The 46336-nt window shown below is 56.1% G+C and carries 41 protein-coding genes, 1 tRNA gene and 3 pseudogenes (1 of these 45 only partly in view); 18 read left to right on the forward strand and 27 right to left on the reverse strand.

The genetic code is table 11. The features are described from left to right. Window positions 1–52: the end of an SDR family NAD(P)-dependent oxidoreductase gene (locus tag GRAN_RS16690; RefSeq protein WP_206662779.1), read on the forward strand. The gene continues 959 nt to the left of window position 1, outside the view; only the last 52 of its 1011 coding nucleotides appear in the window; its start codon lies off the left edge, out of view; its stop codon occupies window positions 50–52. 600 nt (window positions 53–652) lie between these two features. Here the strand turns inward: GRAN_RS16690 and GRAN_RS16695 are convergent. From GRAN_RS16695 to GRAN_RS16715, 5 genes are all read right to left on the reverse strand, one after another. Beyond that, entirely contained in the window at window positions 653–2368 is a 1716-nt protein-coding gene (locus GRAN_RS16695; protein ID WP_128914096.1) for a ParB/RepB/Spo0J family partition protein, read from the reverse strand. Window positions 2369–2454: 86 nt separating this feature from the next. Beyond that, window positions 2455–2871 (reverse strand): DUF6908 domain-containing protein, encoded by a 417-nt coding sequence (locus tag GRAN_RS16700; protein ID WP_128914097.1) that lies wholly within the window; start codon window positions 2869–2871, stop codon window positions 2455–2457. Next, window positions 2868–3824 (reverse strand): ArdC family protein, encoded by a 957-nt coding sequence (locus GRAN_RS16705; RefSeq protein ID WP_128914098.1) that lies wholly within the window; start codon window positions 3822–3824, stop codon window positions 2868–2870. The genes GRAN_RS16700 and GRAN_RS16705 overlap by 4 nt, the downstream gene beginning before the upstream one ends. Window positions 3825–4324: 500 nt before the next feature. Beyond that, entirely contained in the window at window positions 4325–5437 is a 1113-nt protein-coding gene (locus GRAN_RS16710; protein ID WP_128914099.1) for an IS110 family RNA-guided transposase, read from the reverse strand. Window positions 5438–5681: 244 nt separating this feature from the next. Next, window positions 5682–5900: a hypothetical protein gene (locus GRAN_RS16715; protein ID WP_128914100.1), complete on the reverse strand. Its 219-nt coding sequence runs from the start codon at window positions 5898–5900 to the stop codon at window positions 5682–5684. Window positions 5901–6121: 221 nt separating this feature from the next. On the opposite strand from GRAN_RS16715, the gene GRAN_RS16720 reads away from it, so the two are divergent. Then, window positions 6122–6412, forward strand: a complete 291-nt coding sequence (locus tag GRAN_RS16720) for a helix-turn-helix domain-containing protein (RefSeq protein WP_206662780.1) — start codon at window positions 6122–6124, stop codon at window positions 6410–6412. Here GRAN_RS16720 and GRAN_RS16725 read toward each other — a convergent pair. Continuing rightward, complete coding sequence (locus GRAN_RS16725; RefSeq protein ID WP_161571010.1) at window positions 6409–7350, reverse strand: SOS response-associated peptidase family protein; 942 nt, start codon at window positions 7348–7350, stop codon at window positions 6409–6411. The genes GRAN_RS16720 and GRAN_RS16725 overlap by 4 nt on opposite strands. A 180-nt stretch (window positions 7351–7530) precedes the next feature. Here GRAN_RS16725 and GRAN_RS16730 point away from each other — a divergent pair, with 180 nt between their 5' ends. From GRAN_RS16730 to GRAN_RS27065, 4 genes and pseudogenes are all read left to right on the forward strand, one after another. Continuing rightward, window positions 7531–8541 (forward strand): P-loop NTPase family protein, encoded by a 1011-nt coding sequence (locus GRAN_RS16730; RefSeq protein ID WP_241654853.1) that lies wholly within the window; start codon window positions 7531–7533, stop codon window positions 8539–8541. After that, window positions 8538–10052 (forward strand): DNA polymerase Y family protein, encoded by a 1515-nt coding sequence (locus GRAN_RS16735; RefSeq protein ID WP_128914103.1) that lies wholly within the window; start codon window positions 8538–8540, stop codon window positions 10050–10052. The genes GRAN_RS16730 and GRAN_RS16735 overlap by 4 nt, the downstream gene beginning before the upstream one ends. Then, a pseudogene (gene dnaE / locus GRAN_RS16740) lies at window positions 10045–12198 on the forward strand (DNA polymerase III subunit alpha); the annotation flags it as partial. The gene GRAN_RS16735 and the pseudogene dnaE, both read left to right, overlap by 8 nt. Further along, window positions 12196–12588 (forward strand): ABC-three component system protein, encoded by a 393-nt coding sequence (locus tag GRAN_RS27065; RefSeq protein WP_421800849.1) that lies wholly within the window; start codon window positions 12196–12198, stop codon window positions 12586–12588. The pseudogene dnaE and the gene GRAN_RS27065, both read left to right, overlap by 3 nt. Window positions 12589–12654: 66 nt before the next feature. Here the strand turns inward: GRAN_RS27065 and GRAN_RS16745 are convergent, their stop codons facing one another. From GRAN_RS16745 to GRAN_RS26360, 3 genes are all read right to left on the reverse strand, one after another. Next, window positions 12655–13185: an RES domain-containing protein gene (locus tag GRAN_RS16745; protein WP_161571011.1), complete on the reverse strand. Its 531-nt coding sequence runs from the start codon at window positions 13183–13185 to the stop codon at window positions 12655–12657. A gap of 11 nt (window positions 13186–13196) precedes the next feature. Beyond that, entirely contained in the window at window positions 13197–13571 is a 375-nt protein-coding gene (locus GRAN_RS25555) for a DUF2384 domain-containing protein (RefSeq protein WP_161571012.1), read from the reverse strand. Window positions 13572–13906: 335 nt separating this feature from the next. Then, entirely contained in the window at window positions 13907–14110 is a 204-nt protein-coding gene (locus tag GRAN_RS26360; RefSeq protein WP_277751231.1) for a tyrosine-type recombinase/integrase, read from the reverse strand. Here GRAN_RS26360 and GRAN_RS27070 point away from each other — a divergent pair. Next, window positions 14013–14378 (forward strand): tyrosine-type recombinase/integrase, encoded by a 366-nt coding sequence (locus tag GRAN_RS27070; protein ID WP_421800851.1) that lies wholly within the window; start codon window positions 14013–14015, stop codon window positions 14376–14378. The genes GRAN_RS26360 and GRAN_RS27070 overlap by 98 nt on opposite strands. A gap of 45 nt (window positions 14379–14423) precedes the next feature. Here the strand turns inward: GRAN_RS27070 and GRAN_RS16760 are convergent, their stop codons facing one another. Together GRAN_RS16760 and GRAN_RS27075 are read right to left on the reverse strand one after the other, a co-directional pair. Next, window positions 14424–15218 carry an HNH endonuclease gene (locus GRAN_RS16760; RefSeq protein WP_128914106.1) on the reverse strand — a complete coding sequence of 265 codons (795 nt, stop codon included), beginning with the start codon at window positions 15216–15218 and terminating at the stop codon, window positions 14424–14426. Between the two features lie 2 nt (window positions 15219–15220). Continuing rightward, on the reverse strand, window positions 15221–15634 hold the full coding sequence (locus tag GRAN_RS27075; protein ID WP_421800852.1) for an AAA family ATPase: 414 nt from the start codon (window positions 15632–15634) through the stop codon (window positions 15221–15223). Here GRAN_RS27075 and GRAN_RS26365 point away from each other — a divergent pair. After that, a complete protein-coding gene (locus GRAN_RS26365) occupies window positions 15590–15886 on the forward strand; it encodes a hypothetical protein (RefSeq protein WP_241654762.1) in 297 nt (98 codons plus the stop codon). The genes GRAN_RS27075 and GRAN_RS26365 overlap by 45 nt on opposite strands. A gap of 386 nt (window positions 15887–16272) precedes the next feature. Here the strand turns inward: GRAN_RS26365 and GRAN_RS16770 are convergent, their stop codons facing one another. Then, window positions 16273–16689: a hypothetical protein gene (locus GRAN_RS16770; protein ID WP_128914108.1), complete on the reverse strand. Its 417-nt coding sequence runs from the start codon at window positions 16687–16689 to the stop codon at window positions 16273–16275. A gap of 918 nt (window positions 16690–17607) precedes the next feature. Between GRAN_RS16770 and GRAN_RS16775 the strand changes: the two genes are divergently transcribed. Together GRAN_RS16775 and GRAN_RS16780 are read left to right on the forward strand one after the other, a co-directional pair. After that, the gene (locus tag GRAN_RS16775; protein ID WP_128914109.1) at window positions 17608–18378 is read left to right on the forward strand and encodes a helix-turn-helix domain-containing protein; all 771 of its coding nucleotides are present in this window, start codon (window positions 17608–17610) and stop codon (window positions 18376–18378) included. Continuing rightward, window positions 18368–18907, forward strand: coding sequence for a DUF6036 family nucleotidyltransferase (locus GRAN_RS16780; protein WP_241654763.1), 540 nt, complete (start codon window positions 18368–18370; stop codon window positions 18905–18907). The genes GRAN_RS16775 and GRAN_RS16780 overlap by 11 nt, the downstream gene beginning before the upstream one ends. A 276-nt stretch (window positions 18908–19183) precedes the next feature. On the opposite strand, the gene GRAN_RS16785 is transcribed toward GRAN_RS16780, so the two are convergent. From GRAN_RS16785 to GRAN_RS16800, 4 genes are all read right to left on the reverse strand, one after another. Next, window positions 19184–20647 carry an ankyrin repeat domain-containing protein gene (locus tag GRAN_RS16785; protein ID WP_128914111.1) on the reverse strand — a complete coding sequence of 488 codons (1464 nt, stop codon included), beginning with the start codon at window positions 20645–20647 and terminating at the stop codon, window positions 19184–19186. Window positions 20648–21095: 448 nt separating this feature from the next. Next, the gene (locus GRAN_RS16790) at window positions 21096–22574 is read right to left on the reverse strand and encodes a S53 family peptidase (RefSeq protein ID WP_206662781.1); all 1479 of its coding nucleotides are present in this window, start codon (window positions 22572–22574) and stop codon (window positions 21096–21098) included. A 302-nt stretch (window positions 22575–22876) separates the two neighbouring features. After that, the gene (locus GRAN_RS16795) at window positions 22877–24517 is read right to left on the reverse strand and encodes a hypothetical protein (RefSeq protein ID WP_128914113.1); all 1641 of its coding nucleotides are present in this window, start codon (window positions 24515–24517) and stop codon (window positions 22877–22879) included. A 12-nt stretch (window positions 24518–24529) separates the two neighbouring features. Next, window positions 24530–25339 carry a hypothetical protein gene (locus tag GRAN_RS16800; protein ID WP_150133267.1) on the reverse strand — a complete coding sequence of 270 codons (810 nt, stop codon included), beginning with the start codon at window positions 25337–25339 and terminating at the stop codon, window positions 24530–24532. A gap of 234 nt (window positions 25340–25573) precedes the next feature. Between GRAN_RS16800 and GRAN_RS16805 the strand changes: the two genes are divergently transcribed. Then, window positions 25574–26167: a sigma-70 family RNA polymerase sigma factor gene (locus GRAN_RS16805; RefSeq protein ID WP_128914115.1), complete on the forward strand. Its 594-nt coding sequence runs from the start codon at window positions 25574–25576 to the stop codon at window positions 26165–26167. A 7-nt stretch (window positions 26168–26174) separates the two neighbouring features. Here the strand turns inward: GRAN_RS16805 and GRAN_RS16810 are convergent, their stop codons facing one another. The 4 genes from GRAN_RS16810 to GRAN_RS16825 all read right to left on the reverse strand — a co-directional run bounded on the left by GRAN_RS16810 (window position 26175) and on the right by GRAN_RS16825 (window position 31280). Then, entirely contained in the window at window positions 26175–26786 is a 612-nt protein-coding gene (locus GRAN_RS16810) for a TfuA-like protein (protein ID WP_128914116.1), read from the reverse strand. Further along, window positions 26779–28107, reverse strand: coding sequence for a YcaO-like family protein (locus GRAN_RS16815; protein WP_128914117.1), 1329 nt, complete (start codon window positions 28105–28107; stop codon window positions 26779–26781). Before GRAN_RS16815 ends, GRAN_RS16810 begins: the two co-directional genes overlap by 8 nt. A gap of 162 nt (window positions 28108–28269) precedes the next feature. Continuing rightward, complete coding sequence (locus tag GRAN_RS16820; protein ID WP_128914118.1) at window positions 28270–28566, reverse strand: hypothetical protein; 297 nt, start codon at window positions 28564–28566, stop codon at window positions 28270–28272. 5 nt (window positions 28567–28571) lie between these two features. Next, window positions 28572–31280, reverse strand: coding sequence for a serine/threonine-protein kinase (locus GRAN_RS16825; RefSeq protein WP_128914119.1), 2709 nt, complete (start codon window positions 31278–31280; stop codon window positions 28572–28574). A 90-nt stretch (window positions 31281–31370) separates the two neighbouring features. Between GRAN_RS16825 and GRAN_RS16830 the strand changes: the two genes are divergently transcribed. The 7 genes from GRAN_RS16830 (at window position 31371) to GRAN_RS16860 (ending at window position 40462) form a co-directional block, all read left to right on the forward strand. Further along, window positions 31371–32129: a hypothetical protein gene (locus tag GRAN_RS16830; RefSeq protein WP_128914120.1), complete on the forward strand. Its 759-nt coding sequence runs from the start codon at window positions 31371–31373 to the stop codon at window positions 32127–32129. A 761-nt stretch (window positions 32130–32890) separates the two neighbouring features. Then, window positions 32891–33475 (forward strand): hypothetical protein, encoded by a 585-nt coding sequence (locus tag GRAN_RS16835; protein WP_128914121.1) that lies wholly within the window; start codon window positions 32891–32893, stop codon window positions 33473–33475. Continuing rightward, window positions 33472–34641: a hypothetical protein gene (locus tag GRAN_RS16840; protein ID WP_128914122.1), complete on the forward strand. Its 1170-nt coding sequence runs from the start codon at window positions 33472–33474 to the stop codon at window positions 34639–34641. The genes GRAN_RS16835 and GRAN_RS16840 overlap by 4 nt, the downstream gene beginning before the upstream one ends. A gap of 81 nt (window positions 34642–34722) precedes the next feature. Then, window positions 34723–36078, forward strand: coding sequence for a hypothetical protein (locus GRAN_RS16845; protein WP_128914123.1), 1356 nt, complete (start codon window positions 34723–34725; stop codon window positions 36076–36078). A 211-nt stretch (window positions 36079–36289) separates the two neighbouring features. Beyond that, a complete protein-coding gene (locus GRAN_RS16850; protein ID WP_128914124.1) occupies window positions 36290–37417 on the forward strand; it encodes an IS110 family RNA-guided transposase in 1128 nt (375 codons plus the stop codon). An 826-nt stretch (window positions 37418–38243) separates the two neighbouring features. After that, window positions 38244–39494 (forward strand): tyrosine-type recombinase/integrase, encoded by a 1251-nt coding sequence (locus GRAN_RS16855; RefSeq protein ID WP_161571014.1) that lies wholly within the window; start codon window positions 38244–38246, stop codon window positions 39492–39494. Continuing rightward, window positions 39491–40462, forward strand: a complete 972-nt coding sequence (locus GRAN_RS16860; RefSeq protein WP_128914126.1) for a tyrosine-type recombinase/integrase — start codon at window positions 39491–39493, stop codon at window positions 40460–40462. Before GRAN_RS16855 ends, GRAN_RS16860 begins: the two co-directional genes overlap by 4 nt. A 407-nt stretch (window positions 40463–40869) precedes the next feature. Here the strand turns inward: GRAN_RS16860 and GRAN_RS16865 are convergent, their stop codons facing one another. From GRAN_RS16865 to GRAN_RS26370, 7 genes and pseudogenes are all read right to left on the reverse strand, one after another. After that, window positions 40870–41508, reverse strand: coding sequence for a metallophosphatase domain-containing protein (locus tag GRAN_RS16865; RefSeq protein WP_128914127.1), 639 nt, complete (start codon window positions 41506–41508; stop codon window positions 40870–40872). Window positions 41509–41642: 134 nt separating this feature from the next. Next, window positions 41643–41729 (reverse strand) — tRNA-Leu (locus tag GRAN_RS16870). 192 nt (window positions 41730–41921) lie between these two features. Next, window positions 41922–42167 carry a DUF6908 domain-containing protein gene (locus tag GRAN_RS26845; protein WP_338323448.1) on the reverse strand — a complete coding sequence of 82 codons (246 nt, stop codon included), beginning with the start codon at window positions 42165–42167 and terminating at the stop codon, window positions 41922–41924. Between the two features lie 164 nt (window positions 42168–42331). Further along, window positions 42332–42502, reverse strand: a pseudogene (locus tag GRAN_RS16880) (DUF1738 domain-containing protein); the annotation flags it as partial. A gap of 113 nt (window positions 42503–42615) precedes the next feature. Next, window positions 42616–43626 carry a tyrosine-type recombinase/integrase gene (locus tag GRAN_RS16885; protein WP_128914128.1) on the reverse strand — a complete coding sequence of 337 codons (1011 nt, stop codon included), beginning with the start codon at window positions 43624–43626 and terminating at the stop codon, window positions 42616–42618. Continuing rightward, window positions 43619–45796, reverse strand: a complete 2178-nt coding sequence (locus GRAN_RS16890) for a tyrosine-type recombinase/integrase (RefSeq protein ID WP_128914129.1) — start codon at window positions 45794–45796, stop codon at window positions 43619–43621. Before GRAN_RS16890 ends, GRAN_RS16885 begins: the two co-directional genes overlap by 8 nt. 117 nt (window positions 45797–45913) lie before the next feature. Continuing rightward, window positions 45914–46057 (reverse strand): annotated as a pseudogene (locus tag GRAN_RS26370) (DUF1738 domain-containing protein); the annotation flags it as partial. Window positions 46058–46336: the final 279 nt, after the last annotated feature.

A 46336-nucleotide genomic window follows, 5' to 3' on the forward strand; every position in this document is an offset into this window, starting at 1 on the left:
AGAGCTTTGGCGGGATAGTGCCACTCTTACCGGGATCGAGCCGCTTCCATAAGCGCAACCGATCACGATAAGCGGTCGAGGCGGGTACTGCGTATTGGGCCACGTGGCGTAACTGATTCATCTAGGTTGCCGGCAAGACAGGCCATGATGACAGAGTATGGAAAGGGTGGAAAGCCATGAGCCGGCTTTCCACCCTTTCCACACTTTGTGGAACTCCCTTTGGGATTCCCACATTCCCACGGCCTGGACGACTGGAGATAAATATCTTCTCGTGCCCCTCAAGCATCGCCACCGCAAGGGGCTTATAACGGATGTCTCAGGTACACAGCGTAACGCATGTCCCGGCACACTCACCCCTTAGCGAGGCTTGGCACCGCAAAAGTGCGCGCCAGCGCACCGGGATTGTGAGGGAGGGCGTTGGGGGAGGGAAAGTCCCGCTGAGGAGGGTGGCGGAAGACGCTGGAGCGGCTGGAGCCAGGGAGCAGGAACTCCTCCCAAACCAACGCCTGAAGACACTCGTCAGGAGGGAGTCTGTATTGCACCAAATCCCCCAACGCGCTTCCAGCTTCGGCGAGTCTGGAAATGTGCTTTGACCTGTAGGCGCCCGCGAGAAAGCCCCGGACGAATCCGGGGCTTTGATGCGAAGGTGGCGTTACGCTGCCTTCTTTCGGGTTGTGTCCTTCTTTTCTGGCGTTGAGACTGCGACAGGCTTCTTGGCTGCTTTGATGGGCGTAGGTGCTTTGGTCTTCTTGCCCTTGCCGCCCTTCTTCGGCGGAACCGGAACGAAGGCGGCTTCGGCATCGGCGAGGATATCGAACTCTCCTTGACGCGGAATAGCTGCGTGGGACGTGAGGACTAAGTGAAGGGCAAACCTCGTCAGCTTGTCATCGGGAGTGCTGGCAAGCAAGACACCCAGTATTTCCTCTGCGCTCTGCTGGTTGTTCTCGTCATCGGCGACTTGTTGTTCGGCGATGTCCTCGAACATATAGGGGTCAAGGTGAATGAGGGCGGAAAGAAACGTCCTCAGTTGAATCGCAGTGAACATCGCCGGAGCATTAGCGACGATGCGGTCTACCGTGGCGAGTCGCGCTTTGTGCAACTCGGCAATGCGGTTACGTTCGGCTTCATGCGCTTCGTGTTCGCGCCGTGCTTGTTGTTTGCGCTCCTCCTCGCGCCTCTGTTGTTCTTCTTCGTATTCCCGTCTGCGTTGCGCGTACTCGCGTTCGCGCTCGGCGGCTTCTTCCTCGGTTTCTTCTATTGGGGCAGGTTCCATGACCGGGACGGGGTTTACTGCCTGTTCTTCCGCCAACCGTGCGGCGGTTTCGGGGTCATGCATCGGGCATTCGCGGTCGGTGCAAACAGTAAGCGTAGCGCCTACGTTTTTGCCGTAGACGATGATGGCGGGTTTTGCGGCATCGCAGGGCATGACGGGCTCGGCATCGGGGTTGTCGATGACAGTTTCGATCTGGCGAACGTGACCGAGTTGGACGGCTCCCGGTCGCTGCTCCTTGGGGTTGCGCCATCCATTCTCGATGAGCACAATGCCGGGATGAGCGGCAATCTCGCGGTCAAGGTGCGCAGCCACTTTCCCGTGATAGCACGGCGCGTCAAGGCACTGGTCGCCCTGCACGTCGCAAAACAGAGAGGTGTTGTATCCGCTCCGCCTTGGGCAAGTGACGCAAGCTCCGGCGGTTGGGTTCAGGCTTGGGTCTTCGCGGTCGAATGGAGCGTCGGCAAGGTTTAGGTAAAGGTTGGTCTGTATCCACGCGCTCAGGTGCTTGGCTGGAAGCAGGTGCGCTTCCTTGTCCTGCCAGTCCTTGCGCCAGCAGTTGTCGAACGCATCGGCCTGATGCTCCTGCGGTAGACGCGCAATCAACGCTGCATGGCTGGCGGTGATGCGTTCTTGCTGGAATGCCTCTGCTACTGCGGGGATAAGCTGCAACAGACTGAGCCTCGCATAGATGTGGCTGGCACTCTTGCCGGACTTCTCGACCAACGCGGCAACGTCGTAGCCCGGAAGGTCAAGCAAGCTCTGAAAGCCTTGTGCCTCTTCGTAGGGGTGTACGTCTTCACGCTGCGAATTCTCGACAAGCTGCCACTCAAGCGCCTGGGCATCCGTGAGTTCCTTGATGCGGGCGGGGAGTGAGAACTGTTCTGCGAGTTGTCCCGCACGGAAGCGCCGCGCACCTGCAACGATCTCGAAGGCGTTGTTTTTGGGACGCACGACGATGGGCTGGATAAGTCCGCCTGACCGGATGGACTCGGCTAGTTCCTCCAGCTTCTTCTGGTCGAACGTCTTGCGTGGGTTGGTCTTGGATTCGAAAAGCTGGTCGATGGCGATGTATTGGAATTCGCTGCTGTTCTGCATGATGCGCTCCTTGGGCTGTGGTTGGTGGTTGGGGTTGTGAAGCGGACACGCTGCCCTGTCACCGCTTCGTAGGCGGGAAAGTTGGGTTAGGCGCGTTGCTTTCGCTGCCGCTCGAAGGCATCTGCGAAGCCCTGCTGTCGCAGGTTCTTGTCCCACAGCTTGGCGAAGCGCTCATGCTCTGCGTGTAGCTGGGTGTGGTAGCAGTAATGGGCGTCGCGAATGAAGCGGCTCCACTGCTCGATGCCCGCGTAATCGTTGCGCCAATAGAAGGGGTTGAGGTGTGCGCCCCCGGCAAAGCCAATCTCGAAGCACATTTCGGGGTCGCGCATGGCATCGCCGTTCTGTTGTCCGTAGTGGCAGACGGAGAGGGCGGCAAGCCCGCACGGGCCGGACTCGTCAGTGGCCTCGATGACCAACGCCATATAAGGCGGGTTTTCGATGTGAAGATGTAGGCCGTGGTGCCAACCTCCGGCCCTTTGCAGAATGTCGAGAACGGTTTTCATGCCGCCACCTCCGCGAGTTCTTCGTCGTTGGCGCGGTCGGTGGTATCGGTCTTTTCCTCGAAGGTTTCTCCGAGGATGCAATCGGCGGCTCGTTGTGCGTTCGCAGCGGCATGGACGATGAGGCGGTTATCCTCTTCCAGCTTGGAAATCCAGTTCTGGATGTAGGCAGTGGTGTTGCGGTCGGTGTGTTCGTTGGCAATGCCAGCGATAGCGCAGAGGAAGGCCGCGCCCATCTCGGCGACTAACTCTTCTTTGCTGTAAAGCTCATCCCCGAAATGGTCGCCAAAGGTGCGGTTTAAGCGGCTTTCGTGGCCTGTGCTGTGGACTAACTCATGAAACAGCGTGCTGCAGTAGTGGGCTGCATCCACAAAGCGGGAACGTGCGGGCATGTGTACGGAGTCGGTGCGCGGTCGATAGTAGGCGCGGTATTCGGTGGGGCTGGTCAGATGGAGTGCGGGGCGGCTCTCCCATCCGGTCACGATGGCTGCGCAGGTTTCGTCCTCGTCGATCTCTGGCGCGTTGGAGGGCTGCACGATCTCCGGCAGGGTGAGGCCGTCGCACTGCTCGATGTTGAAGACAGTGTAATGGCAGAGAACGAAGGGGGTGCGCTCGTCTTCGTCTGTCTTTGTGTCGTCCTTCGCGGCGTGGGGAAGCTGCTTGAAAAAGACGATGGGCGTTCCGCGTTCGCCTTTGCGGACGTTGCCCTTTAGCTCCTGCGCCTGTTTGAAGGTGAGCCAGAACGGAGAGCTGAAGTCGCTCGACCAAAGCAAGAGGATGTTGATACCCCGGTAAGGTTTGCCCGTATAGAAGTTGCGCGGGAAGGGGCCGCCATTAAAGCGCGGTGTGTTCCACGGCTTCTCCCACGGAATCACCCCGGCTTTGAGGCTGGAAATTATGCGGTCGGTAACGGTCTGATAAATACTCGGCCTGTTGCTGGTGTTTGCTTTCCTCATGGTTATTACTCCCCTCGCGGTTGCTGTTGCTTTTGCTTGTCCGCTCGCAAAGCGGCGGCATGGGACATGCCGGACGCCCAAGTGGCGAACGCGGGGGTAGCAAACGGAAAGGCCTTCGAGCGGAGCTTTTTGGGGGGACCGCGCGCAGCGTGGGGGAGCCAAAACCCGGAGGGCGAATGGCCTTGCAGAGCGCGGGGGGCAGCGCCCCTTCCATGTCTCTAGTTCACTGTCAAGGACACGAATTCACGGACCGCGCTTTTATCCCTTAATAGCGCAGTTGTTTTTGTTCTTAAGTTCTTATCGGGTCGGGAACCGGGCGGCGTTCAGCGACAGTCGCTCAAACTTCCATACGCGGGTTGGCTACCGCACGAACGTGTGTCGTCGCAGGCTTGCCTCGGACTTAGCGCGGGCGTCGGGATGTACTCCGGCCCAAGGGGCTCACGAGGATCACCATGACCGGCCGCCCGGTTCCCCACCCGAAAAGGTGGAAACTAACCGGCTCAGGTCGTCATCGGAGTCCTCATCTCCTGACCGATAGCCCAGATGAATCCGGCAAGCTCACGGGCGAGCGCAGTGACGACGACGGTAGGCTTCTTCCCTCGCGCAGTCATGGTTCGATAGCGAGCGCAGAGCCTAGTCTGTGCCTTCCATGCGATATCGCGGATGTTCTTCGGCAGGTGGACGAGGATCTCAGCCTTCTCCTTGGCGACGCGGGCCGGATAGCGATAGCTCCATGCGGCTTCGATCAGCATCCGCCGTGCTTCCCGGTTGCCGGTCTTGGTGATGCCGCCGCGACGGACGCTGCCGCCGCTGGAGTGTTCCGATGGAACGAGGCCAAGGTAGCCCATCAGCATACGGGGCGACTCGAAGCGGCTCAGATCGCCAGTTGTGCAGATGAACGTGGCTGCCGATAGCAGGTCGATCCCACGCAAGCCGCGCAGAGCTTCGACGAGCGGTCCGAGCGACCAACTCGCCGTCATCGCACCGATCCGTTCGATCAATGCATCTCGTCTCTCCTGTGCCGTCCAAACCGTCTCAACATAATCCTGGAAGACGATCCGATGAACCTCCTGCTGAAACGTCTGACCCGCCAGCCAGGATCGATGGCGCTGAGTCCAGTGCTTCCCGGTCGGATAGGAGCGGCCATGCCGCAAGAGGAAGGCGAGCAACTGCTGGCGAGCCCGCATCAGGTGCATGGATGCATCCACACGCGCACGAACCAGATCGCGAAGAGCTTCGTGCGTCGCATCCGGCACCCATACCTTCGTCAGATCGCCGGATCGGTGCAGGATAGCCAACTTCTGCGAGTCCCGCCGGTCGGTCTTGATCCGCTCACCTGGCTTGCGAGGAATGAGCGAGGTCGCCGCCACTGTGCAACTATGGCCCAGCGCTGTGAGCTGGCGGTAGATGTTGTACCCGCAACCGCCGGCCTCATAGCAGAAATCGAGCTCGCCGTGCTTCGCAAGCCGCTTGGCCATCTTCGCGATGTCGTCCGGCTGGTTCGGGATGACGCCGATGAACCGCACGGGGCCGTTCCGCCCATCTTCGGCGACGCTGACCGAGATGGTCTCCTTGTGGACGTCCATCCCAACAAATGATCTGACTGTCTGCATGTCTCAAGTCCTCCTCTCTACAGGAGAACCGAAGCCGGGCTTCGACTCGAGCAGAGACATACAGACTTTGGGAGGCCTGGTTTCCTTATTCGCGTGCGTTCGCACGCAAGATCTATTGGGAGGGCGTTGCGGGAAGGAACGTCCCGCTGAGGAGGGTGGCTCAGGACGCAGGGCGGCCAGAGCTAAGGGAGGAAACTTCCTCCCTTCATGGGTGTCTAGAAAGAGTTTTTGGAATGGAGAAGAATTAGCTAGGGATTGCGGGCGTGGTGTAGTCCTTCAAAACCTGTGGCTGTCCACCCTCATCGCGCGTCCACTTGGCTTCGAGTGTCATTTTGACGCCGAGACAGGCATTGAAGCTGGAACCGTCCTCGAAATCAATGATGATCTCTGGACCGTACCTGCCATCTTCAAAGAGTGTGACGGACCGGACGACTTTTCCGGCAAGGTCGCTGCATTCAATCATGGGGATGTCCTCCCGGTGTGATGGAAATTACGTTAGTGCATGACTGCCCAATTTGGAAGGACTTTCGGTGAGGAATTTCGCTCTTATTCGGCTATCCCAGAGTCGTTTGCCGTTCTCTGTCACTGCCGCTGTTCGGGTGATCGCAGGCTGCGCAATGCCCCGTTCTGCCTCCGAAACTATTATACGCAGCGCGTAATATACTTGCGGTGCCACAGTGAGGTGTGGCTACATCAAAGACAACCAATCCGAAGAGCGATCCTTCTATTGTCTTTGGTGAACTGCTGCGCAAGCGACGCACAGAGCAAAAAATGAGCCAAGACGCTTTGGCGGCGAAGGCCGGATACGAGAGAGCCTTCATCAGTCTTATAGAACGCGGCAAGACCAACCCATCGCTACGTTCCATATTCGATATCTGCACTGCTTTGGATATCCGGCCCTCGGTCTTTCTCCGTCGGGTGGAGAAAGCAGCCAACTTTGAATTGCCTTCGTTACATAGCGCGCATAGAAGCTAGGCCGCGATCTGATGCACGTAGTAAGGCACTTCTTTATCGCTGAGTATGTGTTCGAGACGCTGCTTGGCGAGGCCAACCGGATTCAGCCATTCGGATAGATAGGCTTCTTGAATCGTGATGACGGTGCGCTGATGACCTGTTGCTGATACTTCCGGTGTCGGCTCATCGGTGATCGCCGCGAACGAATCGAGCACGACGCCGTGCCGGTCGGTCCAATGATCCCAAAGACAGGCCACAAGCATGTCGTTAGAAGGCTGTGGATCGAACTCCAGTACGAGGTTCTTTTCCTTCTCCTCCGGCGCAAGCTCGCGGTGTTCGTAGAGGTGGAGCGGCACATTTTCATAGAAGCCGCTAATGACCATGACAGCGTGATGCTTGCCATAGATCTCACGCCAGTAGCCGTCCAAGCTGTCGCGACGTGCGTTATAGGTCCCCGGAAACCTCTTGTCATGAACTTCGGGTGTTCCGGCAAGACGGCAGGTGTAACGCATGGGGCGAATCACGGCGCGCCCGTTCTCTGCGAGGATCACGGGCGCATATGTCATGGGAAAGATGCGCGCGTCTTCGTTGTTCGGCTCAGTCCGGCGAAGGTCGGCGAGGCGGTCAAGGAGCGTCTGCACTTTCTTGGTGCCGATACGCAGGTCTTCTCTCGCCTTCTTTGTTTCGCGCTTGGTGAGCGATTCCTCAGCGGCGACCAGGCGGCGCCGCTGGACGAAGATCTCGTTTTCCCATTCCGCCTTTTTGTCCTTCAGGTATCGCGCAATGTACTCGGCCGTGCGGCGTTCGGTGTCGGTCTCGGGATTCTGAAAGTTGCGCTGGAGGTCGCGCGCGGCTTTGATGTCTTCTCCCTCGGCGCGGCGGCGAAAGATGTCCTCGAACGCAGCCCAATCTACTTCCGCACGATAGCGGCGGGAGAGGTGTTTGAGGTTCTGTTTCACACGCGCCGAGTAGCACATTCATCCAATTATAGAACTCCAGCAAAATAAACTTCCTGCTTGAAATCTATGACTTACAAAGACTTGCACACGAAATGGGGCGCTCTGCCCTTGACTCAAGGTGGGGACTAAAGGCGAATATAAAGCGAAGGTGTCTCGATGGTCTCCGCCGCCACAATTCGAATGCAGGTGGAATCCGCGCTCGCGCGGAAGATTCCGTCCGCTCTGACACCGCAAGCAAAGATGGTGCGGCCCGTGGCCGCAACAGGGATCGAAGCTCTCGACGATGTGCTCCGAGGGGGTCTACCGATTGGGGCGGTGAGTGAGCTGGTTGGCCCGGAATGCTCCGGGAGAACGTCGTTGGCTCTCTCGTTTCTCGCTCAAGTCACGCAGGCCGGGAAGGTCTGTGCGTGGATTGATGTTTCCAACACCTTCGATCCGCTGTCGGCAGCGGCCATCGGGGTCGACCTGGCACGACTTCTTTGGGTGCGCTGCGGCGTGCAAGCTGGCAGAGTCGAACCCACGAGCCGGAACTTCTCCTTGCCGGAGAAATACCTGGCTCCTCCGTCGATCAAGAAGGGGCTGCATGGGGGTGGGTTTGGCCCTCATCCACGAACGGAAGCCAATGGGCTTTCAACGGCAGTATCCGGTTTGCTGCATCCGCAAGCCTTCGCGCCGCGCTGCGCGGAACCGCAGCGCTCAATTCGGCCAAAGCAACAGACGGTCGAACCCGTGTGTCCTGCAACGTGTCGTGCTGTGACAAGTACGGCGCGTTCCTCCAAGCCCTGGACGCGAATCGAGCAAGCGCTGCGATCGGCAGACTTGTTACTCCAAGGCGGCGGTTTCAGTGCCATCGTGCTTGATATGGGCAGCTTGGCTCCCGAGTTCGCTTCAAGAGTACCGTTAGCGACGTGGCACCGCTATCGGCTTGCCAGCGAACGAACGCAGTCCAGCATTCTGCTGCTGACACAGCATCCGTGCGCGAAAAGCAGCGCGGAGCTATTGCTTCGTCTGCGTCCTGCAACTTCCCTGGCTGACGAAACCAAGGTCTTTACTGGTTTACAGCCGCACGCAGAGGTAGCACGACAGCGGTTCACGCAGAACGAGAGCAACATCGTTTCGATACGCAAGCCGCCACAGCGAGTGAACACCGCCTCGTGGCGAAGCCGGATGACATGGGCAGGCCGGCGATGACACAAGTGACAGAACTGTATGCGTGTCTCTACGCAAAGGAGTTTCCGGCACAGGCGCTTTTGCGTCTTCGACCCGACCTGCATTCCAAACCTTGTGTCGTGCTGGAAGGCGAAGCGCCTACCCAGCATGTGTGTTCGCTGAACACCAAGGCTCGGCTGCTTGGCATGGAACGCGGCATGACGCGGGTAGAGGTCGATACCTTTCCTGAGCCGGTGGCTCTCTTGCGCTCGCCTCAATCTGAGGCAGCAACGAAGGCCGTGTTGCTTGAATGCGCTGGGGCATTTTCGCCTCGTGTCGAAGATCGGAGCGAGGCAAACGCATTCCTCTGTGGCATCGACATTGCAGGAACAAAGAATCTCTTTGGTCCACCGGACATGTTGGCGCGGAATCTGCTGCAACGGGTGAGAGCCCTTGGTATCTCCGCATCGGTAACGGTGAGCACGAACCTTCACGCAGCAGTGAGTCTTGCCAAGGGGCTGTCGCGGAACACTCCGTTGCATGTCATCGCAACGGGGCGTGAGGCTGCAACACTCGCCGTTCTGCCGTTATCGGTGCTCGACCTGACGGAAAAGCAGACGGAGACGTTCGGGCTTTGGGGCATTCACACGCTCGGCATGTTGGCCGCCCTGCCAGAAAAAGAACTTGTGGCCCGGATGGGCCAGGAGAGTCGCCGTCTCCGGCAACTGGCGCAAGGTGGACTGCCACACCTCTTTCAACCAGTCGAGCCGGTCTTCAAGCTCGAAGAACGTGCGGAACTCGACTCCCCAGTAGAGATATTGGAGTCGCTGTTGTTTGGGCTTGCTGTCATGCTCGAACAGCTCATACTTCGCGCGAAGGCCCGCATCCTGTCGCTGGCCTCTGTCACGGTGACGCTCACGCTCGATGGCGGCGGAATACATATACGCACCGTTCGGCCTGCTCTTCCAACAACAGACAAACAACTCTGGATCAAGTTACTTCACCTTGACCTCGAAGCTCATCCGCCTTCGGCTGCGATTGTCGGCGTCATGCTTCACGCGGAACCAGGCAGCACCACCAAGATGCAGCTCGGCCTATTCTCGCCGCAGCTTCCTGAAGCATCTCGACTCGACGTAACACTGGCGCGCATCCGTGCGGTTGTTGGGGAGGACTGCGTGGGTCGCGCTGTTTTGCAGGACACGCACGCGGCGGAAGCGTTTCGCGTAGAGCCATTCACGGTGCCTACCGGTGAGTCGGTCGTGCCGACCAGCCCGCACTCCCGCGCGTCGATACGGCAGCTTCGACCACAGGAAACGGCCTCGGTGACCTTGCAACACGCAAAGCCGACTTCCTTCTACTTTCGCGAGAAGCGCTACAACGTCGAACACGCTTATGGCCCATGGACGTTAAGCGGCGACTGGTGGAACCCCACGCTGTGGGCAGCCGAGCAGTGGGATCTTGTCGCTCGGGCGCAGGACGGAGCGATGCTTTGTTGCTGCATGGTGCGCGATGTTTTGCAAAATCGCTGGCAGATGGCGGCCCTCTATGACTGAGCGCTATATCGAGCTTCACGCCGCTAGCGCCTTTTCGTTCCTGGAGGGAGGCTCCCAACCGGAGGCATTGATAGAACGCGCCGTTGCATTGCAGATGCCCGCGCTTGCGCTGCTCGATCGCAATGGCTTCTATGGGTCGGCGCGTTGCCATACCAGCGCGAAGCGGAATGACATCCGGGCGCATGTCGGTGCGGAAGTGGCCGTGTCGAGCCTGGGTTCAAGGCTCACGCCTCCCGCATGGCTGCCGTACCAGCATCTCCCGGAACCCGCTCGTGTCTCCCTTCTGTGTGAGTCGCGCGAAGGCTATCAAAATCTCTGCCAGCTCATCACGCGCTTCAAAATGCGTGAAAAGACAAAGCAGGAAGGCGCTGCAAATCTCATCGACCTCCAGCAGTATGCCAAGGGACTCGTTTGCCTGACGGGGGGCGACGAAGGGCCTTTGGCGGCGGCGCTCATGCGCGATGGCGAGGAAGCTGGCCGCGAAGTGGTCGAAACCTTGATCCGCATCTACGGCCCCAAGAATGTCTACGTTGAACTGCAACGGCATGGTGAGCGGGAGCAAGAGTGGAGAAATCAGGCAGCGATACGAGTTGCTGCTTCACTTCGGCTTCCGTTGCTTGCGACGAACGGCGTTCGATACGCCACAGCGTATGACCGGGAAATCCTCGACCTTTTCACCTGCGTTCGCAATCACACGGAGTTGGAAAAAGCAGGGCGGTTGCTTTCGGTGAACAACCAGCGCCATTTGCGCTCGGCGAAAGAAATGACGACGCTCTTTCGGGATGTTCGCAGAGCAACGGAGAACTCGGTGGAACTGTCATCGCGCTTGCAGTTTGAGTTGAGTGCTTTGGGCTACGAGTTTCCGCGATACCCCGTGCCAGACGGTGAAACGATGGACAGCTTTCTGCGGGAGCGTGTGGACGAAGGTGTTGTTCGCCGTTATGGGCCAAAGCGCGACGCGGGGTTGTTGGACCGTGCGCGGAAGCAAGTGGCGCATGAGTTGGAGCTGATCGCAAAGCTGGGGTTTGCGGGATACTTCCTCATCGTTTGGGACATCGTGGAATTCTGCAAACGCCACGACATTCTTATCCAAGGGCGAGGGAGCGCGGCAAACTCGGCCGTATGCTACGCGCTCGAAATCACCGCGATTGATCCGGTGGGCATGGAACTGCTCTTCGAGCGATTCCTGAGCGAAAGCCGCGGAGAATGGCCGGACATTGACCTCGATCTGCCCTCTGAGGACAAACGTGAGCAGGCAATCCAGTATGTGTATCAGCGCTATGGAGAGCTAGGCGCGGCCATGACAGCGAATGTCATCACGTATCGGGGCAAGTCCGCAGCGCGTGAGGTCGGCAAAGTCCTGGGATTCGATCAAGAATCGCTGGCTCGACTGACGAGCTTGGTCAGTCACTTTGAGTGGCGTGGTCCAACCGACACGATGGCTCACTCGTTTCAAAACGCGGGCTTCGATGTACAGCATCCACGCATCGCGAAGTATCTCGAACTCTGTATGAGGATTCAGGATTTACCGCGACATCTCGGACAGCACTCTGGCGGCATGGTGATCTGTCAAGGGCAGCTCAACTCGATTGTGCCGTTGGAGCGCGCCTCGATGCCGGGCCGAACCGTCGTGCAATGGGATAAAGAGGACTGCGCCGATCTCCACATCATCAAGGTCGATTTGCTCGGTTTAGGCATGATGGCAGTTCTCAAGGATTGCCTCGAACTGATTCCGAAGCATTATGGCGAAAAGGTCGATCTCGCTCAGTTGCCGGAGGACGGCGAGGTGTATCGCACGTTGCAACGTGCGGATACCGTTGGAATGTTTCAAGTCGAGAGTCGTGCGCAGATGGCTTCGCTGCCCCGGAACCACCCGGAGAAGTTCTATGACGTGGTGGTCCAGGTGGCCATCATCCGGCCTGGCCCGATTGTGGGCAAGATGATGCACCCGTATATGCGGCGACGTCAGAAGAAAGAGGCCATCACGTATCCGCATCCTTCGCTAGAGTCTGCGCTGAAGCGAACACTCGGTGTGCCGCTTTTTCAAGAGCAACTTCTTCGCATGGCGATGGTGGTGACAGCAATCGCAGGAACGCTTGACCTGACCGAGGACACGATTGCCGCGGAGCAGTTACGCACCTACGTGCGCCAACTTCAATTCATCGAAGGCTCCGAAGAGGATGTGATCGAGGCAATCAATCAGTTTTTGAGAGCTTCTGCGGAGCGATCAGCATGGAGCAAGCAAGGGATCGTACATGACAAGAGCTTCGACGAATATGAAGAGGCCCTCGTGTCTTTCTGGAAGAACAAGCGAACGGTTCACGACATCACTCACAAGAACCTGACAGGCGTGGACCGTGGCAAGCTGCTGCTTGCCGATTGTGGTATTCATCAACAGAAACTTCAGGGCCTCGAGCCTCCACCCTTCTTTACGCCTGGCAGCTTCCATGCCCTCGCTGAGGTCGAGAATGTGGGCTGGCACCCGGAATACAAAAAACTTCTGAGCCCTGGAGCTGACGATGGCGATTCTCAATAGAGAGGTTCGAGCCATCCAGAACCCTGCCTTGGGCTCGATTCTGATATGGCGTGCCGCGTCCAGCTATCAAAAGAGCCATCCAATCGGTAACTTCTGCAGTAGCCGCTGCTGTGCGCTGCACTGGGAACCCTTCAACGCCGAGATGCGGCCGCTAAAAGAGCATGCTGCCCCCAGGGTTTGTGTCGGCGTCTCCTTCCCATTTGCGTTCAAGATGAATCGCGACGGCGACAGGCTGACGAGTTCGTGACGAGTCGTTCCCAGCTCGCGGTAAAAGGACTCGTCGGTCAAGTCGAGGACACGAGCCAAATTACAACGCAGCGAGAGAACCAAATCAGGATCTCGAGGCGCCCCTTTCAACTGTCCATCTGCGGTTGTGAAAAGAGCATCCACTTCCAGCATCGCGGTCATTTGGCTATCGGCGCAGTAGAGAACGGGAAAGCTATTTGGGGCGTTGTAGCGACCACCGGATCGGACAGAGCCAATGGCAGATAGAGGAGAATCCCGATGCCGTTCGGCGATGATCCGATAAACAAATCCCGAAAACGCCTGAACTGGGGCGTTCTCTAAAGCTCGCAAAAGTCGATCGGGAGATTGCACGGTCGCCCTCGCTAGGCTGGCTGCCTCGTCGTCATGGCCTCGACGAGAGCCTCCAGGGGTTTGAGGTCGCCGCCTTCGATGAACTCGACGGGGGCCTGATTTTCGAGATGCTTGTTTGGCGCGTTCAGAAATATCCGTGCGCTTTTCTTGTTCCCGGCATAGAGTTCCACGATTGCCACCCAGATGCGGTAAACGCGGCGAAGCTCTGGCTGCAGGCTGCTTGCGTCGGGATGCTTGCGAACGCTTGGGGCCTTCTTGCCGATGGCCTCGGCGATTGTCGAGACGGGCAGTTGAATTTCACTCGCGATGCGCGACGCATCAAGGCGTCCTGACTGTGGATTGAAGAGAGCGGGATCGGCACTCGCGAGTGTAGAAGTCGCCAACATTTTAGGTCACCTCTACATGCAGTATAGAGTCCCGTTCAGGTATCGTCAAAGTATCGCGAAAGTGACTCTCACCGGGTTGGGAACCAAAGGTCGTTGGGTTTTCAACCCGGTTTCGACCCGGACCAAAAAATCGCTCTATGTCTTTTCAACGACTTACAGCTACTTAAGGCTCCCGATCGGGCCTTGCAACTCGTTGAAACTACGTTTATACTCTCACTCATAACCCAAAGGTCGTAGGTTCAAATCCTACCCCCGCAACCAATCCTTTCAATCACTTACAAGGATCGGACTTTTCAAACAAACTCCCAATATCTCCCAATAAGAAAATCGCCGATTTAGGCGCTCGCCAAAACAGGCTTGAGCACCATCTCGACTACCTTCCCATTCGCTTCTCTTTTCGATGAAGACATCGCCTGTCCATAGATGTTCATCGTCGTCTGGATGGAGGCATGCCGCATCAGTTCCTGCTGCACCTTCATCGGAGCTCCGGTCTCGTCCAGCCACGAACGGTACGTGTGGCGGAACGTGTGCCAGCTGATCTCTCCGGTCTTCGTTCGGCAAGGCCCTCGCTTCGAAGCGCGCTCTTGGTTCGTCCCATGCCTGCAGGACGCAGAGATAGAGGGCTACGTTTGGCACTGCAACAGGCATACATTTTGCTCGTGGCTTGCGATGGCGGGTGCATCGATCAAAGAGATTCAGGAATTGGCAGGCCACAAAACGATCACAATGTCCGCGCGTTACAGTCACCTGTCCCCAGAACATCGTCTTTCCGTCATTGATCGCATCTCCTCAATAAACACAAAGTGATGAGCAGTCCTTCACTACTCGATTGGTGAAGCGTTATGCGATCAGTTAAATGCCTGAAAAACCTCCGTCACAATACTGCGTGGAGGCTATCAACGCCGTCAGCAGGGCGCATTCCCAATGGTTGGGGCCATAGAGTAGAGCTTCTGTCCTCTTCTTACCGAGATCTTCCCGAACAGCCTGTATTCCGCCACTCTCGTACGTGTCAGGTAGCGAAAGCCTGAACGCCGAGAGGCGCTCCTGGGCCTCAAGCGAATACCGGCTTGCCAAATCGAGGACTTGAAAGTGATTGGTTAGCCGATTGGCAAGTAGCTGTGCGATGCCATGAGTTTCCAATCTGAAAGTCGTCACGACGAGACCCGGCTCAAAATCTATATCTGCGATGAGAAACGGTGTAGCAGGAAACTGATCATAATACGCATGTACGAATGAGCCATTAGTTCCACCAAGCTTCAATTTGTTGCATTCTGCGCATAATGGAATTAGATTCCAACAAAAGATAGCGAGGCAAGGAAAGTCGTCCTTTGCGAGGTAGTGATCGAGCTCACATGCGGTAGAGATGTTGCAGAAAGGACATTTTCGACAGTTGCGCTTCAGTACCTCCCTGATATGCGCGAGGCTACCTCCATTTGTTCGCTCATAGATATTTAGCATTTTCTTCTTCGCTAATGGCGACAGAGCAACTCCGTTGTAGGCAGAAAACGATGGAGCACAACTCATATAACGGGTATACGAAAGAAGAATGCGGCGCCTGTAAGTCCCGAGGATGACATCTGTGTCGCCCACGTCTAAAGCTTGGATGAAGTTCTGACGATCATCAATTTCGGCGGGCCTAAGAAGCATTCTCACTTCGCCGGCCTCTGCAGTGATCGAATATAGCTACGCGCCTGCACCCCCAGTGGTTTTGCGAAGAGTTCGTCGATTTCATCCATGGAATGAGTGGAAAGTCGTTGGAGCGTGTGGCGATAGTCACTTTCAGACGCATTAGGATCAAACACTTCCGAAGTGATGATGCCAATATTTTCTCCGTACGTTTCAATGGAGGTGGATTCGATGGTGGTTGACTTTCCATTTCTCCGAACCAGGTAGACATTTCTGCTCGGAGTTTCTTGGATCACAACGGGCGAGTGAGTCGCAATGACGGCGAATGACGAAGTTTCCTGAAGAAGCAACCGCAGACATTTCATCAGTGCCGCAGCTAAGGAGGGGTGTAGATGCGTCTCTGGTTCATCGAAAAGGACGAGGGAACTGGGCTGCAGATAACCTACGAGCTGAGCAGCTACTCTGAGAACAAGCTTGTGACCGGTACTAAGGGCAGAGTAAAAGGATTTACACCGATCCGGGCTCCGCTCCATCAGACTCGAAAGAGTGGTATACCCCTGCAACTAAGGCTCTTCTGCCAGTACCGTCATGCAACGAAGAAATCGGTCTTTCAGATCTCTGGTCTTGCATCTTTCCAACGCCGAAAGAAACTCGATCACAAGCTCTTCAGAACCTTTGAGGCCAAATGAGTCTTCGCTGTCTTTTCTGAGGCCGCAGTAAACGTAACCACGCTGTCCCTCTGCATCTTCCCGTGTGCGTGTCTCCGACGAACTGCTAGCTTCAGAGAGTGGGATCTCGAACGTGTCGAACGCCGAGTAGGAAATTGCAAGAACTCCGGAAAGAGTTGGGGGGGACCTGTGAATTGTCCGTATAACTTTCGAATACGACCACTGTCTGGATCGTCGCCTTTTCGCGAAGCGATCATGCCAATATTGGCGAGCAATTTTGTTTTGCCAGTTGCGTTGTAGCCGATGAGAACAGCACAGCGCTCTTGCAACTCACCCGCGCGGAGAGTTACCTGGAAGCTGAATGCGTTTCCGCCGACACTTGTTATGAAGGTGAAATCCAATTCGTCTCAGCGCCCTGATGGGGCTACCTCGTGCCCATCCTGAAATAATTTGGGCCCGTCATCGAGCGCTATCTCTGCTCCGCTGGAGCGAAGAAGCGAATTCGAGAAGCCAGTTTGGCTACGGAATGTGTTGAGAATAATCGGAGAGAAGACCACATCGCGCATGGCTTCGAGATACGGGCGATACCAAGAACCCAACTTGCGCAACATCTCGTAGTAAGCCAAGCTCTGGCCTAGCGAACAATAATCTTCCTGGAGGGCATTTTGCCTCTCCTTCAAGGAAGTTCGTCCGCCTTCCTGTTCCAGCCGAAGAATCTTCACAATACCGAGGTCGAGGAGCTTCTTGCCAGGTATTTGGAGCTGTGCGTGAAAGCTGGTTTTAAAACCGAAATCGTCCCAATTATCCCATTTCAGCGCGACCACTGCCTTCGTTTTGCTTGTCGGGATCCCTCCCACGATTCAACGGTCACGAGCACAATTTGATTTGCGGGCATGTAAACAATATAGCGATAGCAGGAGTCCTCTGCGGGGAGCATGAAGCGAGGAATCGTCGCGCACTTCGCGTCGGCAGAATAGTCTCTAGCAGAATCCAACGGCCACCAAAACAGCCACGAACAGAGATTAGCCGTTCTTCCGTTAGAAACGAGAAGCCATTCTAGTGGCCAAACTCGGTAAGCGTTGCGCTGCCTCCACCTGAGTCCATTTGGAAAGCGACAGTGCCGTTCTAAGGGTTCCCCTAGTTGAACTGGGCTTGGCTGACGAAGGAGGCGAAGCTCAGAGATCGGCAGAACCGGCTCGCATTCGTCGCCGAGCTTGGTCGTCGAGCTGCTGAGTCTACCGCTGACATTCGTAGCTTTGGCGTGCTCGCCGCCTGTGTTGCCGTTTTGGATGTTCTCGTTTGGCGAACGAGGGCACGCTTTGTAAGGAATAGCTTTCCAAGGCCGAGCAGCATTGACTCCGTTGACACTGTTCCCAGGGCCGCAGCGCACTGGAATCTGCTCACCGATCTTTAGCTGGAGGACGTAAGCCATGTCTACCGCCAAACGCCTGCCTGAACCGCCGTTCAGATCGTGAGGATTTCAACGATGCTGCTTTGGGTCGAGATGCCCACCCAAAAAGCCGAACTCGTTAAAACGAACAGCCATCAAAACAGCCACCAGAAAAATGGCCTCTCGCACTGAGAGGCCATTTCGCTCATAAGTCTTTTATTCTCTTGGTGCCGGGAGGGGGGGGCGAACCCCCACGAGGTTGCCCTCGGCGGATTTTGAGTCCTTTCGGTAAATTCGTAAGTCAATGATACGTATGTACTTATTTTCATAAAACTGTGTACTGTGTAAGAAAATGTGCAAATTTGCACTTTTTTTTGACCCTACCTGTAAGCCTGTTCGTGACGCTCACCTATATAACAAGTATTGTTATAATACAGCTGTGACTGGTAACGACCTCAAATCGGCTCGTACTGCTTCGAACTGGACTCAGGCCAAAGCCGCCCATCGCCTTGGCGTCACACAGGCCTACCTTTCCATGGTTGAACGCGGCAATAGGCCGGTCTCAGACGATCTCACGTCGGCAGCTCTTCAGGTGTTCCCTTTACCTGCAACGGCACGCCTCATAGAAGATCGTCCTGCCGCGAAGGCAGGAGAAGAGTTCTTCAAGCGAGCTCTGGGAGAGCTGGGATATCCGGGGTTTGCCTATATGGAGAGTCAGCAACTGCTCAATCCAGCCGAATTGCTTCTCCTTGCACTCGACAGCGAAGATCTTGATGCTCGGGTGACAGAAGCCTTGCCCTGGCTCCCCTTTCACTTCCCAGAGATGAACTGGAACTGGCTTACATCCGAGAGCAAAGCTCGGGATAGACAGAACCGGCTTGCATACGTCGCTCTGCTAGCAAGCGACGTTGCACAAAAGCGCGGAGACACGCAGGTAGCAGAGAAGCTGCACTCTCGTGTGACGGCGCTGGAACGCTCTCGCCTAGCCAACGAAGACACACTCGCCAAAAGTTCCATGTCACAGGCCGAACGCAAATGGCTGCGCACCCACCGAACTCCATCGGCAGCTCACTGGAATTTGCTCACTGACCTGAAAGCCGAGGACCTCCAGCATGTCTTCTGAGTTAAGACCTCCCGAACCTTGGCACTCGTTCCTCCGCGATCTTGATGATGCCTTGCAAGCGACTGCTCGCCTGGACTGCATCGGAGGGTTTGTCGTCACGCAGCTATATGGACTCGCCCGTCCTACGGCGGATGTGGACGTCATCGAACTTGCACCAAGAGAGGCGTCTGAGGCGCTGATGCAGATTGCAATGCAAGGAGGCCCTCTTCACCGAAAGCACCGGATTTACCTTGATCGCGTAGGCGTGGCCGCAATCCCGGAGAATTATGAAGACCGGCTCACAGAGATGTTTCCTGGAGCATATCGACACCTCAGACTGATGGCTCTCGATCCGTACGATATCGCCCTATCGAAACTCGAACGGAACAGTCAGAAAGATCGTGATGATGTTCGGTATCTCAGCCGCACGGTGCCGTTCAGCCTGCCGACGCTCCAGGAACGCTATGAAGCGGAGCTGCGTTGGCAACTTGGAAGGCCCGACCGCGAGGATCTGACGATGAAACTATGGATGGAAATGCTCTCCGAGTGAGAGAGACGAGTTCAATGCCAATGGTTCGTGATCTAGTTCTTGTACGAGTCCTCAATGATCGCCTTGCAACCTTCACGGGAAGGTCGGCATGCGAATTCACGTAACCGAAGTCCGTCTCTGCATGTCGTCTGAAACCGAGGAGAGTTGGATTGTGGTTCGTGAATAGCGTTTCAAAAGTCTCTTCACGCTTCATGGCAGGTTCTACTTTCTGGTTCAAAGGTTAGTTTGATCGAAGATTGCAAAGAGTGGCAACCTTCAAAACTTGCACATGCCATTTCAGCCAAGAATCGGGAGCTGAGGTCTTTTGGGAAGCGGAACTCCGGCCTGTTTCTTCGCCCAAAATCCTCGACCAGGCACCGGTACTCGGAGCTTCCGACAGGTCTTAGACAGCGCCACATCAGAGACACCATATTCCTTGGCCAACTTTTGCATCGGCTGTTCCCAAACCTGACGATAGAGCTGCTCCCGATCGTAATGAGCCAAAAGTCGGCGGGATATCCGTGGCGAGGACGCTGTGCCTCCTTGGCCCTTAGTAGGAGGCCCTGCAGCAAGGCCCCTCAGCTTCAATCGAGTCAGCCACCAGGACTCCTTCTCTAGATGCTGCCTAAAACGCACACTTGAGAAAAGACTCTTCCAGGTATTCTGAGAACACACAGCGTTCGAAACAAAGATTTTGAAAAGTGCAATCGAGACTTCAGGCTCACATTCGAGCAGAGTCCTACGCAACGAGTTCATTTCATAGACATCGTCGGGATTCCAGAACGCTCCATGCTCGGCGAGAATACGGATTTTCTCCAGGGATGTGGAGACGGAATAGACTGTGCGCTTTCCTGGAAATATGTGGATACCTATTCCCTCGAAATGCACGAAGTGCAAACAGCGACTCAGAGGAGTCGAACCGCCATTTGCCCGATCATTTGGTCGCGCTCCGAGCTCTAGCAAATAGACAAGAACGCTGCTCGATTGCCCAAAGGACGCCTCACATAGGAGACGAGACAAGTCATCTCGGTCTCGATCTAGCTTGAACTTCTTCAAGATCTCAACATGACTAGATGCAGCCGCCTGCTCTAGGGCTGAGACATAGCTTTCTGGATCATGCTCATCCATGCCGCTCGGGCCGATCGATCGAGGGTCGGCCCCGGCCCAAAGGAGCAAGCTCACCCACTTTAAATCGCCCTCACGAGAGAAATGGCGAAGGGCACGCTCTAACTGATCTTGAAGCCCGGTCCCAAGCTTAGAATGAGACTGTTTGAAGTTCATAAAGGGACGCAAAGCTGTTCGGATTTTTGCGCAGAAAGCTACCGTGAACGGCAGCCCCTCGATGACCTCGGCCTCGCCATCTAGGAACAGTTGGATAAGCTTTGGGTCCCAGCTCAATAAGACATCAGCAAGAGGAATGCTCTTCAAATCAGCGCCGTGTTCCAGTAAGAGAGCCACAGCGTCGAGGCTCCTGATTGCAACAGCATCCGACAACGATCGGTTTAGATTCGCTACGTCTCTTTCGTGGCGCGCAAGTAATCGAATGAGGCTGTGGAACCCAATGTCCACCGCCACTTGGAGGGGAGTCTTCTTAAATTCTGAAGGAACGCAAAGAGATTTTCCTGCCGCTATCCAAGCATCCACTTCATAAAGTCTCCCCGTGCGGCAAAGGCGAACTAGTTCCTTGCCCTCTTCAATCGTCAGAACCTGAGACGTAGAGGCATTGGAACCTGTAGGGCTCGAATACTTCGTGGCACTCATGGTCTAAACACTTCCTTCGATAGTGGACACTAAGGTCGATGGATAGCTTGATATTTGTCAACATACGAGCCCGCTGAGGATCACGAAGTGCCCCGAACCGAGCTCATTGCGTAAAATCGGTGAATCTCAATATTCACGAGTATCTGAATCATCGTAATTCTATGATTATTTATCCCTCATTCTCCCTGTCCTTCGGGAATCAGCGTGAGGAATGTACGCATTGGCACTGTAATCGAGGCTCTCGCGGACGGGGATTATGAACACTCCCCCTCCCCGAGCTCGGACGCAATTTGTTTTCCGTGAGTGCATCGGCGATTTATCGCTCGTTGCAATGAGTGAGGATTCCGTTGAGGTACGCCCCAACCCTTTACTCGAGCTCGTTGCAAACGAGGAAGGTTCACTCAGCGGGCAGCAGGAGTGAGGCTTCCCAGTCCAGCAAATCTACTTACTAAAGCCTGGCTATAAGCTCAGCCACATTCGGTGAGCCAAGTCCGGTGACCTGGTCGTAACCTGGTCCACAATGAAACGCACCATTGTTACCAGACGTGATGTCGCGAAAAGCTGGAGTTCCGCTCAATTTATACAAGGATGGATTCAGAAATCCCAAGGCAGGCTTTCCCGCATTCTTGCGTGCTTCATTCATTAAGGCGCAGAACCCGGCCCAGACCGGCGCGCTCCAGCTGGTACCACCAATCCCAATAGATTGGCCGCCGAAAACCAATGACGCTCCGGTGTTCGGATCGGCGGCAGCGCTTACATCGGGAACAAGCCGGTGAGTGCCTCCGGGCATCCCTTCACCAATTTGCCAAGAGGGGCGCGGAAAGAAACGGCTGACGCCACCTCCACTTGCGGTCCAGCCGGTTTCCGAGTTCACCGCCCCTGTTGCGCTGAGGCGCAAAGTGGTGCCGCCGACGCCAATGACGGCAGGATCAGAAGCTTCATACTCAGCCTGCAGAGGACCAGTTGGACTGTGTCCCGTGTTATCGGGATTGGAGCCAGCGTCGCCACTTGATACAAAAATGTTTACGCCCGCTGCGGCGAGGTGGAGAAACTTGATGTGCTCGGTTTGGACTTCGCCAGGAGACATAAACGTCTCGCCGAGTCCCAGACTGATTGAGAGCTGCCTCATCGCCGGCTGAGTCATCAGATCCTCGATGATTTTATCCAGCGCCGCATCGAGCGCCACAAAGGTCAGCGCTCCGCTGGCATAGATTCGGATATTCGCTTTGGGAGCGATACCGCTCGTCCATGATGCATCTAGAGTTTCTTCGCCGGTGGGCGCTGGTAGCACGCCCCCCCCCACATTGATCTCATCGACCTGAGCTATCGTTGTGGGCAAACCATTTTGCGCCCAGAACTTAGTGAGGTCGGAGGCCGCAGGAATTGTGTCGATCAGGATGGCAATTGTTTGACCATTGCCGTCCACGCCAAGGCTTTCGGCGTTGTATGCCTTGCGAATCTCTGCAACTGTGTACGGTGGCCTGTTATCGATGGCTGCTACGGGTCCATCGACTGCAGTGTGCGATAGGTCTAGACTCGCAGGTACGCGAATGAAGTGCTTGTTGGCCTGGCGGAATGGCTGGAGCCCGTTGATGGAACGAACCCCATTCGCAACTTCGTCAGGAAGGCTGGGGGCGTTCTGAGCGGAGGTAAATGTCACACCATTCTTGGTCACTCCAAGCATGTTCACTTCGAGAGTTTTAGCGACCACGCTTGCCTTGGCCTGCGCGTAAACACCGTCCCGGGAGATTCGGACATTTTGATAGCCGTTCTCATTCAGCCAATCCACAAGTCCGTCCCGCTCGGACGATGACGCGGTATAGAGCTTCGCGATTTCGTCAGCCGGCACAACCTCACCCTGGGCAACTCTCTCTTCCAGGCTTGACTGAACATCATCTGCGATCTTCAGGGAAAAGTGGACGTTCATCGTTTGGTCGGGTTGCTCTGGCCTCGTTGCATTGACCATTAGTCCCCCGGGCGTGGGCCCTGGTTCTGCGGGCAGAGGAATTATGCTGTCGTGGAATACAGTTCGTGAGCTCATAGCTTTCTCCTTTGGGTAAAAAATATTGGTTGTTTGCAAGTGCGGCAGCAAACAGGGTGAGCGAATGGAGATTCAATCCACCGCACATCGCCGGTGCACGAAGAGTGCCTGGGGGCTTTCAAGGGTACGTGGCGCGTCAACTGTATCGACACCAACAGGCTCAGTAGTCCGACGGCGGGGATGTCCTATTACTTTCCGAGCCCGGAAAACAAGGAGTCAAAGTCGTAGCTGATCCCGACCTGCGTGCGCCATACCGGCTGAGTTACAAGCTCCGTCCGGTTTGACCATGTGACCGAGACCGGCACATCAATGGACCCTTTGCCGGGTATGAAGTTGAACTTCATCTGCGCCAGATTGATCACACCGCGTTTCGCGAAGACCTGGGTTGCAGTTGAAGGCAGGCTGGTGAAAGTGATGCCGGAGACAGGCTCGCCGGGAGTGATGTTCAGGATGGAAGGGCTGGTCTGGTCCTGGTAGTAGTACGCTGCGGACGCCGTACTCTGACCAAGAAACGAGGTCTTCGTGGAACCGAACGTATAGGCGAGCTCACCGGCAGCCTGGAAGTCACGCAGGACCCGTGCGCCGGGGACTGTCGCGGAAGGATTGCCGTTGTAGAAGGATCCGGCTGCGTTAGCCGTAAGCGTCAGCTTAGTCTTGGGGAATGTGTAGCCGGCGATCAGGCGAGCGGTTGAGTTGGAAGTTTGAGCGGCTGGAAAGTTCGCGTCATACTCTGCGGTTACGATCGGTTTCTTGCGTTGACTCTCAACGAAGTCGTGCTGGTTTGTCAGATAAGCGACGTAATGCTCGATGTAGTTTTCCGCATCTTTTTGGAGCGTGCATGGATTCTTGGCCTTACAAAGCGCGCTGGGCAAGGACTGGCTCCAGGACGCCAACTCGGCGGACACGTCGCTCTGGCTGATGCCTGTCAGCCGTGTGAATTCTTCTCGCGCCCATATAGCCGCGTTGTCTTTGTAGCTGTCGATCAGGGCAAGTAGCGCTGCTTTGTTGTCCCCGACGGAAAGGATGTTGCTGCTCCCGTCCAGTGCCGTGATCGCTTTAGAGATGTCATCCGGTGTAGCCGCTACGCCCTTGATCAAGACGACTTTTACGTTCGCTTGCTGAAGTGTCTGGTAGCTGGCGTTGAACGCGGTGGGCTGCGTTGACGAAGTACTACCAGATGCCGTGCCAGTCACCTGGGAAGACGATTGGCTGGCGGCGAAAGCAACACTGTACGACACACGATCAAGCCCGTCCGTAGTTTTGAAGGAAATGCACTTCGCTCCGGAGAAAGCTTGCACACAAGGCTGAAGAATCTTGGCGCGCTCGAGCGCAAGAGGAATTCCGGCAAGGGTGCCGCTAAGCGTAACGGTCTGCCCTGAAACGCTTTCAGACAAAGCGCCATACTCCGACGCCAACGACAGCACACGCGCGGCGAGGCCCTTGGAAACAACGTTGGTGGTGCCGCTGCTACCATTGCTGGAGCCATTTTGCTGGTACGCGGCTTTCACTCTGGAAACGAGGTTCTGTTGATACTCAGAGTTCGAGAGGATAGCCGCGATCATGCACGGAGAGGATTTTTCGAAGGTCAGATCTTGGTGAAGTTCGCCCGAACTGGCATCCGCCTCTTCTTGGGCGTGAGCCACATCGGCCGGTTGGTTCGCTGCGGCTTTGGCCTTCTCCGCGGCAAGGTCCAGTTGGGCTTTCTGGTAGCGCGCGATGGCCTGCTGGAGCGAGCTGATACAGGACGGTGACTGGGCCTGGGCTCGCGATACGGCCCAAGCGAACATCACAAACGATAGAGCGAGTGCATGCAGTATGAAACGCTTCATGGTTTCCTCCTCTCAGGAAATCTGGATGGTGTAGATCCTGGGCACTGCAACGGTGCCATCAACGTAGTCGAGTACGACTGCGCGAACGCAGTCCTCTGAAAGCTCTGCTTCGGAGCCCGGGCTAAACTCATACGCGATGAGAAGCTTGTAGGAGTCGGCGGGACTGGCAGGGAACACCAACCGGTTCGCCGTCACACCGCTCAGCGGAACGTCCTTGCCGGAGGCGTCCTGCGCCGTGCATTGGGAAGGCACGAAGTTGAATGAGCCTGAGGTGACCTGCAGCTTGAGCGCAAACGACTGTTTCGCAGGCGCTTTGTAGCTGCCGGTATCCGGATCCACCTTCACCACGCAGAGTGAGGAAGCAATCGCTTCCTGCTGCCAAACAGAAGAAGAGGAACCGGCATCCATGGTCCGGGCGAACGAAGCCGGATGGGCCTCGACGAGCAGGTTTTGCTTTTCATTTACATTGACAGCAGCGATGGCGCCTTGCTCACTCGTCACTTTAGTTGCTTTGACGAGGTCCAGGGCATGGTTCCAGAAGGCAGACCCACCGGAGGCCAGCAGGCCGGCGATCATCCAAGAAAGCCAACTGTCCGCGGGGACGTTCGGAAGAACCGTCAACTTTCCACAAGCGGCAATCAGAGCACCGCAAATGCCGGAAAGCACATGAATGAAAGCGATCCGCTGTGCTTCTTTAGCCGAATCAGGGTTTGTCTTGAACAGCCAAAAGTTTGTCAGCCAGCCTTTCAGGATCTCGATGACGCGTTCCACCGCGATACTGATGCCGAGCATAGTGGCCAGAAACGTAGTGAGGGTATTCATGAAATCCTCCACTGATCACCCAGCGGCAGAGAGGGCTCTATCGCCAATCAGCAGCGCTGGCTGACTGTGCAGGGTGTCTTGTATGTGTAGGCGCAGAACGTGATCGAAAGAGCTCACGATCGCTGCAATTTTTTCAGAATGTTAGAATCTCCTGATCCTTCAACTCAACGTTTGAGCGGCCAGTAGACATAGGGCGCGTTCTCCAGCGAGTTCATTTCGTCATCAGAGGTTCTTGTGGACACAACTCCCGGCGAAGTCACACAGATCCTTCTGGAGATCAAGACGAGAGGAAAAGATGCGCAGGATCGTCTTATCCTGCTCGTGTATCTGGAACTGCGCCGCATCGCGCGCGCCCACCTGAAGCGTGAATCGCCGCAGCAGCCACTGCAACCAACCGCCCTGGTCCACGAGGCTTACATGCGATTGATCGACATCACGAGGGTGGAGTGGCAGGACCGGGCACATTTCTTCGCAGTCGCCTCTGTAGTGATGAGGCGCATCCTGGTCGAGCACGCCCGCGCCCAGCGGGCGCGGAAACGCGGCTGTGGTGAGGAGACATTATTGCTCCAAGAAGGACTGGTGCCTGCGCCGGGTCGGACGCCGGAGATCATAGCCGTGGACGATGCGCTCCGCGAACTGGAACATGTCGATGAGCGTCAAGCGAAGATCGTTGTGATGCGATTTTTCGCCGGCATGACTGAAGACGAAACCGCCGACGTACTGGGTATCTCCGTCAGCACCGTGAAGCGGGAGTGGCGAATGGCAAGGGCATGGTTGTACAAAGAGCTCAGCTATGGCAGCGCCAAAGGACCTTCCCCCAGGTCCTAAGCACAAGTCAATTCATGTGTGCGAGAGTCTGGAGCAGGAGGATGGCATCGTCGCGTTTTTGGTTCAAGCAGCGGTTATTCAGAAAGTTCCTGAGTTGGGGGCAGATATCGCAAACTATGGCGTAGGAGCGAAAAGGAAAATTGACCTCCTGCAGCTCCCGGATGACTTGCATGGCTACAGGCTGGGTGATGACGTTCTCCAGGACGGCGGCTTCTAGTACGAAACGGATGTTGACCAGCGCTTCGGATAAAGGACGATAGCTTACTGGATCGTAGGTCAGAGCGACTTCGTCGTCTGCATCGATGCCTCCGTCGCGGTATCGCTCGAAGATTTTTCCGATTCCAACCATCCCGTACGGCTCGGTCTCCGCGGCGCGGAGAGCACCCATGCTCGAGGAGCCGAAAACCTTGCTGCCGCGATCGAGGAGCGTAAGGATTTCCTTCGGCGAAACCGCCAGGCTTTGAAAGAACTCCCCGTCGATAATGCCGATATTGCAGATGCCCTCCGGGAGTTGTTGCAGGTCGCCCCGTTTTATCGGAGGAAGAAAGAGCGCATCCAGAATGGATTTCGCAATGGCGACGTCCAGACTAGGCCCAAGAAAGACAGCCGTCTTATACATGGGCGCGCCAGAACCTGAGAGCTCTTTCGCCGAGAGGCCCACGATTGACCGACCACGTCTCCAACTCAGGGACGATCACCCGAACTACTGCGAACGGAACCCCAGGCGGGGTCAGATCTACTACGATCGCCTGGTTTACCCCACCGTTGCGCAAACGCATAAGAATGTGCTCGATGTCCTTCTCTACTGTGTTATAGATCGCCGACGGAAGATCACAGAGCCGGTGCTTTTTTGTTCCACGATGGACGGCCCACGCTGTACGGTTTACGCCCGAAACACGACGAGTGTGCATACTGAACTGGCTGGCCGGCGCATCGGGTGGGAGCAGGTCTTCGCGTACCGCTTGTATGTCGACGCAACGCGACTGCGCGGCTTCGGTTAGAGCGCGTCTGACGGCTATCCTCGCGTCTGGATGCGTACCCAACCCACAATGCACCATCGGAAAAGCCGGAAGAAGCTCATCACAGACCGTAGCGATGACCGTTGGAATCCCCAGGTCGGACGTAATGTCGTGCAGCACCGGATCCAAACCCGCTTGGTGATACAACTTCATCGCAGGATCGTCTTCGAGTTCCAATGTAGGCAGCAGGTCGAGATCATCGCTCTTGTGTTCAATATCGTCCGGGTCGGCAAGGCGGTGTCGCGCCCACGGCAGATAGTGAGCGCCAATGTCTGCCAGTGTCCACGCGTCGCGTTCCACCAGTTCGCAAAGCGCTTGACAGATGGCCTCTTCCAAGATGTTGCCGGAAGCCAGCCCGTTCGACGAATAGAGCTCGAAGTGGGGACCAGCCGAAAGATGGTGCCAGAAGTATCCCGCCCATGTGGCCGGTACTAGGATGTCGCACTGTCCGATAAGGTCCTTTCCCCATATCCAGCAGTACGTAGCATCTTCTGAATAGCTCTCCGTGACGCGTTCTCTGGATCGTCGTGGATCTAGCACCACGAATCTTCGTTTCAACTCACGGAAGCTGCCTTGCACCATCGGCAATCGAACTTTCAGTGCGACCTGGCGTTCCAGCGCCTCCATCAACGCGCCCACCTTTGCGTCTACTGGGTCTAGACCTTTGCCGTTGTAGACGGAGATGCTGTCTTCCGAACGCGGAACGATCGCGCTGTATGTTGGCAGCCCAATCCGGTCCAGGCGCGTGATATCTGCCAGCCGCGTCACGCCATACAGACGAGCAAAATACTGTACGCGCTGTAGAGTCGTCTCGCTCCGCACTACGCGCTGGGTCCCTGCTACCTTTCTCGTCCGCATCGAAGGCAACTCATCGCCTCCATGCCGAGTCGCCGGTAAGCAGGCCTGATCTGGGTCGGTCATTGCGCCCTCTGTAGAGTAACTGCCGTTCGGTCAGATCGTCCGGCGGCGAAAAGACTGAAGACACAGTATGCTGCCTTCATGGAGAAAACAAAATGATCACGGCGCCACAGCTTGCGAAGACTGGCGAATCGAAACGGGCGATCTTTCGCGTCTCCTTTACACTCATTCGTTACCGGCAATAAATTGTTCAACGAGCATATTAACAAACGCGGTCACTCCATTTGACGGAGGAATGCTCTCAAAGAGAGTCGTGAGTTCTTCAGCGGTAACCTGGGGTCCGAAGGCCTTCGCGGCATCCTCTGCCTTCACCCCAGACTTCGATCCCTGCTGGGTTAGCCGCATGTGGAACTGAAGCTGTGGCTCGGTCAGCGAGCTCATGAACTTTGTAAGCTTCTCTATGTAGTTGACAAATTCCTGCTCGGAAAGGTGCATCTTGATTAACATGTCTTCGCGTGTCATGTATGTTACCTCGTGTTTGTGAGACGAACTGGTTGATTCCGATGCAACTTGGTTAGAAAATTATGGAAGCGTGCGTTCGACCGCAGGGGATCCATCAATGGGTCTACCTCGACAAATAAGAGACTCATCTGACGTCGTGTGTATGCGCGTTCCAAATACTTCATCGCTTTGGAGGAGTCTCCAACAGCCGCAGCAAGGGAGGCAATTTGGAGATTCTGTTCGGAACCGGCCGTGATGGAGCTCTCTATCTGCCGCAGCACTCCGCGGGCTTTGTCACGGCGCCCTTGCTGGGCGTAGACCAGACCAAGTAACGCAATTCTGGAAGCTTGGGCATCTCCTGTTGCGGGAGGCAGGCTGTACAGTAGCGCCATCGCCTCTTTCGGCCTGCCTTCTGCAATGTAATCCAGCGCCATAATCTCTGCGGTGGCTTCATGCGTCGGCGCATGTTCACGAATCTGGTGCCCTTGCTCTAACGACGTTTGGAACTGCCGTGCGTAGTATGCGCCGGTGACTTCAAGCAGAGCGGTATCCAGCTTTTTAGGGAAGTTGCTGCTTGCATAGGCAAACTGCGCCCGTGCCTCGGCGAAGCGGCCCTCTGCTGTAAGCAGCAGAGTAGCGTACAACATGTGGCCGCGCAGGTAAGTGGGATCTAACTCGAGAGCGCGCTTGAAGTTCTCTTCTGCTGCATCCCACTCGTAATCACGTAGCAGTTCAATCTGCGCAAGCGAGCAGTATGCCGGCGCGGAGTTGCTGTTTACCTGCAAGGCGCGTCGTGCGGCCTTCTCAGCGTTTGCCAGCAACGTGAGCGGTGCCTCCGGCCGGTTAAAGTTGCTCGCCATTTTGATATAGACATCTGCCTGAGCGGCATAGGCAGCCGCCGATTGCGGGTCGGCATCAATAGTCTGTTGGAAAGCCACAATTGCCTTCTCGAAACCTGCTCGTGTGTGTTCCGCGAGCGCCTCCTGGCCTCTGTCGTACATAGCCTTCGCCGCCGGCGGCATTACATGCACTGCGGCTGCAGTCGATCCCGCTCCCCCATGGGACCGCAGCCGGAATGCCACTTCCTCGGCGATGTCCTGCTGCAGCGTTCCGAGTTCCGCTTGCGCGCGATGGTAGTTTCGGCTCCATAACTGCGCACCGGTCTGCGTGTCGATCAACTCTACCTTCTCAACGAATCCATCTGCTACCCGTTCCAAAGAACCTTGAAGCAGTGTGTCAACCCTTAGCCTTCGTCCTGTTTCTGCAAAGTGCGCCGCAGTGTCTGAATTCAAGATCAGGCTCTGCGACGGTACCCGCAGGCCGTTTACTTGTGCAAGTTCACTAGTCAGGTCCGCTACAACAACATTGCTCACGCTTTGCGACGCAGTATCGCCTGGGATGTTCGCGAACGCCAACACCGCTACCGACGGTTTTCGGCCAACGTTGGCCGTGCCGAGCGTCCAAGTCCGCCCTACTGTTGCGGCCACGGCCAACAGTGCCATCATGGAAGCGACCAGCATCCAAAACCGCCCGCGTCGCCAGCCAGTCCATTCGGTAGAGGGACTGTAGCGCTCTTCGCGCGCCTCTAGAAGCTGTAAGACCTGAGAGGCGTCATTAAAACGCTTCTCAGGCTCTTTCTGCAGGCATCCCGTGAGCAGCGCCCTCCACATTGAATGTGCATTCGCTTCCGCCTTACACGCCGCCAAGCCAGAGCGCGCTTGGAGCCACAAGTCTATTTGACAAGCCAGGTCCTGATGCCGCGACGGAAGTTCCCCCGTAAGTGCCTCGAACAGCAAAAGGCCGAGCGAATAAAGATCGCTGGCAGGGGTGCAGGCGCCGCATCCCTGTTGCTCAGGTGCCATGTAGCGCGGAGTTCCCGCCCTGGCCGTGGCCGTGAACTGCAGTGTTCGCTCCGGCGCTCGCCTTGCGACAAGATCCCCATCGTCCGTCTGTTGGATGAGCCTAGCGATTCCGAAGTCGGTCACAACGGCGCGCGGTCCGAAGTTACCTATTGTTAGAAATACATTCGCTGGCTTGAGATCGCAATGAATGATGCCGGCTTGGTGAGCCGCCTGCAGAGCATCGGCAAGTTGCTTCGCCATCACCCTCACATCATCTAACTCCAGCGACTCGCTGAGGCGCAGTCGTTCCGCTAGAGTCTGGCCACGTAGCAACTCCATGGTGAGAAATGTGATCGTGTGCGGAACATTGCCTCGCATTGTAGTGTGGCGTTCTATGTCAAACGTTCGGCAGACGTTCGGATGGGTCACCTTGCGAGTCGCGAAGACCTCTCGCTTGAAGCGCTCCAGGGTTCCAGGAATGCCGACGATATCCCCGCGAATCGTTTTTATAGCCACGCTTTCCTTCAACTCGAGGTCCAGCGCCTCATACACTTGCCCCATACCGCCTTCGCCGAGCAGGGACAGGATTTCGAAGCGTCCGCACAACACCTCGTGCGGCATGAATGCTTCTTCCGGGGAGCCGAAGATGTCAAGGTCGCTGGTGCTCGAAAGTGGCTCTTCTAGGAAATGGCCCGCTTTTCGGTCCGCGAGCAACAGCTGCAGGACCTCCTCAGCCATCGCCGAGTCGCCACCGCAGGCTTCGGCGAGCAGCATCTGCCAGGAGTCTTCTTCCTCCAGGATCGCCACCTGAAATATGCCTTTTATTTCTTCCCAGCGGTTGAACGCCATGGCGAGAATATGTAGTAGGGGGCCCGTAAGGATTGCGGACAGCATTATCCTGCTTCCTGGGCCGCATCTAAAAATTCAGCTTTGAATCGATGATTTTTACCGCTTCACAAAATAATCTTGGGGTAATAAAAGAATATGCAATCCTCTACGTTCAGGTATTCCGGCTTTCACCCGGTCGACGATCCGCTGCACTACACCTTCAACGTGAACGACGAGTTTTCGCTCCAAAGCGTCGGCGGGACGATCAGGATCAAACCTCCGCTGAGTGACCTGCTTGCCAATGGAACCAAGGTGGCACGATGGGCGGACACTGAGAGAAGCTACGTCACCGGCTTCCATCCGGATACAGACTGCAGAGGTTATTTCACTTCGTCAAGCTATCAAGCGAATAACAACTGTTATAACTACGCCTGCAACATCGCGACGAACTCCTTCGCTCATCCGGGAAGAAAGCACGACGCGAATTTGCGCGGCCCCTCTGGCCATATCGAGGAAGACTTTTTGCTTAAAGCCGCTATGGCTGATGGTCTCCAGCTTATCGGAGACGCTACGATGCCGCTTGCCGCAGCACTTCAAAATGCGTCTTCCTTCAATCTGGATAAAGGGCATCTCGTCGCGGTCTTCATCTCGGTCCCTAAACCTCAGATTCATTGGCAAGGTGATTTTCATTTCGTCCGCTGCGACGCAAAGGACGGCAGCAGTTGGTCACAGAAGAGCGGCCAGGATCAACCTGCGAACTTCGACTTTCAAGGAAAACCGCTTTCTGATCCTTCCAAGGGCGTATGGATGATTAACCAAGGTCCCACCAAACCTGATGGTAAAAGCGCTTTCAAGTCCGAATACAATTTTGCTGCTTGGATGTTTGTGCCCACGGATAACATCGACATTATTTGATCCGGAAGCAGCACCGATCAGAGGGAAGAATCAAATGGCCTGAACAGCCATCAGCCGCAGCAGCGGCCAAGATGATTAGCATAGTGGTTTGGAACTGCTCTTTAGACGTATTAGGAGTAGCTTCTCTAACACAATGGGGCCAACAGCCTGGGAAAGATTACGGAATGTGGACTGCCTCGAGCATCTGCTCTTTCGACGAACGTGCCGCGAATTGCGCAAGCTTCAGGGACCATTGCTCGTTGAGTGCGCGTACCTTCGAAATTACCGGAAAGTTGGTTTAAACTTTTCGCATCACCCCGCGTCGTCAACAAGCACATGCACCAATATGAGCCTGTGTCTGTATCGTTTTTTCCCCAAGCCCTATTCTCGAAGAGTAAGTTATGGTCTTTGGAGCGCGTAGAAGAATCTATGGCCGAACTGCCTGATGGAAATGAGATTGCGAACCTGAGTATCCCCGGCCTATTGGGTGCGCTGTTGGTGTTTTTCGTGTTTCTTCCTCCGCATCCTATCAACACCATTCCTATTCTCGATATACCGAAGGACGTCAACAAACCGCAACACGTCCAAGAACTTCCTACTTTTCACCACCAGGATCTACACGGCCAACCCACCCAGGAGATGTCTCCAATTTTCAATTGGCTCATGGGCCGTAATGAGGGGGATGACAAGGAACCTTCACCGCTGGCCGGTAAGTCTCTGCGTCTCCTGCTCACTCCGGCGATGCTTCCGGTAAGCACAAAGGGCGGAGGCAAAGAAGTCCCATGTCAGGTCCAGGAATATATCAGCTCCAGGCGGAGCCACACTTCCCGCCATTTCACCCATGGGAGTCGCAGACTCTACAACTATATCTTGAAGAGCAGAAAGAGAGTCTCCAAGAATGCCTCGCGCTCGAGCTGAGCGAAGAAGGCAGAGAGAAGAGCGAGAACGATGCGGATGAGCGCCAGATAACAGCATTGGAAAAGGCTCGCGACAGCGCTGGCGCACTGGCGGCGCAGTTTGAGGATTTTCGCAGCCCCACGGTCGCTATTCCGAATGCTCGAATTGTAGCGATCAATAGTCAGATTCATGGCCTCCGCAATCGGGTTGAAGCGCGCGAAAAACGCGCTCGTATACGCGATTATGAAGTTGCGGAGTTGAAGCGATTCAGCGGTTGGCTCGACCTGCGGTTGGCGGACCCTGACCGTCTGCGCCCGGAGCAGTCTCTGGGGGACTATCTGAAGGCGCTTTCCGATCACGTCACCGGTTTCCTGGCTTTGGTCGCGGGAATCGGGACAATCTTCAAAGTTCTCATCAGCCCGGCGGGATCCAAGCTGATCTATAAGCTCCTCTTCAAGGAGGAGATGTGAACAAGGCACGCATCTTCGGGATGCTCGCCGGCGTCGTGATGCTCGCTGCCGTTGGTGTCGGACAGCAGAAGTCGCAACTGCAGTCAGCGTCACCAACCGTCCCTGAGCAGCAGCTGGGTAAACCCATCGCCAGCGAGTCAGATAAACATGTGGCCAGCAAGCCAGACTCGCCCCTTGACGAGAGACGTGTAGACTCTCCCAAAGTTCCTGAGCTTCCGACATCCGAACGAAAGTTGGTGAGTCCGAAGCCCGAACAAAGCGGACCCGAGAGATCACTTCCCCCACTTGTGCTTCCGCATGCGGAAAACACTGTTCCTCCTCGCGACCCCGATCCTCAACCTAGAGAACTAGCTGCGAGCAAAGTTAGCTATGCAGGATCTCCCAAGCCCGCAATGCCATTTGTGATCTCTGGCGTCGTGGGGTCATTTGCGGGTTTCATGCTTTCGCTTCCCGCGCTGTGGTGGCTGAACGCAAAAATCTTGAGCAAGCGCCCGCATGCGGACCCTTTAACCCTTCCAGCGATGGTTTGGCGATGGTTGACCACGAATCCTATCAGGCTCGTCGTGCGATTCCTCGGTCGGAAAGGAGCAGAAGAGACGCAACCCTCCGAGAAATCTCCTTCAATGGAGGATGAGCAGCCCAAGAAGCAAGAGCAGAAAAAAGAAAACGAGACGGATATGCTCGGGGATTCCGACTACGCGCTCAGTAAGGGATACATTACCGCAGAGGAACTCAGGAGGCTCCGCAGTTCGTCCGTTGCCATAAGCGAAATGTCTTTTGCACTAGGCGTGATTGGAGTGATTACGGCTATCTCATTTGGCATCAACGGTTGGGCCAGAGGTCGATCAATCTTCGTTATGGACGCTTGCGTGGTCTTTAGCTTCACTCTGTTGGGAACCGAGCGCTACCACAAGTATCGCTCCGCCTATAAGACACTGGTTTTGTTGCGATTCCGGGAGAAGGCCGAGGGAGATACCGGCAATTCGGGCGGTACACCCGCTCCGACAACACCAGTTACTGAGCCTGGCCCGCCAGGCGGCATGGAGGCTTCGGTAAGAGACGAGGATCTGCAGATTGACGATCCGAAGAGCATGGAAGAGCTACAGGATTACCTGCGGAAGATACGCCGGGACGAGCGGGGCAAAACCCGAAAGGAGACGCTTTGATGATTCGCCCCCGATTGATAGTGTTGCTCCTGACGCTGCATGCGCTGTGTCACGTTGCCGCCCCATGGACAAGGAAAGGCGTTGGTGCTTTACGACTCTCGGGAGCAGATGACATGCATTGCAACGGTCGGGACCAACAACTGCGCCACCAAAGGCTCACCCCTTCTGACGCTAACGTTAGATGAACCGATCACACTGCGCGTGATGAACGGTCAGTGGCTGACCCGCTACATCCTACACTGGGGTTCAGAGGGGTCCTCCAGTGCGCTCTTTCCAATCGTTGCAGGCGGCCCAGTTCAGATGCTCGCTCTCGAATCGTCTGCAGCCGAGACCGCAAAGCCGTCTCTTACTCCGCGGGCGACCAAGTGGACGGCAAATGCGATCCTTGGCTCTGTGCTCGACCCCGGGGCAAGCGCTACGCCAGAATTGGATATTGAACGCCAATTTCAGGAACTTACCGCGCATCGAGATCAATTGCAGTCTGAGGTCGAAGCCTTCAACGATATCTATGGCAAAGTTGTCACCCAAACGGGTGTCCCATGCAATGCCATCGTGACGCGTAGTGGCTTCCAACTGGCGAACTGTCTGACTGCGGCGTATGGTGCGATGGGCTCCCCAGCTAGCCGGCAGGAATTTCTCACCATCAACCAGGAATGGCGCCACCACTTCGAGGATGTGCAGTCGTTTGCTAGGGAGTTCAACGCGAACCGCATTGGGGCACGCACGATTGATCTTGAATCCGCCATCGGGCTCTACATAGAAGAGGCGGAAGCCTTCAAAGCCAATGTGCGGGCGTGCATGGATGCATATTCCCTTGCAATGGATATTCGCAGCAACGGGCAAAATTCTGTTGCGGCCCTGGCAGCGAGAATGCAGATTCGGGCGTCGTTAGCCGCGGCAGCCGGCACATCTGCATCGGTGCCATCAAGCCTTCTCGAACGCGAACTGCTGGCCGACGCCGAGATCAAGGCGCTAAATCAAACTGGCAGCCTGCCCTACAAGCACCTGACAGGTTTGAACAATTTCTGCATTAACAACCCACTTCCTTCGACCTACTTCGCCAGCGATCTTGGCCAGTTGCGAGAAAAGGAAAGATTCCTTTCGTCGCTGGTGAAATCGATTAACGATATCCAAGCCCTGGACATCTTGAAGCTGAATGCTATGTACGAATCAACGAATATCTCCCCCATCGACACGTTTTACAACACCAACTCTGGGGGAAAACAAGCGTCAATCTCCTACTCCATCGGTATCGTTCGTCAATTCACTCCGTACGTTATGGTTGGAGCCGTGCTCGCCGACAGCGGCCAGAGAACTTCGGGCTCATCGACGAACGAAGAGATTGTAGCCAGCGGAGCGTTTATGGTCGCCCCAGGTGCCTCATCTCCCGCGCCCCGCAAACATATCCTAAGTAGTCAATTCCTTCGCATATTTTGATAGGATTTCGCCGGAAGAAGAGGTGAGTCGAGCCTGAACAGTCAAACCAAATTGGCCTGCGCAGGCCGAACCTTGTTTGCTACTTGGCTTACCACCAACCTTTGACTGCTGCAAACAGTCACTATGGAGTGACCGGCGCGATGCGCTGACCGTGGGTTAGGCTGTGTTCGCATGGAACACAGTTCAGAGCCACAAGCGGAAGGAGCCGGTCATGAAGGAGAAGTTACGATTTCTGGGCATGGATGTCCATGCCGAAACGATTGCCGCAGCGATAGCCGAACCGGATGGCGAGGTGCGAAGTCTTGGCACGATTCCTAATCGGATGGAGTCGGTACGCAAGCTGATCAAAAAGCTTGGCCCTGTGGAGAAGCTGCGGGTCTGCTATGAAGCCGGGCCGACTGGATACGTTCTTTACTGGCAGTTGGCTGAGCTCGGTGTGCAGTGCGAGGTGATCGCCCCGTCGCTCGTTCCGGTGAAGGCCGGCGACCGTGTGAAGACCGACCGGCGTGACGCCGAGAAGCTGGCACGGAGTTATCGATCGGGCGATCTGACGGCGGTCTGGGTTCCGGACGAGGGTTCCGAGGCGCTGCGCGATCTGGTGCGTACGCGTGAAGCGGCCAAGCAGGATGAGCTTCGAGCGCGTCATCGGCTGGGCAAGTTTCTACTGCGTTCCGGTCATCGTCCGCCAACCGGAGTGCGAGCCTGGACTCATCTCCATCTGATCTGGGTCTCGCAGATACGCTTTACCCAGCCGGCTCAAGAGTCAACGCGGCTCGATTATTTGCACGAAGTCGAGCACATGCGAGAACGGGTCCTGCGACTCGAGCAGGCTATCGTGGAAGCGGTGAAGCTGGCATCGCCCGCCTTGCAGGAAGTCATCACGGATCTGCAGGCACTGCGTGGCATCGCACATATCTCGGCGGTGACGATCGCAGCTGAGTTAGGCCAGGTCGCTCGCTTTGCAGGTGCTCGAGAGCTGATGGGTTATTGCGGTGCCGTGCCGAGCGAGAACTCTAGTGGCAAGCGGAGTCGACGAGGCAGTATCACGAAGACGGGCAACGCTCACCTAAGACGGATCGTCATCGAAGCGGCATGGAGTTATCAACGCCCTCCTGCCATCTGGGCTGGGTTGCGAAAACGACAGCAGAGCGCGTCGGAAGCGGCTAATGAGATCGCATGGAAGGCACAACACCGACTGCATAAGCGATACGTGAGACTGGCGGCCGCGGGTAAAGACAAGAGGAAGATCGTTACCGCAGTAGGCCGAGAACTGCTGGGCTTTATCTGGGCCATTGGGACTAAGGCGGAAGCGGCTGCAGGGCAACGAATAGCAGCTTGAGAACAAAGCAAGAACCTCCCTGAGAACAAGAAACGAAAGCGAACTCACTGGCGAACATCGTCGTCCAAATCGAGAACAGAGCCAGCAGTAGATGGGGTAAGCACGAGGGAGAATCCTCGTTTGGCCTATGCGACAGGCTCAGCCGGACTCGCGACAACAGTCAGAGGCAGCTCCCGACGGATCAAGATTATGCGGTTCCGACCCGCGAATATCAGACTGATCAATCGTCGCTAAAAACTGCCCCGACTGCTGCTCGCTCTGTCCTCGAACAACGACGAAACCAGCCACAACAACCCCAATATTGCGCCGAGTTGACACGGTCACTCCATATCAGGCCAATGCACTCAGCGATAGGCAGCTCAGACGCACGCTTTCTGAAATCCTCAGTCTCTACGGCAAAGGCCCATCTCTGTAGCTGCGACGTTAGCGGCTCTCGACCTGCGCAAGAAGAAAATCATCGATGAATGGAGGAATATGCTTGTTTTGAGCATCAGGCGTATGCGTCGCAGTTCAAGACGATTGAAGAGTGGCCAAGAAATGCATCAGATCGTTTTCTTTGACCCAATCGCCCTTCCCATGTACAAAATTCAGCTTGTCGAGCTGCTTTCCAAATCGCTCTGGGGCAGAGACAGGTAGTGCCCAATCGATCCAAATCCAGCCTGACCCATATAAGCTGCGAGCGCAGGCAGCGGTCGATTGAGTCCCACTCCAGCTTCAATCCAAGCAGTGATCCGGTGAACAGCAAAGATGACTTGGAGATCATCGAGCCGAGGCTGATATACGCCTGATGCCTAGTCCATTTCGCGGCGAGTTTCGTCGAAACCTGATGAGTTATAACTACCCATTCAGGCAGAGAGCCCACCGGGAACGCCATCTTGCCGCTCCTTTTTTGGAAGAGCGCAACGAGTATCTAAACCACCTTTTGCAACGCGGCACCAGCGTGCCGCGAGTCCAGTCGATCAGCCGAACTCTGCTAAGCGTCATTCATTTTCTCCGACTGGACACCGATTCTGCGGTGACTGTGCATGCGATTGACGATGCGACAAAGCAGTGGAAGGAGAGCATTGAAAAATCTGCTAAACGAAAGGTCTCCTCGGTCTCGTTCGACGATTTCAGAAGGGCGGCGATCAATTGGATGCAGTATCGCAACCTTCTCATTGAAACTCCGAAGCCATCAACGCCTTACGGCGATCTCCTCCCGAACTACATCTTCCATATCAAGGTGACGCGCGGTATGACGGCGGGTAGCGTCAAAAACTACTACCACCGAGTCTTATGGTTCTTGCGGTGGGCCGAGGCACGGCGCGAGGTGTTCGCTGACATTACGCTTCAGGACGTCGAGCAATACATCGCGGAAGATTGCGTACCTAAGGTGAAGCTGAGGACGGTCGTGTCCTGTTGCGGCGCTTTACGCACGTTCTTTCGTTATGCGGAACGAGAAGGTTTGACCGCAAACCGGATCGCAACTGGCATCATCGTTCCGTCTGTACCGAGATACGATCCCAACCCGCGAGGTCCGCGTTGGCGTGAGGTACGCATGATGATTAGCGCGGCCTCTGGAGAAAAATCGACCGATCTCCGAGCAAGGGCCATATTGCTACTGCTCTCCGTATACGGATTGCGCAGCAGTGAAGTAACAAGACTGTCAGTCGATGACATTGATTGGTTTGACGAAAGCATTTTGATACGCAGAGCCAAGCATGGAGGAAGCCAGCGATTCCCGCTGCAATACGAAGTCGGAGACGCGATCTTGCGGTATCTAAGACAAGGCAGACCAGCTTGCGAGTGCCGAAGTCTCTTTGTGACGGTTCATACTCCCTTTCGAGCTATTCCTGTAGGTGCTCTGCTGACGATGGTGCGAAGACGAGCGGCAGCCCTTGGAATCAAATCACCGCAACCCGGACCCCGCGGCTTGCGTCACTCGTGCGCGACACAGCTCTTGCACAAAGGCCATTCATTGGCCGAGATTTCCGACTTCCTGGGACACCGAAATCCGATGACGGTCAGCGTCTATGCGAAGTCCTCTTCGGTTGCCTTACGTAAGGTCGCTGCGTTTAGCTTAGGTGGTTTGCGATGAAGCTGGCGGAGGGTATTGAGGTGTTCGTAGCGCGCAAGCGCGATGCCGGGGTGATGTACAAACAGCCGGAAGCGATGTTGTGGCGCTTCCACCGACACGTAGGTGATGTTTACCTCAGCGAGATCACGACCCATAACGTGGCAACTTATCTTGAAGCAAACCGCAAGGAGCCGTACATCTGGCAGGTCAAGTACCAGCTCTTGCGCCGCCTGTTCGAGTATTGGGCGTTTCGCGGGGTCATGGAGCCGTTTGTCATGCCCCACCGAAGAGTGCGCGTTCGAACCACCTTCATTCCTTACGTTTACAATCACGCGGAAATACGCTGTTTGCTCGACGGCACCGCAAAGACGCACAAATATAGGATCACGGCGCTAGAGGCCAAAGTGTTTCGGATGATCCTCTTGCTGTTGTATGCAACGGGGATGACGCCGGGAGAAGCGGTTATGCTGAAGCGTGCAGATGTCAATTTCAAGAAGCGAACGATCGCGGTGTACGAACCTCGGTCTCGACGGTGTCGCAACATCCCAATCAGCGAAGAGCTGTGCGTCATCCTGCGCACATATTTAAAGTGGCGTTTCGGATCGAAAAAGACGAACGATCATCTGTTCGTCAAGAAATCAGGCCGCCCTCTGCCTACCCATTCCCTCCAGCATTACTTCGCCCGCTTGGTCAGACGTGTGAACGTACGGCGTCGCGACGGCGGTCCAGGATGGCCTCGGTTGTCAGATTTTCGTTGCAGCTTCGCTGTGCACCGCATCACGGAGTGGCTCAGAGAAGGCTCGAACATGAATCGGATGCTGCCAGCGCTCGGAACCTATCTGGGGCAATTGGGGCTGCATTCAGTCGAACGTTATATGCGTTTGACTCCAGAGCGGTTTCGTAAACCGCTCTTGTCACTCAGTCCACAGCGAGGACGGAAGAGATGGCGGGACGATGCAAACCTCATGCAATTCTTGGCGACTTTGTAACCACAGCCGATGAGCGGCAGTGAACTCGCCCGAGATCAAGCCCGGGTCCAGCGGCGGCCGTCGGTCTCACGACGGCCACCTTTTCCAGGCTCAAACTTGGAACAGGATTTTGTACTTTCCCGCTGGATATCAGAATGAGTCATTTCCGTCAGGTTTCTTGGGTTTGACGGTATCAGGCCGACGACTCATTGAAAGACCGACAGGCACCAAAGCAGGCACTGAAGCACTTTACGAGTCGTGTGGGCTGATCCGCAGGTAATAATCACAATGACTTGCCCGTCGATGGGCTGCGTTCCGCAACGGCTTGGCGATCCGCTCAGCATTTGCGGCAGCAAAGTTTGAACTATTCCCTATTTGGAAGCTGATTGTCTGCCCTAAAAAAACCAACTCCCGCTATATTCCGCTTGTCAGATGTCGATGACACGGATCTTCCCAGCCGGATGGCTGGGCTCATAGCGCTCATTCAGGAACGCTGCGTTCACGAACCGGATGCCATCCCGTTCCACCTCGCCTGCGCCACCGTGAATGTGCCCAAAGATGTGCACCTTTGGCCTCTTGTTCCGAACAGCATCGAGCAGCTCGGCGCATCCGAGATGCACCATATTAGGCGCGGTCTGATCGAGAATTCCTAACGGCGGTCCATGCGTAATCAGCACGTCGAGATCTTTAGGAATGCTGTCCCAATATCTCGTAGCAGCAGTCCCGCGGGGATACATGAAGGCCCAATTGAAGAACTCTGGAGTGTACGGTGAACCCCAGAGCCGGACTCCCTCAATCGTAATCTCTGAGTTCTCTAAATATTGGCAGTTCGTGAGGAGGCCTCTGGCCGTTGCAGGGTCCGACTCGAAGTACTTATCGTGGTTTCCTGCGCACACCACGCGATGCCTGAATGGCTGCTGTCCCAACCACCGATTGAACGAGATGATCTCCAGCAGGTCTATGCCAGAGTTCATGAAATCACCGGCATGAACCAAGATGTCCCCTTCGGGGATGGCTCTGATCTTGTCGTGTTGGCCGTGTGTGTCGGAAAGAACTACGAGCCGCATTGCCGAACCTGATGCGAGACTAATGCCACCAAATCAATGCATGGATGCGAACGATTTCCACGTCGCTCAGCATCCCAAGAGAGGAAGAGATCATCAAGTATGGCGGAAATGCTCGCGGGGATGAGCTGTAGATATGGTGGCCGAGGTCGGACTCGAACCGACATGAGGTTGCCCTCGGCAGATTTTGAGTCTGCTGTGGCTGCCAATTTCACCACTCGGCCATTCCCTATATTGTACCGCAGCAAGGTGGGCCAGTGCGCGCTCTGAGCATCGCTTCTATCGCGCAGCTGGCGAGCGGGGCCGGAAGCAGTCGGAAATGGGTGCAGGGAGAAACCGAGCGGGTTTCTCCCTGCCGCGCGATGAGTGCACTAGAAACGAATAGGCGCAGGGTGGCGCCTATCCATACCTCTCGTTTAGCCGAGAATGCACTTGTCCGTAAAGGCTTCTTCGTAGCCCTGCAGACGCAGGTTGTTGTCCCAAAGCTCCGCAAACGTCTCGTGCTGCATCTGCAATTCGAGAAGGGCGACATAGTGGCCAGGGATGATGGCGCGTGAGACCTGCTCCACGGCAGCGAAGTCATCGCGCCAAAAGTACGGAATCAGTTGGGCTCCCCCAGCGAAGCCGAGCTCAAAACAATCTTTCGGGATCGCGCATGGCATCGCCGTTCTGTTCGCCATAGCGTCAGACTGAGACAGCAGGAAGTCTCAGCGCGCCTGACTCATCCACTGCCTCAATCACCAACGGCAGATAGGTGAGTTTTCAATCTTGATATAGAGGCTGGATCGCCAGCCTCCAGCTTTCTTGAGAAGGTTGAGAATGGTTTTCACGCGGCCACCTCCGCGAGTTCTGAGGCTTCGGTGGCGCCCGTATGATCCTCCTCTCCGATGGTCGGTTCCAGCGCGGCAAGAATGACCGCCGCCGTCTTCTGAATGACTTCGAGCGATTCGGCCAGCAAGGAAGCGTTGCCGTGGTACAGGTGGATGTAGTCAGCGTTATGTTGAGCTCAACATAACGCTGATTATGTTGTCTTCGCAGTTATGTGACGTTCAGCCCTTGAGTCCTTATGAACACTGGGGATTTGTGTTGGCGAACGTCACATAAGCTGGGCTAGAGTTGAGCGAGGAAGGTGAGCAGGTCGGGATTATCCCGCCAGCGTTTCCTTCCAGGCATCTGCTTCTGTTCGCACATGCCGAGTGCCTTTGCTTTCATATCGAGGTCGGTCTCGGCATATACATTGGTGGTGTCGAGCGAGACGTGCCCGAGCCATGCGCGGATGGTATTGATGTCCACGCCAGCGCGGAGCAAATGGGTTGCTGTAGTGTGTCGGATAGTGTGCGGGCCGATCTTCTTCTTTTGCATCCCGGGCACGGAAGCCGTCGCAGTTCGCGCGTGGCGGATGACGATGTCATGCACTCCGAAGCGTGTCAGCGGTTTGGCTATGCGGCTCAGGAACACGCGCTCATGATCCTGCCGCCCGCGTGTCAGCTCGCGTAGTGCAACGACGGTGGAAGTCCACAGCGGGCAGAGACGGACTTTATTCCCTTTGCCTTTCAGGCGCACCGACGACAGAGTGCCGCTGCCGGTGCCACACAGAGTCATATCGCCTATCTCCAGTTGCGCGGCCTCATCGGCACGCGCTCCAGAGTTGTAGAGGAACAGCAACAGCACATGATCCCTATGCCCAGCCTTCGTCGTGCGGTCGGGTGCGGCCAGCAGAGCATCGATTTCATGTTTGTCCAGATAGCCGACAGTAACGCGGGTCGAGCGCTTGAACTCCACCGACCGTAGTTGTGCCGACCAGCCGAGATCCTCCGGGCTGCGCTGTCCGACGAAGGCAGCGAACGCATGACAGGCCGCCAGACGTTGATTGCGAGTGGAGATCGTGCAGCCACGTTCCTCTTCGAGATGGTGAAGGAAGACCCGAACAAGATCGGCGTCGATGTCGGCGAGGAGAAGCCTGTCCGCCTTCTTCCGTACCGTGCCAGCCGCGAACACGATCAGAAGACGTAACGCATCCCGATAGCTCTGCTGTGTGTTCCGCGACAGGTTGCGATCATCGGGCAGATGCTCCATCAGGAAGCGTCGCACCCAGGGGCCCAGAGTACGTTTATCATTCATCGCTGCCTCCGCATACATAGCGTTCGAAGCGACGGTTCGCCTCACCCAGAAGCTCCGGCGTCATCGTCAGATAGCGTTGTGTCGAGTGCAACTCAACGTGACCGAGATAGGTCGACAGAGCAGGTAGTAGAGCCTGTGCATCATCACCCTTTCGATACCACTCTGTCAGCCGATGGACCGCGAAGGTGTGCCGGAGATCGTGGATGCGGGGCTGATAGGGGCTGCTCTTCTCCCGGCGAACGCCCGCGAGATTGCACAAGATCCGGAAGCGCTTTTCAACCACCTGACGTGGAACCTGTTTGTGTAAGCGGGATTGGAAGAGCGGCTCATCGTCGCGATCTACTCTTCCCGGCAACGCAAGATACTCTCGCAGATGTGCGTGGACATCCGCTCCGAGCGGAACCAGCCGCGACTTATAGAACTTCGTTCCTCGGATGGTGAGGATTCCATTGCCAAGATTGACATTGCCACCACGCAGCCGCAGCGCTTCGCCGATGCGCATCCCCGTGCCGTAGAGCAGAAGCAGCAGAGCACGGAACGTGGATGCCGACATAAGGCACTCATCTCTTCGCTGGCAGCACGGAACGGCAGCCAGCAACAGCCGTAACTCGGAGACAGAGTAGATATAAGGAACGAAGCTGGTCGTGTACTTCGGGGCCGGTGGCGGTAGTGGTGCCATATGCAACTCTGCTCGCACGCGCCAGTGCTCGAAGAAGACCCGCAACATGCCGTACTTCTGCCGCCACGTCGCAGGGCCAGTACGTGGGCCGGCCAGGAAGGATGACATCTGATCCTGCGTAAGAGATGAGAGTTCTATTTCACCATGGCTGCGGGACAAGGCGCGGAGCAGAGCGGCTGGGCTGTAAAACTTTTCACCCATAGCCTGACGCTTTGCGATATACAGATCGATCGCTGCGGACAGTTTCATAGCAGATCTCCCAGATCGAAGTCCGCCACACGTCGCAACATGGTGATATCGACCTTGGCGTAGATGCCCGTGGACATTGCGCTCCGATGCCCCAGCAGGTCGCCGATCTCCTTCAACGACAAGCCCTCCTGTAGCAGATGCGTTGCGCAGGCATGACGCAGACTGTGGTCCGCTTCGTCGGCAGAGTATCCCCGCTGCCTTGAGCCGATGGCTTGTCAGCTTCCATAAGCTCGAAGTCTCGACACGTCGATGAGGCATATGAAGCGTCACGAACAGATGCCGGTAGTCGGTGCGCGGCCGGGCCTTGGTGATGTACTCCAGGATCGATTCGCCCACCTCGTGCTGCAGAGGGTATCGCTGCGTTCCGCCGCGCTTGGAGTGCGTCACCGCGAACGTCTCCCCGGACCAGTCGAAGTCGCTCAACAGAAGACGCGAGACCTCTCCACTGCGCAACCCATAGATCGCGAACAACGACAGGATCGCTCTTGCACGTAGAGCGGACGCGCTCTTGCCTTGGATGCCTTGGAGCAACCGCTGTACTTCCGTCCATGTCGGCCCTTCCGGCAGACCTTCATGAACGTACCTGCGTGGGCTTGCGATCCCTTCCGCGATACCGTGCTTGCACCATCCACGCCGCTCCGCATGACGGAAGAAGGATCGGAGCGCCTGTGCAGCCACAGTCACCGATGTCCGGTTCCAACGGGTGCTGCCTTGCAGGATCAGGAACTCATCCACATCCTGAAGCCGCACACTCGCCAGGCAAGGATGCTTCTCGGCGAACCAAGTCAAGAACCGCGACGCCTTCCATCGATGCGAGCGCACCGACAGCGGCGATAGCCCCTGCTCTTCGGTCATCCATCGCGCGAAGTCTTCAAGATGATCCGCGAACCAGGTGTGCGCCGTGGGCGGCGACTTCAGCCTGCCCGCGAAGCGCAGCCATTTCTTCGCCACATACTCGAAGTAGCTCTCCGTTCGAACATAAGTGCGGGCCCTGGCGTTCGCTTGCTGCTGGTCGACCCAACGCCGCGCAGCCTCCTTGACCTCGCCCAGATCGACATCGCGCAGCGTTTCCAGCTTGAGCAGATCGATGACATGCAACATCTGCCCAGACACATTACGAAGCGCGACGCGGCTTGTTCCGCGCTCCTGCAAATACTTCAGAAAAGCCAACCGCTCCTCCAGCAACGGAGCGTTACGGTGACGGTTGAGTGCAAACGGAAGATCCAACAACGTATCCAGCATGATCGGGGTCTCCTTGATCCCGGCTCATGCTAGACCTTCAACTTATGTTGTCTCCAAAACCGCCATCCCCAGTGTTTAGAGGGCCTCCACCGCCGAACGTCACATAACTGCGAAGACAACATAATCGGCGGACGCGGTGCCGGTCACTAAGCCAACCGTCTTTCCCACAACAAATGCGACGGCCACGGCCTCGGCCTCTGTCTCGCGCAGGGTCTTGGTGGTGGCTGTCCTGCGCTCTGCCTTATGCAGCAGTTCGTGGCTTTATGTTGAGCACTACATAAGCGCACTTATGTTGTGTTCGCAGTTATGTTGCGTAGCGGGCTCGTTGCCGCTGAACATGCGGGTTCGAGCCCTGCGTACACAACATAACTATTTAGAGTGAGCGGAGGAAAGCGAGCAGCGATGGGTCGTCTTTCCATCGCTGGTTGGTGGTGGGTGTTGTGCTGAAGTCGTTTGAGTGGGCGAGGACTTCGGCCTTACGTTGCAGATCGACCTCGGCGTAGATGTTGGTGGTGTCGATGGAGACATGACCGAGCCATG

This window comes from Granulicella sibirica, assembly GCF_004115155.1.
In the GTDB taxonomy this organism is placed as follows: domain Bacteria; phylum Acidobacteriota; class Terriglobia; order Terriglobales; family Acidobacteriaceae; genus Edaphobacter; species Edaphobacter sibiricus.

Bases quoted from the DNA above. Each gene is read 5' to 3' on its own strand.
- GRAN_RS16695 (WP_128914096.1), bottom strand. From the start codon at position 2,368: ATGCAGAACAGCAGCGAATTCCAATACATCGCCATCGACCAGCTTTTC.
- GRAN_RS16700 (WP_128914097.1), bottom strand. From the start codon at position 2,871: ATGAAAACCGTTCTCGACATTCTGCAAAGGGCCGGAGGTTGGCACCAC.
- GRAN_RS16705 (WP_128914098.1), bottom strand. From the start codon at position 3,824: ATGAGGAAAGCAAACACCAGCAACAGGCCGAGTATTTATCAGACCGTT.
- GRAN_RS16710 (WP_128914099.1), bottom strand. From the start codon at position 5,437: ATGCAGACAGTCAGATCATTTGTTGGGATGGACGTCCACAAGGAGACC.
- GRAN_RS16715 (WP_128914100.1), bottom strand. From the start codon at position 5,900: ATGATTGAATGCAGCGACCTTGCCGGAAAAGTCGTCCGGTCCGTCACA.
- GRAN_RS16730 (WP_241654853.1), top strand. From the start codon at position 7,531: ATGCAGGTGGAATCCGCGCTCGCGCGGAAGATTCCGTCCGCTCTGACA.
- GRAN_RS16735 (WP_128914103.1), top strand. From the start codon at position 8,538: ATGACACAAGTGACAGAACTGTATGCGTGTCTCTACGCAAAGGAGTTT.
- GRAN_RS25555 (WP_161571012.1), bottom strand. From the start codon at position 13,571: ATGTTGGCGACTTCTACACTCGCGAGTGCCGATCCCGCTCTCTTCAAT.
- GRAN_RS27070 (WP_421800851.1), top strand. From the start codon at position 14,013: ATGGAGGCATGCCGCATCAGTTCCTGCTGCACCTTCATCGGAGCTCCG.
- GRAN_RS16760 (WP_128914106.1), bottom strand. From the start codon at position 15,218: ATGCTTCTTAGGCCCGCCGAAATTGATGATCGTCAGAACTTCATCCAA.
- GRAN_RS26365 (WP_241654762.1), top strand. From the start codon at position 15,590: ATGCGTCTCTGGTTCATCGAAAAGGACGAGGGAACTGGGCTGCAGATA.
- GRAN_RS16775 (WP_128914109.1), top strand. From the start codon at position 17,608: ATGTGCAAATTTGCACTTTTTTTTGACCCTACCTGTAAGCCTGTTCGT.
- GRAN_RS16780 (WP_241654763.1), top strand. From the start codon at position 18,368: ATGTCTTCTGAGTTAAGACCTCCCGAACCTTGGCACTCGTTCCTCCGC.
- GRAN_RS16785 (WP_128914111.1), bottom strand. From the start codon at position 20,647: ATGAGTGCCACGAAGTATTCGAGCCCTACAGGTTCCAATGCCTCTACG.
- GRAN_RS16790 (WP_206662781.1), bottom strand. From the start codon at position 22,574: ATGAACGTCCACTTTTCCCTGAAGATCGCAGATGATGTTCAGTCAAGC.
- GRAN_RS16795 (WP_128914113.1), bottom strand. From the start codon at position 24,517: ATGAAGCGTTTCATACTGCATGCACTCGCTCTATCGTTTGTGATGTTC.
- GRAN_RS16800 (WP_150133267.1), bottom strand. From the start codon at position 25,339: ATGAATACCCTCACTACGTTTCTGGCCACTATGCTCGGCATCAGTATC.
- GRAN_RS16810 (WP_128914116.1), bottom strand. From the start codon at position 26,786: ATGTATAAGACGGCTGTCTTTCTTGGGCCTAGTCTGGACGTCGCCATT.
- GRAN_RS16815 (WP_128914117.1), bottom strand. From the start codon at position 28,107: ATGACCGACCCAGATCAGGCCTGCTTACCGGCGACTCGGCATGGAGGC.
- GRAN_RS16820 (WP_128914118.1), bottom strand. From the start codon at position 28,566: ATGACACGCGAAGACATGTTAATCAAGATGCACCTTTCCGAGCAGGAA.
- GRAN_RS16825 (WP_128914119.1), bottom strand. From the start codon at position 31,280: ATGCTGTCCGCAATCCTTACGGGCCCCCTACTACATATTCTCGCCATG.
- GRAN_RS16830 (WP_128914120.1), top strand. From the start codon at position 31,371: ATGCAATCCTCTACGTTCAGGTATTCCGGCTTTCACCCGGTCGACGAT.
- GRAN_RS16835 (WP_128914121.1), top strand. From the start codon at position 32,891: ATGTCAGGTCCAGGAATATATCAGCTCCAGGCGGAGCCACACTTCCCG.
- GRAN_RS16850 (WP_128914124.1), top strand. From the start codon at position 36,290: ATGAAGGAGAAGTTACGATTTCTGGGCATGGATGTCCATGCCGAAACG.
- GRAN_RS16855 (WP_161571014.1), top strand. From the start codon at position 38,244: ATGAGTTATAACTACCCATTCAGGCAGAGAGCCCACCGGGAACGCCAT.
- GRAN_RS16860 (WP_128914126.1), top strand. From the start codon at position 39,491: ATGAAGCTGGCGGAGGGTATTGAGGTGTTCGTAGCGCGCAAGCGCGAT.
- GRAN_RS16865 (WP_128914127.1), bottom strand. From the start codon at position 41,508: ATGCGGCTCGTAGTTCTTTCCGACACACACGGCCAACACGACAAGATC.
- GRAN_RS26845 (WP_338323448.1), bottom strand. From the start codon at position 42,167: ATGCCATGCGCGATCCCGAAAGATTGTTTTGAGCTCGGCTTCGCTGGG.
- GRAN_RS16885 (WP_128914128.1), bottom strand. From the start codon at position 43,626: ATGAATGATAAACGTACTCTGGGCCCCTGGGTGCGACGCTTCCTGATG.
- GRAN_RS16890 (WP_128914129.1), bottom strand. From the start codon at position 45,796: ATGCTGGATACGTTGTTGGATCTTCCGTTTGCACTCAACCGTCACCGT.